Origin of the sequence: Pseudomonas donghuensis (genome assembly GCF_000259195.1) — a bacterium.
Lineage (GTDB): Bacteria > Pseudomonadota > Gammaproteobacteria > Pseudomonadales > Pseudomonadaceae > Aquipseudomonas > Aquipseudomonas donghuensis.
This window is the reverse complement of record NZ_JH650758.1, coordinates 79,432-135,722: the sequence shown is the minus strand read 5'-3', so window position 1 is coordinate 135,722 and position 56,291 is coordinate 79,432. Positions and strand designations below refer to the sequence as shown.

The window sequence follows — 56,291 nt, the reverse complement described above, 5'->3', positions numbered from 1 at the left end:
CAGCCCCCCGACACTGATCGCGCCACAGCGCGGCAGCGCTCATCCGGACCGAGCAAACCTGCCGCCCCTCTTCTTTTGCGAAACAGGCTCGAACCCATGCTTTGCCGAATACTACTTGCCGATGACTCGCCGCTCTTTCGAGCGGGCCTGCGAGCGCTGCTCGAACAAAAAAAACAATACGCCGTAGTCGGTGATGCAGGCGATGGCATGACTGCTGTCGCACTGGCCGAGAAACTCAAGCCCGACATCATCCTGCTGGACATGACCGCCGATACCCTGGACAGCGAACAGATTCTGCGCGAGCTGTTCCTGCGCGTGCCCTCCAGCCATGTGTTGATGCTCTCGTCGCGCTCGGAGCTGGACTTCGTCATGCGTTGCCTGCAATTGGGTGCCCATGGCTTTCTGCTCAAGAGCGCCACGGTGCTGGAGCTGGAGCAGGCCCTGCAGGCGCTGAAAAATGGTGGCCAGTACCTGTCATCAGCAGTGTTGCCGATGGTCATTGGCCAGGCGGTGAAACACAGCCGCAAGCGCCCCAGCGGCAGCACCACGATGCAGCTCACCGCACGCCAGCTGGAGATCCTGCGGCTGATTGCCCGCGGTGAATCGACCCGCTCGATCGCCGACGGCCTGGGCCTGAGCGTGAAGACCATCGAGGCGCATCGCTCGCAGATCATGCACCGCCTGCAGATTCACGACGTGCCGGGTCTGGTGCTGTTCGCCGTGCGCGAAGGAATTATCCGCCTCAATGACTGAGCGGCCTCAGCCTTGCAAACGCTCCAGCGCGGCCTGCAGCGTGGCCGGCAACTGTGCCGGCCGGCCCGAGCTGCGCTCGACGAACACCTGCACCACCTTGCCGACCGCGCAGGGCTGCCCGTCCTCGACCCGAAACAGTGCCAACTGATACTCCACTGAACTGCCCGCCAGACGCGCCACACGCAAGCCGACCTCAAGGGTGTCGGGAAAGGCCGGCAAGGCAAAGAAGTCCGCCGCCGAACTGACCACGAAACCGGCGACCTCGCCGTCCTGCAGGTCCAGCCCGGCCTGTTGCAGCAGGTACGCCTGGATCGCTGTGTCGAAGTAGGCGTAAACCGTGGCACCGGCTATATGGCCGTTAAGGTCGCTGTCTTGCCAGCGGCTGAGGATCGGGTGCAGGTGGGGGTAGGCGTGGCGTTGAGGGAGCTCGGACATGGTGGACCTGAGTATTGGATGGCCCGTAACTGTAGGAGCGGGCTTGCCCCGCGATCAAGCACCAATTGATCGTCGTTCGGGTAAGACAACGCGGCCTATCGCAGGGCAAGCCCGCTCCCACAAGGGTTTCGTTAGGCCGGAAAACAAAAAACCGCCCCTGAGGGCGGCTTTTTGTTTACGCAGGCTTCAGCTTACAGCTGTGGGCCAGCGGCCTTGATGGCGTCGGAAACTTCGAACTTCTTGAAGTTTTCGATGAACAGGCCAGCCAACGCTTTTGCAGCTTCATCGTAAGCAGCCTTGTCAGCCCAGGTGTTGCGTGGGTTGAGCAGGTTGGTTTCAACGCCCGGTACGGCCAGTGGCACGTCGAGGTTGATGATGTCCAGGTGTTCGGTTGCGGTGCCGACCAGGGCGCCGCTCTGGATCGCTGCGATCACCGCGCGGGTGGTCGGAATGTTGAAGCGCTTGCCAACGCCGTAGCCACCGCCGGTCCAGCCGGTGTTGACCAGGTAGACCTTGGAGCCGAAGCCGCGGATGCGCTTGATCAGCAGTTCTGCGTACTCGCCAGCCGGACGCGGGAAGAACGGCGCGCCGAAGCAGGTGGAGAAGGTCGACTTGATGCCGCTGCCCGAACCCATTTCGGTCGAACCCACCAGTGCGGTGTAGCCGGACAGGAAGTGGTAGGCCGCTTGTTCTTCGTTGAGGATCGACACTGGCGGCAGCACGCCGGTCAGGTCGCAGGTCAGGAAGATGACCGCATTAGGCTCGCCGCCGAGGTTCTTTTCCGAACGCTTGGCAACGTGCTCCAGCGGGTAGGCGGCGCGGCTGTTCTGGGTCAGGCTGACATCGGTGTAGTCGGCGTGCTTGGCATCGTCGATGACGACGTTTTCCAGTACTGCGCCGTGCTTGATGGCTTTCCAGATGACCGGCTCGTTCTTCTCGGACAAGTCGATGCACTTGGCGTAGCAGCCGCCTTCGATGTTGAAGACCACGCCTTCGCCCCAACCGTGCTCGTCGTCGCCGATCAGGTAGCGGCTTTCGTCAGCCGACAGGGTGGTCTTGCCGGTGCCCGACAGGCCGAAGAACAGGGTCACGTCGCCTGCTTCGCCGATGTTGGCGGCGCAGTGCATTGGCAGCACGTCGGCAGCCGGCAGCAGGAAGTTCTGCACCGAGAACATGGCTTTTTTCATTTCACCGGCGTAACGCATACCGGCGATCAGCACTTTCTTCTGGGCGAAGTTGAGGATCACGCAGCCATCGGAGTTGGTGCCGTCACGCTCAGGCACGCACTCGAAGTTGGCAACGTTGAGCACTTGCCACTGATCACGGCCAGCCGGGTTGTACTGCTGCGGGTTGATGAACAGGCAACGGCCGAACAGGTTCTGCCAGGCGGTCTGGGTGGTCATCTTGACCGGCAGGTAGTGCTCGGCGGCCGCACCTACGTGAACGTAGGATACGAAGTGATCCTGGGCGTTGTTGAACGCCTCGACACGGTCCCACAGGGCATCGAACTTGTCGGCCGGGAACTTGCGGTTGATCGGGCCCCAGGCGATGGCATCCTGAGTGGACGGCTCTTCGACGATGAAACGGTCAACCGGCGAACGACCGGTACGGTGACCGGTTTTCACGACCAGCGCGCCGGTATCGGCCAGCTCGCCTTCACCGCGGTTCAGCGCTTCTTTTACCAGCTCATCGACGCTCAGGTCGGTGTACACGGTGTTGTTGGCTTGCGTCATGAGATTCCCCATCCGGCCTGCGGCCGAGTGCTCCAAACGTTTTGTAGTAGATCTTTCCAAACTACTACAGCGAAAAAAGTGGCCGGATTATGCCAGAAACGCCCAAAAAAAGTAGGGCCCTCCTGTCAGAACGGCGTGTTTCCGGCGTTAGACAGGAGAATTACCTGTACTGAAACGTTTTAGTGCCGAGTATCTGACGGTGTGTCTACACCGCCACCGGCGAACAATTGCTCGATATCGGCCGCATCGAATTGATAGCACTGATTACAGAACTGGCAATCGACTTCGATCTTGCCGCCATGCTCGTTAATCAGCTCCAGCGCGTCATGTTTGCCAAGGCTGACCAACGCATTACCGGAGCGCTCACGCGAGCAGCTGCAGCGGAAATGCAGCGGCTGGATATCGAACAGGCGCACGGCATCCTCGTGATACAGGCGATGCAGCACGGTTTCGTTGTCCAGCCCCAGCAGCTCCTCGGCTTTCACCGTATTGGCCAGCGCTTTCACATGGTTCCAGCTGTCCTCGCGCTCCTCGATGTCCTTCTGGCGGTCGGCAGGCAGCTGCTGCACCAGCAGACCACGGGCTCGAATGCCGTCGGCGGCCAGCGAGATGCAGGTGTTGATCTGCTGGGACATGACGAAATAGTTGGTGAAACACTCCGACAGGTCCTTGCCGTCCAGCTCCACCGTGCCCTGGTAGCGCTGACCGTTGACCGGAATGATGGTCAGGACCAGATGCCCGCCAGGCATCAGGTCGGCAAGGCTTGCATCATCCTTGATCTGCTCGGCCGCATAGCGTGCCAGGCCGCGAATTTCGTGGTCGCTGGTGCATTCAATGGCCAGCAGGGGCACCGGCCCGCTCGACTGTGCCTGAAGAATCAGCAGACCGTCGAACTTCAGCGTACCGACCAGCAGCGCGGCTGCCGCCATCAGCTCGCCGAGCAGCTGCGCGACAGGCTGCGGGTAAGGATGCTTGGCCAGCACTTCGGCGTAGCTGCGCTCCAGCCCGACCATCTCACCGCGTACATCGCGGTCGTCGAAGATGAAGCGTTGTGTGTAGTCGGTATCTGGCAAATCGGACATGGGCTCTGGCTTTCTGAATGATGACAAAATAATTTCAAGGGCCTATAAAGCCCGGTCTAGAGCACCAGAATGGTGCACTCGTGGTTCGCAGCAAAGAGGTAGTTTATGGACAATTCTTCACTGTTCCAAGCAAGGTGGGCTTGGGGTCCCTTGATTCTCTGCACGGTTTTGCCCGTTGCGCTACTGTGTTTCTGGTTGTGGCCGTTTGGCCAGATCATCTGCCTGACTTTCGACGAATGGCTGTTTCACCTGCTCAATCGACCACTGGCCGACAATAACACCTGGCGTTACATCTGGACCGTCGGCAGCCTGCGTCCGTTCGATATCGTCGTCGGCCTGATCCTGCTCAGCCTGCTGATCCGCGGCGACTGGGTGTTCAAGGCCAGCCAGGTGCGCCAGGCCTTCTTCGGCTTCTTCGCCACCCTGGTGCTGCTGCTGGTGATTCGCGCCGTGTTCTCGAAATGGATGAACGCCATGGGCTGGCAGCACAACAGCCCGTCGATGGTGTTCAGCGATGCCATCCACCTCAGCGATTTCTACCCGCACCTGGAAGCCCGCTGGGAGCTCAAGGACCGCTCCAGCCAGAGCTTCCCCGGGGACCATGCCTCGGTGCTGCTGATCTGGGCGATGTTCATGAGCCTGTTCAGCCGCAAGCTGCTGCAGCAGCTGCTGATCTGGGCCCTGGCGCTGTTGTTCATGCTGCCACGCCTGGTGGCCGGTGCGCACTGGGGCCAGGACGATTACATCGGTGGCGTGCTGATGGCGGTGCTGGCCCTGGGCTGGAGCTGCTACACCCCGTTTGCCGCCAAGGCCAGCGCAGCCTTGATGCGCCTGACCGCACCGTTGTTCGACCTGCTGGCGCGGTTGCCGCTGCTCGGGCGCCTGAACGTGATCGACTCGCGCGCTTAACCGGCGCTGTCATGTAACTGATGCAGCTGGCGCCGCTGTTTCTTGGTGGGCCGGCCATCGGTACTGACACCCAGGGCGCCGGCCTTGCGCATAGCCGCAGCCTGTTCACGGCGGGCAATGCTCTGCGCGGTTTCCTCGTACAGCGCCTGGGCCTCAGGCGCGCCGCGGCGCACCACCGACAACGCCTTGACCACTACCGTGCGCTCGTCGAAGCCAGTGCGCAGCACGAACTCATCGCCCACCCGCGGTTCCTTGCCCGGCTTGCAGCGCTCGCCCCGGCAATGCACCTTGCCGCTTTCAATGGCCGCCTTGGCCAGCGCCCGGGTCTTGTAGAAGCGCGCCGCCCATAGCCATTTGTCCAAGCGGACCTTGTCGTCCTCTTCCGGCTTTTGTGCCATCACATTTCCCCACTTATTTTCGTAAAGAGAACTGTACTACCGTATCTGGCGGATGCAAAAAACACGCGGCGTGCTTACAGTTCACCGACCTGTCGCTCACGCCCATTCTGGAGCCTGACGACTTTCTACGCTGGTTGAGCATTTTGAAGACATTTGACCATTTGACCGTGATCGGCCTGCGCGAGTGGGTGGCCCTGCCGGACCTCGGCCTGGCCGGCTTGCGGGCCAAGATCGACACCGGCGCCAGCACCTCGAGCCTGCATGCCACTGAAGTCGAGCCCTTCGAGCGCAATGGCGAGCAGTGGGTGCGTTTCAATGCCCACCTGGGTTCGGTGGTACAACTGCGGCACCGGCGCTGCGAGGCGCCACTGGTGACGATGAAGACCATCAAGAGCTCCAACGGCCAGGCCCAGACCCGCTACGTCATCCGCACGCCGTTGGCGCTGGGTGACCGGGTGTGGGAGGTGGAGTTCACCCTGGCCTGCCGCAAGGCCATGCGCTATCGCCTGTTGCTCGGTTCCAAAGCCCTGATCCATGGCCAGTTGGTGGTCAACCCAGGGCTCAAGTACGTTCAGGACAAGCCGGCATTCCCGGCCACTATCACTCCCTCCACAGGTGTTGCATGAAGATCGCCGTGCTGTCGCGAAACCCGCGTCTGTATTCCACTCGTCGCCTGGTCGAAGCCGGTACCGAACGAGGCCATGAGGTGGTTGTGATCGACACCCTGCGCGCCTACATGAACATTGCCAGCCACAAGCCGCAGATCCACTACCGTGGCAAGCCGCTGGAGAACTTCGACGCGGTGATCCCACGGATCGGCGCTTCTGTAACCTTCTACGGCTGCGCGGTACTGCGCCAGTTCGAAATGATGGGGGTGTTCCCGCTCAACGAATCGGTGGCCATTGCCCGCTCGCGGGACAAGCTGCGCTCGTTGCAACTGCTGTCGCGTCGGGGGATCGGCCTGCCGGTCACCGGCTTTGCCCACTCGCCGGACGATATCCCCGACCTGATCCAGATGGTCAATGGCGCGCCGCTGGTGATCAAGGTACTCGAAGGCACCCAGGGCATCGGCGTGGTGTTGTGCGAAACCACCAAGGCAGCCGAGTCGGTGATCGAAGCGTTCATGGGCCTGAAGCAGAACATCATGGTCCAGGAATACATCAAGGAAGCCGGCGGCGCGGACATTCGCTGTTTCGTGGTCGGCGACAAGGTCATCGCCTCGATGAAGCGCCAGGCCAAGCCCGGTGAGTTTCGCTCCAACCTGCACCGCGGCGGCAGCGCCAGCCTGATCAAGATCACTCCGGAAGAGCGCATGACCGCCATCCGCGCGGCCAAGGTCATGGGCTTGAGCGTGGCCGGGGTGGATATCCTGCGCTCCAATCACGGCCCGCTGGTGATGGAGGTGAACTCCTCGCCGGGCCTGGAAGGCATCGAAGTCACCACCGGCAAGAACGTCGCCGGGATGATCATCGAGCATCTGGAGAAGAACGGCGGGCCGAACCTGACCCGCACCAAGGGCAAAGGCTAGCGCCTAGACCGCGTCGCGCGGCAGCATCAGGCCTAGCGGCAGCCTCACCCGCGCCTCCAGGCCGCCGCCTGAACGGTTGCGCAACTGCACATTGCCACCGTGCTGGGCGGCGATCCGCTTGACGATCGCCAGGCCCAGCCCGGTGCCCTTGCCGCTACGGGCACGGTCGCCGCGAATGAACGGGTTGAAAATGCCCTCCAGTTCGCCCGGGTCGATCCCGGCACCACGATCAAGCACGCTCAGGACCACATAGGGCGCACCACCCTCGCCCGAGACATAGGCCGCCACTTCGACACCCTTGCCGGCGTGATAGAGGGCGTTGCCAATCAGGTTGTTGAGCAGGCGCTTGAGCGACACCCGCCGCAGCGGGAATGGCGGTATCGGCTCCAGGCACAGGCGCACCTGCTCCTGCGGCTGGTTGAACGGCGCCACCACCTCGCGCACCAGCTCACTGAAGTCGACCTCTTCGACGGGCTCATCGCGACCATCGCGGATGAACGCCAGAAACTGGTCGAGGATCGCGTCCATGTCTTCGATATCGCGGACCATGTCGTCGGTCAGGTCGCTTTCGTTGGCCAGCAGCGACAGCGACAGGCGCAAGCGCGTCAGTGGCGTGCGCAGGTCATGGGACACCCCGGCCAGCATCAGCTCGCGCTCGCGCCCGGCCTGCTCGACATCCTCGGCCATCTGGTTGAAGGCGCGGTAGACCTCGGTCATCTCGCTGGGCGTGTCACTGATCGGCAGGCGCACACTGCGCCCCTGGCCCAGTTGCCGGGCGGCGAACACCAGGCGCTTGAGCGGCTGATTGAGTTGGCGCACGAAGATCCACGCCGAAGCGGTGGATAACAGGCCGATGGCCAGGAACCAGCCGAGCACGCTCCAGATCTTCTGCCCGCGCAGCGGATGCGGATACAGCGGCACCTTCAGCCACCCATCACCCAGGCTCGGCGCCCGCACCCACAAGGCCGGTGGTGCATGCACGCGCAGGCGAACTTCGGTATCGGCGCCCAGCTCGGCCTGCATCTGGCGCTGGTAGATCTCGCTGTACGGCCAGTGCTGTTCACCCTCGGGAACGCCGGAGCCCACCACGCGAATCAGCCCTGCCGCCTCGGCGATCTTGTCACGGTCGGACTCATCGGCGGCCCAGTAGGCACGCAGGGTCAGGGCAACACCGTGACTGTATTGCCGGTCGACCAGTACGTCCTCGTTCATCAGCAGGTACACCAGGGTCAGAGCCTTGGAGAACAGCACGACGATCAGCACCAGCCAGAGCGTGCGGGCGAAGAAGCTTTGCGGGAACCACAGGGGCGTTTTCATCGACAACGGCTACACACTTTGCGAGCGCGAGCGGGGCTCGCAGGCTTTGCGAAGTAGTGCACAGGCAAAAACAGGGCAACCCGAAGGTTCGCCCTGCTTGCGGTGAGCTACTTCTACAAACGGAACATCACTTGCTGGCATTGCCATCCGGCACGAACACATAGCCTACACCCCAGACAGTCTGGATATAGCGTGGCTTGGACGGGTCGGGTTCGATCATCCGGCGCAAGCGCGAGATCTGCACGTCGATGGAACGCTCAAGCGCGTCCCACTCGCGGCCACGGGCCAGGTTCATCAGTTTGTCGCGGGTCAGCGGCTCGCGCGCATGCATGACCAGCGCCTTGAGCACGGCGAACTCCCCGGTGGTGAGCATGTGCACTTCTTCGCCGCGCTTGAGTTCACGGGTGGCCAGCGACAGCTCGTAGTCGCCGAAAGTGACGGTTTCGTCCTCGCTGCCCGGCGCGCCCGGTACTGCCGGCGCCTGGCGGCGCAGCACGGCCTTGACCCGGGCCATCAGTTCGTCGGGGTTGAAAGGCTTGGACAGGTAGTCGTCAGCGCCCAGCTCCAGGCCCTTGATGCGGCTCAGCTCATCGCCCTTGGCGGTGAGCATGATGATCGGGATCTGGTTGTTCGCGGCGCGCAGGCGCCGGCAGGCGGTCAGGCCGTCCTCGCCAGGCAGCATCAGGTCGAGCACCACCAGGTTGAAGACTTCGCGGGCCAGCAAGCGATCCATCTGTTCGGTATTGGGTACTGCACGAGCACGATAACCCTTGCTGGTGAAGAATCGTTCCAGCAGGCTGCTCAGGCCCGGGTCGTCGTCGACGATGAGAATTTTTTCGCCTTCGGCGTTTTGTGCAGTGCTGCTCATGGATAGCTCCTCTAATCTCGGCACGCATTATGGCTTAGCCATCAGTGGCCGTGCCGTGTGCATTGTTAGCAGATTTTTCCCCGGGTGCCAGTGTTGCCCGGCCGACAACTGGCCCGCTGCTATCACCGCAAGCCGGACGCGCTGGGTATAATGCGCCGCTTTCAGCCAGCGCCGCATTGACCACAAGCGCTCTACAGCGCCCGCCCGCGGCCTTTGTATTCACAATTTGTCAGGTGGTTTTATGGACAGCATCAACAGCCGCATCGCCGAGGAACTCGGTGTCCGCCCACAACAGGTCGAAGCGGCCGTGGCTCTACTTGATGAAGGTTCGACCGTACCTTTTATCGCCCGTTACCGGAAAGAAGTCACCGGTAGCCTGGATGACACCCAGCTGCGCCACCTGGAAGAGCGCCTGCGCTACCTGCGCGAGCTGGACGAACGGCGTGTCAGCATCCTTGCCAGCATCGAAGAGCAAGGCAAGCTGACCCCGGAACTGGCCCGTGAAATCAAACTGGCCGACACCAAGACCCGCCTCGAAGACCTGTACCTGCCGTACAAGCAAAAACGCCGCACCAAGGGCCAGATTGCCCTGGAAGCCGGCCTCGGCGAGCTGGCCGACGGTTTGCTGAACGACCCGCAACTGAGCCCTGAAGCCGAAGCCGCACGTTTCGTTGATGCCGAAAAAGGCGTGGCGGACGTGAAAGCGGCCCTCGAAGGCGCCAAGTACATCCTCATGGAGCGCTTCGCCGAAGACGCCAGCCTGCTCGACAAGCTGCGCAGCTTCCTCAAGCAAGAGGCGGTGCTCAGTGCCCGCCTGGTGGCAGGCAAGGAAGAGGAAGGGGCGAAGTTTCGCGATTACTTTGAACACGACGAGCTGCTCAAGAGTGTGCCGTCGCACCGCGCCCTGGCGATTTTCCGTGGCCGCAACGAAGGCGTGCTGGCCGCTTCGCTGAAAGTCGGCGAAGAGCTGCCGGGCACCCTGCACCCGTGCGAAATGATGATCGCCGAACGTTTCGGCCTGCAGAACCAGAACCGTCCTGCCGACAAATGGCTGGCTGAAGTGGTGCGCTGGACCTGGAAGGTCAAGCTCTATAGCCACCTGGAAACCGACCTGTTCGGCGAGCTGCGCGACAACGCCGAAGGCGAGGCGATCAACGTCTTCGCCCACAACCTGCACGACCTGCTGCTGGCCGCCCCGGCCGGCCCGCGTGCCACCCTGGGCCTGGACCCGGGTCTGCGTACCGGTTGCAAGGTCGCCGTGGTCGATGCCACCGGCAAGCTGCTGGACACCGCCACCGTCTACCCGCACGTGCCGAAAAACCAGTGGGACCAGACCATCGCCGTGCTCGCCGCGCTGTGCGCCAAGCACTCGGTGGAGCTGATCGCCATCGGTAACGGCACCGCCAGCCGCGAAACCGACAAGCTCGCCGCCGAGCTGATCAAAAAATACCCGGCATTGAAGATGACCAAGATCATGGTCTCCGAAGCCGGCGCTTCGGTGTACTCGGCCTCGGAGCTGGCGGCCAAGGAGTTCCCGGACCTCGACGTATCGATCCGCGGCGCCGTATCCATCGCCCGGCGCCTGCAGGACCCGCTGGCGGAACTGGTGAAGATCGACCCGAAATCCATCGGTGTCGGCCAGTACCAGCATGACGTTTCCCAGTTGAAACTGGCCCGTGGCCTGGATGCGGTGGTCGAGGACTGCGTGAACGCCGTTGGCGTCGACGTCAACACCGCCTCGGTGGCCCTGCTCGCGCGCATCTCCGGCCTCAACAGCACCCTGGCGCAGAACATCGTTGCCCACCGCGATGCCAACGGCGCCTTCAAGACCCGCGCCGCGCTGAAGAAAGTCAGCCGCCTGGGCGAGAAAACCTTCGAGCAGGCCGCCGGTTTCCTGCGCGTGATGAACGGCGACAACCCGCTGGACGCCTCCGCAGTGCACCCGGAAGCCTACCCGCTGGTGCAGCGCATTGCCGCTGAAACCGACCGCGACATCCGCTCGCTGATCGGCGACAGCGGTTTCCTCAAGCGCCTGGACCCGAAGAAATTCACCGACGAAACCTTTGGCTTGCCGACCGTCACCGACATTCTCCAGGAACTGGACAAGCCCGGTCGCGACCCGCGTCCGGAGTTCAAGACCGCCGAGTTCCAGGAAGGCGTCGAAGACCTCAAGGACCTGCAACTGGGGATGATCCTCGAAGGCGTGGTGACCAACGTCACCAACTTCGGTGCGTTCGTCGATATCGGCGTGCACCAGGACGGCCTGGTGCACATCTCGGCGCTGTCGGAGAAGTTCATCAAAGACCCGCGTGAAGCGGTCAAGGCCGGCGACGTGGTCAAGGTCAAGGTCATGGAAATCGACATTCCGCGCAAACGCGTCGGCCTGTCGATGCGCATGAGCGACACCCCGGGCGAGAAGATCGATGGCGCCCGTGGCAGCCGCCCGGGCTCGGCCCCACGCCAGCCAAGCGCTCCAGCCCGCGCCAAGGAAACCCCGGCCCCGGCCAACAACGCCATGGCCGCGCTGTTCGCCAACGCCAAGCAGTTGAAGAAGAAGTGATGACGGTTCCCGACGAAGTCGTCTTCAGCGCCTTCAGCCAACTGCTCGGCTGCCGCCTGCAACACCTGGAAGCAGGGGTTGCCGAGGTGGCCATGGCCCTGGAGCCGCACCTGCGCAACCGGGGCGGCAAGCTGCATGGCGGGGCGATCTTCAGCCTGGTGGACACCACCATGGGCCTGGCCTGCTCCAGTTCCCATGGTTTCGACCAGCAGAGCGTGACCCTGGAATGCAAGATCAACTACCTGCGCGCGGTCAGCGAAGGTGAAGTGCTGTGCGTTGCCCGGGTGCTGCATGCCGGGCGGCGCACGCTGGTGGTCGACGCCGATGTACTTCAGGGCGACAAACTGGTGGCAAAAGCGCAGGGGACATTCGTCGTCCTCTAGCCGCAAATGGCCAAACTGCGGTACTTTCGGCAGAGCGCAGGCGCTGCCGAAAGCCGGCCACAACCAGGCGACAACGCCAGTTCCTCTGTCCACCCTTGTAGACCGTCATCTCCACCCCCATATTGGGGCGACTGACGCGTGAAGGAATCCATCTTGAGCGAACTTCTCAACCGCCGCCTGAGCCTGCTCGGCCAAGGCGACAACCTCTCCCTGCTCAAGCAGTGCCTGCACGGCATCGAGCGTGAATGCCTGCGTGTGACCGAGGAAGGTCGTCTGGCCCAGACTCCGCACCCCGAAGCCCTCGGCGCGGCGCTGACCCACGAGCAGATCACCACGGACTATTCGGAGTCGCTGCTGGAGTTCATCACCCCAGCCCTGGCCGACCCGGCGCAGACCCTCGAAAGCCTGGAAAACATCCACCGCTTCGCCTACACCAAGCTTGGCAACGAGTTCCTCTGGAGCCCGTCGATGCCCTGCCCGCTGCCAGCCGAGGAAGACATTCCGATCGCCTGGTATGGCACCTCCAACATCGGTCAGCTCAAGTACGTCTACCGCAAGGGCCTGGCCCTGCGCTACGGCCGCACCATGCAGTGCATCGCCGGGATTCACTACAATTTCTCGCTGCCAGAAAAACTCTGGCCGCTGCTGCGCGCAGCCGAACACAGCACGGAAGATGATCGCGACTATCAGTCGGCGGCCTACATCGCCCTGATCCGTAACTTCCGCCGCTACAGCTGGCTGCTGATGTACCTGTTCGGCGCCTCGCCGGCCCTGGACGCCGGCTTTTTGCGCGGTCGCCCACACCAGCTCGAACAGTTCGACGCCGACACCCTGTACCTGCCCTACGCCACCAGCCTGCGCATGAGCGACCTGGGTTACCAGAGCAACGCCCAGGCCGGCCTGACGCCGTGCTACAACAACCTCGCCAGCTACACCGACAGCCTGCGCAAGGCGGTGGCCACGCCGTACGCGCCCTATGTCGAGATCGGTACGCACAAGGATGGCGAATGGGTTCAGTTGAACACCAACATCCTGCAGATCGAAAACGAGTACTACTCCAACATCCGCCCCAAGCGCGTCACCTACAGCGGCGAGCGGCCGATCCAGGCGCTGATGGCTCGCGGCATCCAGTACGTCGAAGTGCGCTGCCTGGACATCAACCCGTTCCTGCCAACCGGTATCGACTTGCCCGAAGCGCGTTTCCTCGACGCCTTCCTGCTGTTCTGCGCCCTGGAAGAAAGCCCGCTGCTGGGCAACCTGGAATGCGGCAACTGCACCAGCAACTTCCTTAGCGTGGTCAAGGAAGGTCGCCGTCCGGGCCTGGAGTTGCAGCGTGATGGTCAGCCGGTCGAGCTCAAGCAGTGGGCCGCTGAACTGCTCGAACGCATTGCGCCCCTGGCCGAACTGCTCGACCGCAGCCACGGCAGCGACGAACACGCCAAGGCCCTGCACGCGCAGAAAGCCAAGGTCAGCGACCCTTCCCTGACGCCATCGGCGCAGGTGCTGGCGAGCATGACCGAGCACAAGGAAAGCTTCAGCCGCTTCGCCTTGCGGCAAAGCCAGGCCCATGCCGAGTTCTTCCGCGCCCAGGCCCTGGCGGCTGAACAGCAACAAGGGTTTGAAACGGCGGCTCGCGAATCCCTTGAGGCCCAGGCCAGGCTTGAACGCGAAGAAGACAAGGCCGACTTCGACCTGTTCGTCAGCGCTTACCAGGCGAGCATCCTGGCGATCAGCAACTGACATGACCCGCACCGCTACCCCGCGCAAACCCCGCGCCCGCAGCCAGGCGAGGATCGATTCGATCCTCGAGGCGGCGCGCACGCTGCTGGCCAGCGAAGGGGTGGCCAGCCTGTCGATCTACAGCGTGGCCGAGCGTGCGCAGATTCCGCCGTCATCGGTGTATCACTTCTTCGCCAGTGTTCCGGCCCTGCTTGAAGCACTCACCGCCGACGTGCACAGCGCCTTTCGCGCCTGCCTTGAAGCGCCGATTGATGCGGCGGCGTTGAACACCTGGCACGACCTCTCGCGCCTGGTCGAACAGCGCATGCTGGTGATCTACAACGAAGATGCTGCGGCGCGGCAGCTGATTCTGGCCCAGCATGGCTTGAGCGAAGTGACCCAGGCTGACCGCCAGCACGACATCGAGTTGGGCGACCTGATGCACACCTTGTTCGCCGAGCATTTCCAGTTGCCGGTGTTGCCGGATGATGTGGATGTGTTTGCTTTGGCCATGGAGCTGGGTGATCGGGTGTATGCCCGTTCGGTGCAGTTGCACGGGCAGATCACGCCGCGCATGGCCGAGGAAGGGATGCGGGTGTTTGATGCATACCTGGGCTTGTATCTGCCGCCTTTCCTGCCTAAACGCTGACGGCCTCATCGCTGGCAAGCCAGCGCCCACAGGGACTGTATACACCGAACCTTGTGGGAGCTGGCTTGCCAGCGATGCAAGGCTAAGCCTTGCCCTGGTAGTCAGAGCTTGGCAATCGACACTTCTGTCGACTTCACAAAGGCAATCACCTCACTGCCAATGGTCAGTTCCAGCTCGCGCACCGAGCGGGTGGTGATCACCGAAGTGACGATCCCCGAGGCCGTTTGCACATCGATTTCCGACAACACCGGGCCTTCGAGGATTTCCTTGACGGTGCCTTTGAACTGGTTACGTACGTTGATCGCTTTGATTGTCATCTGCTTGGTTCCTTACAGGTCAGAGAGCCCAACGCAATTGCGTCGGCAAAGGTGCGACAGGTTCCGGCTCGGGCGGTGTGCCCGGGATCGACAGAACCCGGTTGAGTACTTCGGTTTCCAGTGCGGCCAGGCGGTGTGAACCGCGTACCCGCGGGCGTGGCAGGTCGACATTGAGGTCCAGGCCCACTTCGCCGTCTTCGATGAGGATCACCCGGTCGGCAACCGCCACCGCTTCGCTGACGTCGTGGGTAACCAGCAACACGGTAAAGCCATGCTGGCGCCACAGCCGCTCGATCAACTGCTGCATCTCGATACGGGTCAGCGCATCCAGCGCGCCCAATGGCTCGTCGAGCAGCAACAGGCGCGGCTGGTGAATAAGGGCGCGGGCCAGGGCCACACGCTGCTTCTGGCCGCCCGACAACGCCGCCGGCCATTCATTGGCACGCTCGGCCAGGCCGACCGCCTCCAGCGCTTCAAGGGCTCGCGGCCGCCAGTTGCCCGACAGGCCCAGGCCGACGTTGTCGATGACCTTCTTCCACGGCAGCAAACGCGCTTCCTGGAACATCAGCCGGGTGTCTTCCTGGGCTTCGCTCAGCGGCGCAGAACCTGCCAGTAGCTCGCCGCCACTGGGTTGCTCAAGCCCGGCCAGCAAGCGCAGCAAGGTGCTCTTGCCGCAGCCGCTGCGCCCGACAATGGCGACGAACTGGCCGGCCGGAATGTGCAGGTCGATGTCGCGCAGCACCTGACGCTGGCCGAAGGTTTTCTGCAGGTTCTGCGCCGCCAGCGGAATCCCGCGCAGCAGCCGCAGTGGTGGTTCCTTGAGAATGGTCATGCGCCCTCTCCCCTGCTCGGTTGATAGGCCGGATGCCAGCGCAGCCAGACTCGCTCAAGGCCGCGTGCGGCCAGGTCGGCAAGCTTGCCGAGCACGGCATAGAGAACGATGGCCAGCACCACCACATCGGTCTGCAGGAACTCGCGGGCGTTCATCGCCAGGTAGCCGATGCCGGCGTTGGCCGAAATGGTTTCGGCCACGATCAACGTCAGCCACATGAAGCCCAGGGCAAAGCGCACACCGACCAGGATCGATGGCAAGGCGCCCGGCAGAATCACCTGGCGAAACAGCTCAAAGCCGGACAAACCATAGCTGCGGGCCATTTCCACCAAGGCCGGATCGACGTTGCGGATGCCGTGGTAGGTGTTCAGGTAAATCGGGAACAAGGTGCCCAGGGCCACCAGGAAAATCTTCGCCGACTCATCGATGCCGAACCACAGGATCACCAGCGGGATCAGCGCCAGGTGCGGCACGTTGCGAATCATCTGCACCGAGCTGTCGAGCAGGCGCTCGCCCCATTTCGACAGGCCGGTGATAAAGCCCAGCGCCAGGCCGATGGCGCCACCGATCAGAAAGCCGACGGCTGCCCGCCAGCCGCTGATTGCCAGGTGGGTCCAGATCTCGCCACTGCGCACCAGCTCGACGCCGGCGCTCAATACCGCGCTCGGCGCCGGCAGGATCCGCGTCGACAGCCAGCCGAGGCTGACTGCCAGTTGCCAGACCGCCAACAACAGCAACGGCAGCGCCCAGGGCGCCAGGCGTTGCTGCCAGGGAGTGGATGAACGACTCATGGCCCGGCCCTCAGCGCTGCGCCGAGGATTTGGGCAGGATGTCGTTGGCGACCATCTCGCCGAACGGGCTCACGTAGCCACCGCTTTTCGGCAGCTCCGGGCGCTCCACATCCAGGTGCGGGAACAGCAGCTCGGCGACCCGGTACGACTCTTCCAGGTGGGGATAACCGGAGAAAATGAAGGTGTCGATGCCCAGCGCCGCGTATTCCTTGACCCGTTCGGCCACGGTCGGGCCGTCGCCGACCAGCGCTGTACCGGCACCGCCACGCACCAGACCGACACCGGCCCAGAGGTTGGGGCTGACTTCCAGATTGTCGCGGTTGCCGCCATGCAGCGCGGCCATGCGTTGCTGGCCGACCGAATCGAAGCGCGCCAGCGAGGCCTGGGCCCGGGCAATGGTGTCGTCGTCCAGGTGCGAAATCAGCCGCTCGGCGGCCTGCCAGGCTTCGGCGTTGGTTTCACGCACGATCACGTGCAGACGAATGCCGAAACGCACAGTACGGCCTTGCTTGGCGGCCTTGGCGCGCACCTGTTCGATCTTCTCCGCCACCGCTGCCGGCGGCTCGCCCCAGGTCAGGTACAACTCGACCTGTTCGGCTGCCAGGTCCTGCGCGGCCTCCGAAGAGCCGCCAAAGTACAGCGGCGGACGCGGCTGCTGGATCGGCGGATAGAGCAGCTTGGCGCCTTTGACCTGTATGTGCTGGCCGTCGTAGTCGACGGTTTCGCCTTCCAGCACCCGGCGCCAGATGCGGGTGAATTCCACCGAGGCCTGGTAGCGCTCTTCGTGGCTGAGGAACAAGCCGTCACCGGAGAGCTCTTCCGGATCGCCACCGGTCACCAGGTTGAACAAGGCCCGGCCACCGGAAAGGCGATCCAGGGTTGCTGCCTGACGCGCCGCCACGGTCGGCGAAATGATCCCCGGACGCAGGGCCACCAGGAACTTCAGGCGCTGGGTCACCGGAATCAGCGAAGCGGCGACCAGCCAGGAGTCCTCGCAGGAACGCCCGGTCGGGATCAGCACGCCGCCAAAGCCGAGGCGGTCTGCCGCCTGGGCGATCTGCTGCAGGTAGCCGTGATCGACTGCGCGCGCGCCTTCGGCGGTGCCAAGGTAATGGCCATCGCCATGGGTCGGAAGAAACCAGAATACGTTGAGGCTCATTGGAGTTGTCTCCTAGGGGTGGCGCAGACCGGGGCGGCGCCCCGGCGCGGGCAAATCGTCAAGGGGCGCTGGCGACTTTGGCCGGCGGAGTCCAGATCACGTCCTTGATGCTCAACGGCTTGGGAATCAACTTGAGCGTCTTGAAGGTGTCGGCGATCTTCTGCTGGGCGGCGATCACTTCCGGGGTAAGGAAAGCGGCGCCGTAGCCCTGGCGCTTGACCGAGGTCAGGGTGATGTCGGCAGGCAGGCCGAGCAGCGGCGCGACCTGGTCGGTGACTTCCTGTGGGTTGGCCTTGGACCACTCGCCCACTGCGCGCACTTCATCGACCAAGGCGCTGATCACTTCAGGGTGCTTCTGCGCGTAGGGCTTGGTCGCCAGGTAGAACTGATGGTTGTCGACGATGCCCTGGCCATCACGCAGGGTGCGTGCCTGCAACTGCTGCTCGGCAGCGGCCTGGTACGGGTCCCAGATCACCCAGGCATCGACGCTGCCACGCTCGAAGGCGGCGCGGGCATCGGCGGGCGGCAGGAACACTGGCTGGATGTCGCTGTACTTGAGGCCGGCGTCTTCCAGGGCGCGGACCAGCAGATAGTGCACGTTGGAGCCTTTGTTCAGCGCGACCTTCTTGCCCTTGAGTTCCTTCACCGACTGAATCGGCGACCCTTTGGGCACCAGGATGGCTTCGCTGTGCGGCGCTGGCGGCTCGTAGGCGACATAAAGCAGGTCAGCGCCAGCGGCCTGGGCGAACACCGGCGGTGTTTCACCGGTTACCCCGAAGTCGATCGAGCCGACGTTCAAGCCTTCGAGCAGCTGCGGGCCACCTGGGAATTCAGTCCATTGCACCTGCACGCCCTGGGCGGCAAGGCGCTTTTCCAGCGTGCCCTTGGCCTTGAGCAGCACCAGGGTGCCGTACTTCTGGTAACCGATACGCAGGCTTTCAGCCTGGGCTTGAGTAATGGCGCCGAAGGACACAGCCGCAGCAAACAGAGCGACCAGACCACGACGCAAAATGACAGTGCGCATAGCGCTCTCCTTTGCTGTTGGGGTTCAGGCTGCACCTGCTTGCCCGTTGGCGGGCGAGTAAGGTGGGAATTACAGGTAGCGGGTGGTACGCCTCAGATGCTCCAGCGAGCACTGAGCAGACGTTCATTCAACACGCCCGGCGCAACCGGCTTGGGGCGACGCGCCAGGGCGCGGTGAAACAGTTCCAGCGATTCGAGCAGACGCTGCTCCAGGGCCGGCGCCAGTTGCGCGGCGGCGCTGCCTTCGCCGTAGGCGATCTGGCTGTCGTCGGCGAAGATCCCTTGCAGGGTTTCCTCGGCCTTGAGTGCCGACAGCACCGGCTTGAGCGCGTAATCCACCGCGAGCATATGGGCGATGCTGCCGCCGGTTGCGATCGGCAGCACCACCTTGTGGCTCAGGGCACGCTCGGGCAGCAGGTCGAGCAGGGTTTTCAGCGCACCGGCGAACGAGGCCTTGTACACCGGGGTAGCAACCACCAGGCCATCGGCCTGTTCTACCAATTGCAGAAAGTGCTGCACCTTGGGGCTGTCGAAGCGCGCATGGAGCAGGTCTTCGGCCGGAAAATCCCGCACCTGGAAAGTCACCACTTCCACGCCCTGGCCTTGCAGCCACTGGCGGCTGCGCTCAAGCAGGACGCCGGAGCGCGAACGCAGGCTGGGACTACCACCGAGAGAAACAACCAGCATTGGAACGCATCCTTGATCGTGTTCTAGAGGGCCGCGAGTTGAAGTTCTCGCTGGAGTGGAGTGACCTTAACAGCTCGACATATATATCCATAAATCATATTTTTTCATTTGTTTATTCCTTGTTGACCTATAAGTGCATCGCGGGGCAAGCCCGCGCCTACAGGTCTTGGGGCAATAAAAAAAGGGCCGTAAACGGCCCAAAATCCCTGCTATGGCTAAAGATCAACGATTGGGTTGCGGGGTCAGGCGCAGGTACGGCTTGACCGCCCGGTAACCCTTTGGAAAGCGGCGTTTGATTTCCTCTTCATCCTTGAGCGACGGCACGATCACCACCTCGTCACCGTCCTGCCAGTTGGCGGGGGTGGCGACCTTGTGGTTGTCGGTCAGCTGCAGCGAGTCGATCACCCGCAAGATCTCGTGGAAGTTGCGCCCGGTGCTGGCCGGATAGGTGATGGTCAGACGGATCTTCTTGTTCGGGTCGATGACGAACAAGGAACGCACCGTCAGGGTGTCGCTGGCATTGGGATGAATCAGGTCGTAGAGGTCGGAGACTTTGCGATCGGCATCGGCCAGGATCGGGAAGTTGACGATAGTGTTCTGGGTTTCGTTGATGTCTTCGATCCAGCGGTGGTGCGAATCCACCGGGTCCACCGACAGGGCGATGGCCTTGACCCCACGCAAGGCGAACTGCTCTTTGAGCTTGGCAGTGAAGCCCAGTTCGGTGGTGCACACCGGGGTAAAGTCGGCCGGGTGAGAGAACAGCACGCCCCAGCTGTCGCCCAGCCATTCGTGGAAGCGGATCTTGCCGGCGCTGGAATCCTGTTCGAAGTCGGGGGCGATATCGCCGAGTCTGAGGCTCATGGTGCGGCTCCTTGGCTGAGTTCGTTATGGCTTCACTGTGCCTGCTTCGTTGTAAAATCAAAAAGAATAAATATCGATTTATTTATAACCAATAAATCTAATCTGGTGCAGGCAAAAAAAAGCCTCGCACTGGGCGAGGCTCTCGTTTCAACCCGACTTACATGAAGTTGTAAGTGTAGTTGAAGATCAGGCGGGTCTGATCCTGGTCGCGAGCGGACTCGGAACCCTCACCACGGTAGACACCATGACGCAGACTGGCGCCCAGGCCTTTAAAGGTGCCTTCCTGAATGACGTAGTCGACACGCGCGTCGCGCTCCCACTCGTCATAAGTACCGTTGCCGGACTTATAGCGAACGTCATCACCGCGCAGGTAGTTGACCGACGCCTTCAGGCCTGGCACGCCCAGTCGTGCGAAATCATACGCGTACTGACCGAAAGTGGTGTTCTCTCCAGCACGGACAAAGGAGTTGATCATGCTGTCAGTGAACAGGTAGAAGCTCGAACCGCCGTTGCCTTCGTTGCGATTGCGGCCATCTACGACATCACCTTGGCCCAGGTAGACGAAACCACCGTCATCGCCGACCTGTTGATGGCCGAGCAGGAACGAGTGACCGCCCAGGGTGTAGGTGAAGATGGCGCTCCAAGTCTTGTTATCGACCTCGCCAGCGTTCTTGGCATAACCGCCGTTGTTGCTGAAGAAGTGAGTGGCGTCTCCGTTCGCGCCGTCGCTGCGGCTGTCGAAGTAGCGCAGGTCGGTTTTGAAGGATTGGTCGTCAGCAATCGGGAACACATGAGTCAGACCCAGGAAGTGCTGCTTGTAGTAGTCTTCCAGGTTCGCGTAGTAGTACTGCAGGGTCAGTTCTTTGGTGACCTTCCAGTCGCCACCGGCGAACTGGAACTTGTTGCTATCCTGGGTACCACCGGCAACGGCCAGACCAGTACGGTTGCTCGACGCACGCCCCATGGCGTGGGTCAACTGACCGGCGTTCAGGGTCAGGTTGTCGATTTCCTTCGACTGGATGGTGCCACCTTCAAACGTTTGCGGCAGCAGACGGCCATCGTTCGCGACGAGGATTGGCAGGTTAGGTGCCAGGGCGCTACCGAAATGAGCTTCGGTTTTCGAGAAACGCGCTTTGGCGTTAGCACCGATCCGCGCCCACTGATCAACAGCCGAGCCATCGGTGTCGCTAGGGAAGAAGGTGCTGTTATTCGGGTGATGACCACGGCCACCATCCAGATGAATACCCCACAGCGCTTGTGCATCGACACCAAAGCCTACGGTACCTTCGGTGAAGCCCGAGATGTAGTCGAGCTTGAAACCTTGACCAGACTCGCGGCTGCTGGAACCACCGGTCTCACGGTCATCATTATCGAAATACATGGTGCGGGAACTGAGCGACAGCTTGCTGTCTTCAACGAAACCGGCAGCACCCGCTTGCTGGGCCAGAACCCCAACGGCCACGGCAAGTGCCAAGGTGGACTTGTACATGTTTTGCTCCTCTACGTTCTAATTCTTGTGTGTCGCTTACGGCAGGATCTTTGTGTCCCGCTCGACGTCGATTGGCGATTAGCACCAAAGGGTGACCGTCTAGTCAATCGTAACCATTCATTTCACTACTTTGGTCTAATGCGCCAACGGTGGGGGTGAAGGATAATGACAATCGTATAAATCCAAAAAGACTTATTTCGTAATTTTTCAGATTATTGCGGAATATGATCCAAATTTTTCTCCGCTGCCGTTATCGGCACCTAAGCTAATTCCTAAAGGGTATTGGGAAGCGGCTTTTTAGACCGCATAGCTTTGTCGAACCGTCCCCTTTCGGCAGGGCAGCCCCATGGCCCGACCATCATTGCCTTTCCCCTGTGCCCCGGCCTTGACCAGCATCACGTTTGGCGCCCAGGCCGATGAAGCCAGCACCTTCCCAGAGCCTTAAATCAATTGGCTCCTAAGCTAATGCAAAAAAGTTATTTATTTTAACTTTCTTAGATCATCTAGTCTTATTTCACCCCAACACAACCGCCCGCCTGACAAGGAGTTCACCATGACCCTGCATGCTCCCCTGCGCCTGTTCGCCGCCCTGACCCTGGCCGGCACCAGCTGGTTTGCCCAGGCGGCCGACCTGACGGTGGCCTACCAGACCACCGTGGACCCGGCGAAAGTCGCCCAGGTCGACGGTACCTACGAGAAAACCAGCAAGGCTGACATCGACTGGCGCAAGTTCGACAGCGGCGCCGACGTGATCACCGCCGTGGCCTCTGGCGATGTGCAGATCGGCTCCCTCGGTTCCAGCCCGCTGGCCGCTGCCGCGACCCGCAAGCTGCCGGTGGAAACCTTCCTGATTGCGACCCAGATCGGCGCCGCCGAAGCCCTGGTCGCCCGCGATGGTGCCGGCATCAATTCGCCGCAGGACCTGATCGGCAAGAAGATCGCCGTGCCGTTCGTATCCACCGGTCACTACAGCCTGCTGGCCGCGCTCAAGCAATGGAACATCGACCCGGCCAAGGTGCAGATCCTCAACCTCGCACCACCGGCAATCATCGCCGCCTGGAAGCGCGGCGACATCGACGCCACCTACGTCTGGGACCCGGCCCTGGGCGTGGCCAAGGAAAACGGCAAGGTGCTGATCACCTCCGGTGAGCTGGCCGCGAAAGGCGCACCGACCTTTGACGCCTGGATCGTGCGCAAGGACTTCGCCGCCAAGCACCCGGAGATCGTCAAGGCCTTCGCCAAGGTCACCCTGGATGCCTACGCCGACTACCGCAAAGACCCGCAAGCGTGGCTGGCGAACAAGAGCAACGTCGACAAGCTGGTGAAGCTCTCTGGCGCCAAGGCGGCTGACATCCCCGGCCTGCTGCAAGGCAACGTGTTCCCGCTGGCCGCCGACCAGGTTGCAGCGCTGGGCGCACCGACCACCCAGGCGATCACCGACACCGCCACCTTCCTCAAGGAGCAAGGCAAGGTCGAAGCGGTGCTGCCGGACTACGCGCCCTACGTCAGCGCCAAATTCATCGCCAACTGAGACTCGGAGCAGACCATGGCCCTGTTACAACTGGAGCGCATCAGCGCACAGTACCCCGGCGCGGCCGAGCCGGTGCTGGCCGATATCAACCTGAGCCTGGGCCCGCAGCAATTGCTGGTGGCCCTCGGCCCTTCGGGCAGCGGCAAGACCTCGTTGCTCAACCTGATTGCCGGTTTCGTGGCGCCCAGCAGCGGCCGCATCACCCTCGACGGCGTACCGGTGCAAGGCCCCGGCGCCGAGCGCGGCGTGGTGTTCCAGGACGATGCGCTGCTGCCCTGGCAAGACGTGCTGGCCAACGTCGCCTTCGGCCTGGAGCTGGCCGGGGTGCCGCGTGCCGTGAGGGAAAGCAAGGCCCGCGAGATGCTCGCCCTGGTCGACCTGGCGGAGTTTGCCAACCGGCGGATCTGGCAGTTGTCCGGAGGCCAGAAGCAGCGCGTGGGCCTGGCCCGGGCCCTGGCTGCCGACCCGCGGGTACTGCTGATGGACGAGCCGTTCGGCGCGCTGGATGCCTTTACCCGCGAACAGATGCAGGAGTTGCTGTTGCAGGTCTGGCAGCGTACCGCCAAGCCGGTGTTCCTGATTACCCACGACATTGAAGAGGCGGTGTTCCTCGCCACCGAACTGGTGTTGCTGGCCCCGAACCCTGGGCAGATCGTCGAACGCCTGCAATTGGATTTCGGCCAGCGCTACAGCGCTGGTGAATCAGCCCGCGCGATCAAGTCCGATCCGCGCTTTATCGAAACCCGCGAGCACGTGCTGGCCCGGGTGTTCTCCCAACGCAGTGCCGTTACGCGGCAGGAGTTCGCATGAGCAGCCTGGATGTCCCGGTCGCGGCCAAACGTGCCACCAGCCAAATCGCGCCGAGCACACTCCGGCGCAGCCTGAACACCCGCTGGATCAGCGGCCTGACCCTGGCCACACTGCTGTTGCTGTGGTGGGCGGTCACCGCCGCCGAATGGATCGAGCCGCTGTTCCTGCCCTCACCCGCAGCGGTGTTGAGCAAGGCCTGGTTGCTGCTGACCCAGGGCTACATGGAATCAACCTTGTGGCAGCACCTGGGTGCCAGCCTGCAACGTATCGGCCTGGCTCTCGGTGCGGCGATCGTCACGGCGATTCCGATTGGTATCGCCATCGGCCACAACCGCATTGCCCGCGGCATTCTCGACCCGCTGATCGAGTTCTACCGGCCGATTCCGCCCTTGGCTTACCTGCCGCTGATCGTGATCTGGTGCGGCATTGGCGAGCTGTCGAAGGTGCTGCTGATCTACCTGGCGATCTTCGCCCCGATCGCCATTGCCACCGCTACCGGCGTGCGTACCGTCGACCCGACCAAACTGCGCGCCGCGCAGTCGCTGGGGGCCACGCGCTGGCAGTTGATTCGCCATGTGATCCTGCCCAGCGCCCTGCCCGACATTCTTACCGGTGTGCGCATCGGCCTGGGTGTTGGCTGGTCGACCCTGGTGGCGGCCGAGCTGATCGCCGCCACCAGCGGCCTGGGGTTCATGGTCCAGTCGGCCGCGCAGTTCCTGGTAACCGACGTGGTGGTGCTGGGCATCCTGGTGATCGCCTTGATTGCCTTCGCCCTGGAGATGAGCTTGCGTGCCCTGCAGCGCAAGCTGGTGCCCTGGCACGGCCAGAGCCATTGACAACGGATAGAGAACAACCATGAGCCTGACCATTACCCCGCTGAGCCCTGCCCTCGGCGCACACATCAGCGGCATCGACCTCAGCCGCGAAATCAGCCAAGAACAACGCGACGCCATCGAACAGGCGCTGCTCAAGCACCAGGTGCTGTTCTTCCGCGACCAGCCGATCAACCCACAGCAACAGGCCGAATTTGCCGCCCGTTTTGGCGACCTGCATATCCACCCGATCTACCCGAATGTGCCGGAAACGCCACAGGTGCTGGTGCTCGACACCGCCGTCACCGACGTGCGCGACAACGCCATCTGGCACACCGATGTGACCTTCCTGCCGACCCCGGCACTGGGTGCGGTGCTCAGCGCCAAGCAACTGCCGGCCTACGGCGGCGACACTTTGTGGGCCAGTGGCATAGCTGCCTATGAGGCGCTGTCGGCACCGCTGCAGCAGCTGCTCGCCGGCCTCACCGCGACCCACGACTTCACCAAGTCGTTCCCGCTGGAGCGCTTCGGCACCACCCCGGAAGATCTGGCGCGCTGGGAAGCGGCGCGGCGCAACAACCCACCGCTGTCGCACCCGGTGATCCGTACCCACCCGGTGAACGGACGCAAGGCGCTGTTCGTCAACGACGGCTTCACCACCCGCATCAATGAACTGAGCGAGGCTGAAAGCGAGGCGATTCTCAAGCTGCTGTTCGCTCACGCGACCCGCCCGGAGTTCACCATTCGCTGGCGCTGGCAGGAAAACGACGTGGCGTTCTGGGATAACCGCGTGACCCAGCATTACGCAGTGGACGACTACCGGCCGACGCGGCGGGTGATGCACCGGGCGACGATTCTGGGGGATGCGCCGTTTTAAAGATCCATCGCGGCGCTACCATCGCTGGCAAGCCAGCGCCCACAAAACCCTGTGGGCGCTGGCTTGCCAGCGATGAGGCCAGAGAAATCAACGCACCAGATGCAAGAACTGCATATGCCGCTCGTACTGATCGAGGATGTCGTTGATGATCTGCTCCTTGCTGTAGCCAACCAGGTCGTAATCCTGGCTGCCTTCGCTCAGGTGCACTTCGGCACGGTAGTAGCGGCGATTCTTCAGCTCCTGGGTACCCAGGCCGCCCAAGGCAAAGGACGGTGTGAAGTAACCGCGCATCTGCACCTGGTAAATGAACGGCTGCTCTTCACCATGGCCGATCTTCAAACTGACGTTGTCGTGGCTCGGATCCTCCTGGGTGATGACATGCAGGCCCTTCTCGCCAAACACTTCAGTCACCTCGGCAATCGCCGGACGCACCACGTCATCCATGAAGCGGTACACCTCATCGCGTGACGGGAAATGCACGGCCTGGCTCAAGCGCTGACGCCAGCCGCCGCGGCCACGCCGTGAGTTGGCGAACGGCGCCAGCGAATGCAGCTGGGCAATCTGGCGTTGCGACTCCAGGTAGAACGCCTTGTGCAGCCCCCACATCATCAACAGCAGGATCACCGAGAACGGCAGCGAGGTGAGCACCACCGCCGACTTCAGCGAATCGATACTGCCGGCAAACAGCAGGGCGCTGGTAACCAGCGCGGTCATCGCGCCCCAGAACACCCGCAGCCAGTTCGGCCCATCTTCGTCGGCGTTGCCGCCCTTGGCCGAGAGGGTCGAGAGCACTACGGTGCCGGAGTCGGCGGAGGTAACGAAGAACACGAAGCTGATAAACACCGTGACGGCAATCACCGCCTTGCTCCACGGGTAGGTTTCCAGCAGCAGGTAAAGGGTCATCGACGGGTTGTCGAGGGCCGATTGCCCCAGCGCGGTCATGCCGTGGTCGAGCACCTGGGAGATGGCGCTGTTGCCGAAGATCGACATCCACGCCAGGGTGAAGCCCAGCGGGATCAGCAGCACGCCGAAGACGAACTCGCGAATGGTCCGGCCGCGGGAAATCCGCGCGATGAACAGGCCGACAAACGGCGCCCAGGCAATCCACCAGGCCCAGTAGAACACGGTCCAGCCACCCAGCCACTCATTGGCCTGGTTGTAGGCATAGACATCGAAGCTCTTGCGCGGCAAGGCGCCGAGGTAGTCGCCGAGGTTCTGGATCAAGGTGTTGAACAGGTGCTGGGTGGGCCCGGCGAACAACACGAACAGCAGCAGCGCGCAGGCCAGGAACATGTTGATATCGGACATCACCCGCACGCCCTTCTCGACCCCGGCAACTGCCACGGCGACCGCCGCGCCCATCATCAGGGTGATGAGGATCACCTGCACCCACTGGGTATGGGGCACGCCGAACAGGTAGTCGAGGCCCGAATTGAGGTGCAACACGCCAAAGCCCATGTCGGCGCCCAGGCCGAACACCGTGGCGATGATGCCGAAGCCGTCCACGGCATAGCCGATCGGGCCGTTGATGCGCTTGCCGATCAACGGATACAACGCCGAGCGCAGGGCCAGCGGCAAGTTATGCCGGTAGGCGAAATAGGCCAGGGCCATGCCGACAAACGCGAACACCCCCCAGCCATGCAGGCCCCAGTGCAGGAACAGCAACTGCATCGCCTGGCGCCCGGCCTCGACCGTGCCGGCCTCGCCTTGCGGCGGCTGGAGCATGTGCGTCAGGGGTTCGGAGACGCAGAAGAAGAACAGGGTAATGCTGATACCCGCTGCGAACAGCATGCCGGCCCAGGACAGGTAGCTGAACTCGGGCTCGTCGTGGTCGGCACCGAGCTTGATCTTGCCGTAGCCAGACAAGGCGGTGACCACCACGAAGACCAGATACAGCGTCATCGCCAGCATGTAGTACCAGCCAACGGTGTTGGCCGCCCAGTTCTGCGCTGCCAGCAACCACTCGCCGGCCGCTTGCGGATTGCTGATGACCACCAGGCCGAATATCAGGATAAAGCTTGCCGCGAAGTAGAAAACCGGCGGGTTCATGCGGATCTTGCCGCTGGAGACGGGGCTGGGTGCACTCATCGATTGTGCACCCCGCCGAGGGGGGAGAAGCTTGGATTGAACGGGTTCAGCAAAGGGTTTCCTCCTGTTGAACACCGGCAGCGGACCACCGTTTTAACTTGAACAAGCGTTCAAGTTAAACATGGATGGGGGTCGCGATGCGACCCGTTGCCGCAAGCCAAGCTTCGGGTCGCCTACTTCTGGGTCCCGTCATCATGCTGCAGATTGGCCTGGGTCAGGTTGCTGCCCGGGGCCACGCTGCGGGTCAGCCAGACGTTGCCGCCGATGGTCGAACCCTTGCCGATGGTGATGCGTCCCAGAATAGTCGCACCGGCATAAATCACCACGTCGTCCTCGACAATCGGGTGGCGCGGATGGCCTTTCTGCAACTGCCCGTCCTCATCCGCCGGGAAGCGCTTGGCGCCCAGGGTGACGGCCTGATAGATGCGTACCCGCTCGCCGATGATCGCCGTTTCGCCGATCACCACACCGGTACCGTGGTCGATGAAGAAGCTCGGACCGATCTGCGCGCCGGGGTGAATGTCAATGCCGGTGGCCGAATGGGCCAGCTCCGAACTGATCCGTGCCAGCAACGGCAGGCCGGCGCGGTACAGGTGATGGGCCAGGCGGTGGTGAATCACCGCAAGGATGCCCGGGTAGCACAGCAGCACTTCATCAACGCTGCGCGCCGCCGGGTCACCATGGAAGGCCGCCAGCACATCGGTATCGAGGATGCTGCGCAGGCCCGGCAAGGCGGCGGCAAAATCCTGGATCAGGCGCAGCGCCTTGGCATCGATTTCAGCCGTGGCCTGTTTGCCCTGGCGCGCCACGTAGCGCAGTTCCAGGCGCGCCTGGGCGAGCAAGGCGGTCAGCGCGGCATCGAGGGTATGGCCAACATAGAAGTCTTCGCTTTCTTCACGCAGGTCGACCGGGCCCAGGCGCATGGGGAACAACGCGCCACACAGCTGTTCGAGAATATGCCGCATGGCTTCGCGTGACGGCAGCTCGCGGCCGCCCTGTTCGCCGCTGCTGCGACCGTTACTGCTACGCCACTGGTCGCGGGCGGCACGCAGCTGGCCGACGATGGTTTGCAGCTGCCAATGCCCTGTTTGCGCGTTGTCGCTCACGGTTACCTCTCCTGCTGCAGCGGCGGTCGGTGGATGGTAGTGCCGCCGCAATTGCTGATTACTCTACGGCAAATTCCCACGGCGGAAAAAATAACGCTTTATTCCAGAAAGCAATAAAGGCGGCATAAGCCGGGGAGTTGCCCGCGTGCCCCGGGCTGCCTATAGTCGAATTTTCCCTAGCCGACGTGACCCCATGATCGACCGACAGCTCGCCCGCTTCAATCGTCTGGACCTGCTTGGCGCCCCCACCGCGCTGGAAAAACTGCATCGGCTCTCGGCCTGGGCCGGCCGTGATATCTACGTCAAACGTGACGACTGCACGCCGTTGGCGCTAGGCGGCAACAAAGTACGCAAGCTCGAATACCTGGCCGCCGATGCCTTGGCCAAGGGCGCCGACACCCTGGTGACCGCCGGTGCGATCCAGTCCAACCATGTGCGCCAGACTGCGGCGCTGGCCGCGCAACTGGGCCTTGCCTGCGTGGCCCTGCTGGAAAACCCCATCGGCACTGACTCACCCAACTACCAGCACAACGGCAACCGCCTGTTGCTGGAGCTGTTCGATGCCAAGGTCGAGTTGGTCGACAACCTCGACAATGCCGATGAGCAGCTGCAAGCCCTGGCCGTGCGCCTGCACGCCAGCGGCCGCAAACCCTACATCGTGCCGATTGGCGGCTCCAACGCACTCGGTGCCTTGGGTTATGTGCGTGCCGGCCTTGAACTGGCGAAGCAGATCGAACATTGCGGTGAACAGTTCGCCGGGGTGGTGCTGGCCTCCGGCAGCGCCGGTACCCACAGCGGCCTGGCCATCGCCCTGGCGGAAAAACTGCCGAACCTGCCGGTGATCGGCGTGACCGTGTCGCGCAGCGACGAGGACCAGCGGCCGAAAGTCCAGGGCCTGGCCGAACGTACCGCCGAGCTGCTGGGCGTGCGCTTGCCAGCGACCTTCAAGATCGAACTGTGGGATGAGTACTTCGCCCCGCGCTATGGCGAGCCTAACGCCGGCACCCTCGCCGCCATCCGCCTGCTGGCCAGCCAGGAAGGCTTGCTGCTCGACCCGGTGTATACCGGCAAGGCCATGGCCGGGCTGATCGATGGCATCGCCCGCCAGCGATTCGATGACGGCCCGCTGATTTTTCTGCATACCGGTGGGGCACCGGCATTATTCGCCTACCCTGAGGTCTGGAACGGATAACTTTTTATTTGAAAATAATATAAGAACATGAATTTATATTATTTTTAAGACTAAAAGCGTCACCCTATAGTCAGCGCCACACTCACAACAACACTGGGGCTAACCATGAAGATTTCCGCTTTCGGTAAACAGGCAGTCGCCGCCGGCCTGGGCCTGCTGCTCGGGGCCAGTATGCTCAGCCAAGCTGTGGCTGGTGAACAACTGCAGCAGATCAAGGACAAGGGCGTGATCAACGTCGGCCTTGAAGGCACCTATCCACCGTTCAGCTTCGTCGATGCCGACGGCAAGCTGACCGGCTTCGAAGTGGAACTCTCCGAGGCCCTGGCCAAGGAGCTGGGGGTCAAGGTCAAGCTGCAACCGACCAAGTGGGACGGCATCCTCGCCGCCCTGGAGTCCAAGCGCCTGGACGCGGTGGTCAACCAGGTGACCATCTCTGAAGAGCGCAAGAAGAAATACGACTTCTCCAAGCCCTATACCGTTTCCGGGATTCAGGCGCTGGTGCTGACCAAGAAGAAGGATGAGCTCAATATCAGGTCCGCTGCCGACCTGGGCGGCAAGAAGGTCGGGGTAGGCCTGGGCACCAACTACGAAGAGTGGGTCAAAGCCAATGTACCGACCGCTGACGTGCGCACATACGAAGACGATCCGACCAAGTTCCAGGACCTGCGTGTCGGCCGTATCGACGCCATCCTGATCGACCGCCTGGCCGCTCTGGAATACGCCAAGAAAGCCAAGGACACTGCCGCCGCCGGTGACGCGTTCTCGCGTCAGGAAGCCGGTATTGCCCTGCGCAAGGGCGAGCCTGAACTGCTGGAAGCCGTGAACAAGGCGATCGACAAGCTGCGCGCCGACGGCACGCTGAAAAAGCTTTCGGAAAAGTACTTCAACGCTGACGTCACTCAATAATGGAAGAAGCTTTCCAACTCGCCATAGAGTCCGCGCCCTTCCTGCTCAGGGGCGCGTACTACACGGTAATCCTCAGCCTGGGCGGGATGTTCTTTGGCCTGCTGCTGGGTTTCTGCCTGGCGCTGATGCGCCTGTCGGCGCTCAGGCCGCTGAGCTGGACAGCGCGGGTCTATGTCTCGTTCTTTCGCGGCACGCCGTTGCTGGTGCAACTGTTCGTGATCTACTACGGCCTGCCGCAGCTGGGCATCGAACTGGACCCGCTGCCGGCGGCGCTGATCGGCTTCTCGCTGAACATGGCCGCCTACGCCTGTGAAATCCTGCGTGCCGCGATCAGTTCCATCGACCGCGGCCAGTGGGAGGCCGCCGCCAGCATCGGCATGACCCGTGGCCAGGCCATGCGCCGGGCGATCCTGCCGCAGGCGGCACGCACGGCCTTGCCGCCACTGGGCAACAGCTTCATCTCGCTGGTCAAGGACACCGCCCTGGCTGCCACCATCCAGGTGCCGGAGCTGTTCCGCCAGGCGCAGCTGATTACCGCGCGCACCTTCGAAATCTTCACCATGTACCTTGCCGCCGCACTGATCTACTGGGTGCTGGCCAGCGTTCTCGCACACCTGCAGAACCGCCTGGAAGCGCGGGTCAACCGACACGACCAGGAGTCCTGAGGCATGATCGAGGTACAACGCCTGAGCAAGCAGTTCAACGGCCAGACCGTGCTCGATGACATCAGCCTGACGGTCGAGGCCGGCGAAGTGATCGCCATCATCGGCCCCAGCGGTTCCGGCAAGACCACCTTCCTGCGTTGCCTGAACCTGCTGGAAACCCCCAGCAGCGGGCGCATCAAGGTCGGCAACGTGGAGATCGACGCCAACCGCCCGCTCGGCCAGCAGAGCGGGCTGATCCGCCGCTTGCGCCAGGAGGTCGGGTTCGTCTTTCAGAACTTCAACCTGTTCCCCCATCGCACGGCGCTGGAAAACGTCATCGAAGGCCCGCTGGTGGTCAAGAAGACACCGCGCGAACAGGCCGTGGCCCTGGGCATGACGCTGCTGGCCAAGGTTGGCCTGGCCGGCAAGGAGGCCTCCTACCCACGCAAGCTGTCCGGTGGTCAGCAACAGCGGGTAGCGATAGCCCGGGCTCTGGCGATGGAGCCGGAGGTGATCCTCTTCGACGAACCGACTTCGGCACTCGACCCGGAACTGGTCGGCGAAGTGCTGGCGACCATCCGCAGCCTGGCCGAAGAAAAACGCACCATGATCATCGTCACCCACGAGATGAGTTTTGCCCGCGATGTAGCCAACCGGGTGATCTTCTTCGACAAGGGCGTGATCGTCGAACAGGGCGAAGCCAAGGCACTGTTTGCCCATCCCAAGGAGCAACGCACCCGTCAGTTCCTGAGTAAATTTCTCGGTACCCAGAACACCGGCTACTGAGTTTTTCCCTGCCCTCCCCGCCTCGCTGACAGCGCCTGCCCTGCCCCGGCAGGCGTTCATCCAGCGACCGCCAAGTACTTCTATATTTATTCCTAAAAGTTAGTTTATTTAATTTTTATACGCTATTAGGGTATATGAACCGGACCACCGGACCAGCGCAATTTTGTCGCCGCACCCCGCGCCGACGTTTTCAATTCGTGAGGTAGGTATGGTCAGGAACACAATCACCCCAGTGCGTAACGCCAGGGCATTGAGTGCAGCCAAGGAGCGGTACTGATGTCCAATCTGGCAGAAACCACAGTCCACAGCGACCTGGACAGCGCCCCGCTGCTGTTGCCGGCCAAGGTGCTGAGCAACGACGAGCAAGCCCTGCAGGCAGCCCATGCGCTGGCCGAGGTAGCCCGCACCCAGGCGGCCAAACGCGACCAGCAACGCAAGCTGCCCTGGGCAGAAATCGAACAGTTCACCCGCAGCGGCCTGGGCAGCATCAGCATCCCGCGGGCCTTTGGTGGCGCGCAGGTGTCGTTTGTCACCATCGCCGAAGTATTTCGCATCATCAGCGCCGCCGACCCGGCGCTGGGGCAGATCCCGCAGAACCAGTTCGGCATCCTGCAACTGCTCAAAGGCACCGCCTCTGAGCGGCAAAAAGAATTGCTGTTCAAATCGGTGCTCGACGGCTGGCGCATCGGCAATGCCGGGCCGGAGCGCGGTACCAAGCACACCCTGGACCTCAAGGCGCGGATCACCCGCGAGGGCGATCACTATGTGCTCAGCGGCCAGAAGTTCTATTCCACCGGCGCCCTGTTTGCCCACTGGGTGGCGGTCAAGGCACTGAACGACGACGGTCGCCAGGTCATGGCCTTCGTCCGCCGTGGCACCCCGGGCTTGCGCATCGTCGATGACTGGTCCGGTTTCGGCCAGCGCACCACCGCCAGCGGCACCGTGCTGCTGGACAAGGTGCAGGTCGATGCAGAGCTGGTGATCGACACCTGGAAGCAAGGCGAAGTCGCGAACATTCAGGGCGCCGCTTCGCAACTGATCCAGGCGGCCATCGATGCCGGTATCGCTGAAGCGGCAATTGCCGACACCATCGTTTTTGTCCGCGAAAAAGCCCGGCCGTGGATCGACGCCAAGGTCGAGCGCGCCAGTGACGATCTCTACGTGATCGCCGATGTCGGTCGCCTGCAGCTTGAGCTGCATGCTGCCCAGGCGCTGCTGAGCAAAGCCGCGCGAGTGCTCGACGAAGTCAACGCCGCGCCGGTCGACGCCGCCGCTGCCGCCCGCGCCTCGATCGCCGTGGCCGAAGCCAAGGTGCTGACCACCGAGATCGCCCTGCAGGCCAGCGAGAAGCTCTTCGAACTCTCCGGCAGCCGCGCCACCCTGGCCGAGTTCAACCTCGACCGGCATTGGCGCAATGCCCGCGTGCACACCCTGCACGACCCGGTGCGCTGGAAATACCACGCCGTCGGTGCCTATCACCTCAACGGTACCTTGCCTGCCCGGCACTCCTGGATTTGACCAGACCACTGGAGCCCTGTTTATGAGCCTTTTGCCGCAACCGCACGCTAACGTCGCGGTCATCCACGCTGACGCCCAGGCCTTGCAAATCGCCGAGGAAATCGCCGTCCAACTGCGTCGCGACAGCGCCTTGCGCGACCGTGAGCGGCGCCTGCCGCAGCCTGAACTCGAGCTGTTCTCCCACTCCGGCCTGTGGGGCATCAGCGTGCCCAAGGCCTTTGGTGGCGCCGGCGTGTCCAACGTCACCCTGGCCAAGGTCATCGCCCGCATTGCCCAGGCCGACGCTTCGCTGGGGCAGATCCCGCAAAACCATTTCTATGCGCTGGAAGTGCTGCGGGTCAACGGCAGCCCGGCGCAACAGCAACGCCTGTACGCCGAAGTACTGGCCGGCAAGCGCTTCGGCAATGCCCTGGCGGAACTGGGCACCAAGACCGCCCACGACCGCACCACCGCCCTCACCCGCGAGGGCGACGCCTACCGCATCAATGGCCGCAAGTTCTACGCCACGGGCGCGATCTATGCCCAGCGCATTCCTACCTCGGTGGTCGATGAAGACGGCGTCCAGCGCCTGGCCTTCGTACCGGCTGACAGCAGCGGGCTGAAAGTCATCGACGACTGGAGCGGCTTCGGCCAGCGCACCACCGGCAGCGGTTCGGTGGTGTTCGACAACGTGCCGGTTGCCGCTGACGACGTGCTGCCGTTCCAGAGCGCCTTCGAGCGCCCGACCACGGTCGGCCCGTTGGCGCAGATCCTCCACGCGGCCATCGACACCGGCATCGCCCGCGCCGCCTATGAAGATGCCCTGCACTTCGTGCGCACCCGCAGCCGGCCCTGGGTCGACGCCGGGGTCGATCAGGCCAGCGCAGACCCGCTGACCCTGAAGTCCTTCGGCCACCTGGCGATTCGCTTGCACGCCAGCGAAGCCCTGCTCGAACGCGCCGGTGAATACCTCGACCGCGCCCAGGCCGAGCCGAATGCCGAAACCGTCGCCGCCGCCTCGATCGCCGTGGCCGAAGCACGGGCGATCAGCACCGAGATATCCCTGGCCGCCGGCACCACCCTGTTCGAGCTGTCTGGCAGCCAGGCGACCCTGGCCGAGCATGGCCTGGACCGGCACTGGCGCAACGCCCGGGTGCACACCCTGCATGACCCGGTGCGCTGGAAGTACCACGCCATCGGCAATTACTACCTCAACGATGAATATCCACCGTTGCGGGGCACCATCTGATGGCCAAGAAGAAGATCCTGCTCAACGCCTTCAACATGAACTGTGTCGGGCATATCAACCACGGCCTGTGGACCCATCCACGGGACAACTCGAGCCAGTACAAGACCCTCGAATACTGGACCGAGCTGGCCCGGCTACTGGAGCGCGGGTTGTTCGACGGCTTGTTCATCGCCGATATCGTCGGCGTCTATGACGTCTACCAGCAGTCTGTCGATGTAGCGCTGAAAGAGTCGATTCAGTTGCCGGTCAACGACCCGCTGCTGCTGGTTTCGGCCATGGCCGCCGTCACCCGCAACCTCGGCTTCGGCCTGACCGCCAACCTGACCTACGAGCCGCCCTACCTGTTCGCCCGGCGCCTTTCCACCCTCGATCACCTGAGCCGTGGCCGGGTGGGCTGGAACATCGTCACCGGCTACCTGGACAGCGCAGCCAAGGCCATGGGCCTGGACCAGCAGCCCGAGCACGACCGTCGCTATGACCAGGCCGACGAGTACCTGCAGGTGCTGTACAAGCTCTGGGAAGGCAGCTGGGAAGACGGCGCGGTGCTCAACGACCGCCAGCAGCGGGTCTATGCCCAGCCGGACAAAGTGCACAAAATCAACCACCAGGGCGAGTTCTACCGGGTCGAGGGTTATCACCTGTGCGAGCCATCGCCACAGCGCACCCCGGTATTGTTCCAGGCCGGCAGCTCCGAGCGCGGCTTGAGCTTTGCCGGCAGCCACGCCGAGTGCGTGTTTATCAGCGGCCAGAACAAGGCCGCCACCCGCGCCCAGGTCGACAAGGTGCGCGCTGCCGCCGTGGCGGCAGGGCGTGACCCGCAGGCGATCAAGGTGTTCATGGGCCTGACGGTGATCGTCGCCCGCACTGAAGAGCAGGCCAAAGCCAAGCACGCCGAGTACCTGCGCTATGCCAGCGCCGAGGCCGGTGTTGCGCACTTTGCCAGTTCCACCGGCATCGATTTCTCCGAGTACGAACTGGACGAGCCGATCCAGTACGTGAAAAGCAACGCCATCCAGTCCGCCACCAAGCACCTGCAGAACAACGACTGGACCCGGCGCAAGCTGCTCGAGCAACACGCCCTTGGCGGACGCTACATCACCCTGATCGGCTCGCCGACCCAGGTCGCCGACGCGCTGGAAAGCTGGGTCGCCGAAACCGGCCTGGACGGTTTCAACCTGGCCCGCACGGTTACCCCGGAAAGCTATGTCGATTTCATCGACCTGGTGATCCCCGAGCTGCAACGCCGCGGCTCGTACAAGACCGCCTACGAACAGGGCAGCCTGCGCGAGAAACTCTTCGCCAGCGACCAGCCTCACCTGCCGGCAGACCATCCTGGCGCCAGCTACCGCCACACCCCTACGACCCCGACGGGAGCGCTACAGCATGCTTAAGACCTTTATTGCCCGCCCGGTCGCAGCCCTGGCCCTGACCTTGGGTCTGTTCGGCGCCGCTCAGGCCGCCGATGCCTTGAAAATCGGCACCACCGCGGCCTTCTCCATCCCCCTCGAAGCGGCCGTCAGCGAAGCGAAGAAACAGGGCCTGGACGTCGAGCTGATCGAGTTCAGCGACTGGATCGCGCCAAACGTCAGCCTCGCGGCCGGTGACATCGACGTGAACTACTTCCAGCACATCCCGTTCCTGGAAAACGCCAAGGCCGCCGCCGGTTTCGACCTGGTGCCCTTCGCCCCCGGGATCATCAACAATGTCGGCCTGTACTCGAGAAAGTACAAAAGCTTCGCTGAGCTGCCCGTGGGCGCCAGCGTTGCCATCGCCAACGACCCGATCAACAGCGGCCGCGGTTTGCAGCTGCTGGCCAAGGCCGGTTTGATCACCCTCAAGTCTGGCGTCGGTTACAAGGCCACCGAGGAAGACATCGTCGCCAACCCGAAAAAACTGAAGATTCTCCAGGTCGAAGCGGTACAACTGGTGCGCGCCTACGATGACGCCGACCTGGTCCAGGGCTACCCGGCCTACATCCGCCTGGCGAAGACTTTCGACGCCACCTCGGCGCTGCTGTTCGACGGCCTTGACCATAAGGAATACGTGATCCAGTTCGTCATCCGCCCGCAGAGCAAGGACGACCCGCGCCTGGCCAAGTTCATCGACATCTACCAGCACTCGCCGGTGGTGCGTGCCGCCCTCGATCAGGCCCACGGCAAGCTCTACCAAGCTGGCTGGGAGAGCTGAGATGAGCGCAGTCAGCGCCCGCGTGGCGCAGGAGCAACAGCCGTTCGCGCCCCTGCAGCAGGCTCAGCAACGGGCTTTGCACCCGGAACTGGGTAACGCCCATGTGCGTTTCATCGGCCTGGGCAAGACCTACCCCGGCCAGCAAACCCCGGCGCTGGACGGTATCGACCTGAATATCCAGCACGGTGAGATCTTCGGCATCATCGGCCGTAGCGGTGCCGGCAAGTCGTCGCTGATCCGTACCATCAACCGCCTGGAGCACCCGAGCCATGGCCGGGTGCTGATCGACCAGGTGGACATCGGCGAGTACGACGAAGACCGCCTGGTGCGCCTGCGTCGACGCATCGGCATGATCTTCCAGCACTTCAACCTGATGTCGGCCAAGACCGTCTGGCAAAACGTCGAGTTGCCGCTCAAGGTTGCTGGTGTGCCCAAGGCCCAGCGCCAGCGCAAGGTCGCCGAGTTGCTGGAGCTGGTCGGGCTGCAGGACAAACACCAGGTTTACCCGGCGCAGTTGTCGGGCGGGCAGAAGCAGCGCGTCGGCATTGCCCGGGCACTGGTGCATGACCCGCAGATTCTGCTGTGCGACGAAGCCACCTCGGCGCTCGACCCGGAAACCACCGAATCGATCCTCGGCCTGTTGCGCGACATCAACCGGCGCCTGGGCCTGACCATCGTGCTGATCACCCACGAGATGGCAGTGATCCGCGATATCTGCCACCGGGTGGTAGTGCTCGAGCGCGGGCGCATCGTTGAGCAGGGCGCGGTCTGGCAAGTGTTTGGCGACCCGCAGCATGAAGTCAGCAAAACCTTGCTGGCACCGTTGCAACCTGCCCTGCCGGCGGCCCTGCAAGCACGCTTGCAGGCACAACCGCCTGGCCCGGAGGCTGCACTGGTGTTGAGTGTGCGGGTCAGCGGCAAGGACCGGCAGGCGCCGGAGCTTTCTGCGTTGTTCAACTTGTTGGGCGGCCGGGTCAGCCTGTTGCAAGGTGGCATCGAACCGATCCAGGGCCGTGCTCTGGGGCAACTTGTGGTGTCGGTGGCCGACTCGCCGCACAGCCACGCGCACGTGATTGAGCGCGCCCGGCAATGGGCTGCACAGGTGGAGGTACTGGGTTATGTGGTTTGATCGCTTGCTCCAGGGTGTGCTCGACACCCTGCTGATGGTTGGCGTCTCGTCGCTGATTGCCCTGCTCGCCGGTGTACCGCTGGCGGTGATCCTGGTCACCAGCGGCAAGGGCGGGATCTTCGAAGCGCCCACCCTGAACCGGGTGCTCGGCGCCTTCGTCAACCTGTTCCGTTCGATTCCGTTCCTGATTCTGATGGTGGCGCTGATCCCCTTCACCCGTTTGATCGTCGGCACCACCTATGGTGTCTGGGCGGCGGTAGTGCCGCTGACCATTGCCGCCACGCCGTTCTTTGCCCGCATCGCCGAAGTCAGCCTGCGCGAGGTCGACCATGGCCTGATCGAAGCGGCCCAGGCCATGGGTTGCCGGCGCTGGCGCATCGTCTGGCATGTGCTGCTGCCAGAAGCCCTGCCGGGTATTGTCGGCGGCTTTACCATCACTTTGGTGACCATGATCAACTCCTCGGCCATGGCTGGCGCCATTGGTGCCGGGGGCCTGGGCGACATTGCCTACCGCTATGGCTACCAGCGCTTCGACAGCCAGATCATGCTGACGGTGATCGTCATGCTGGTAGTGTTAGTGGCGCTGATTCAGCTGGGCGGGGATCGGTTGGCGAAGGGCTTGAACAAACGCTGAATTCATCGCTGGCAAGCCAGCTCCCACAGGGTCTGCATGCACCGGACCCTGTGGGAGCTGGCTTGCCAGCGATGGCCATTACACGGGTCAAAGCCATTCGGCATCCCAATGAGGATAGTCACCAATGTGGTGTACCAAGCCCGCTCGTAATGGATTGGCAACGATGTAACGGGCAACCGCGCGAATATCCTCCTCACGACGTAACGCCCGGTCATGAAACCCTTGCTGCCATAGCCGCCCATGGCGATTGCAGGCCTTGTTCACCGCACACGTAGTTCGAGATTTGAGTCGGCGCATCAGGGTTTTCAGCGTCACCTGATGCAACTCGATCAGCCAGTGAAAATGATCAGGCATCACCACCCACGCCAATGATCTGGCCGACTGTTCTTCCTCGGCCTGACGAAACTGGGCAATGATCAATCTGGCCAGCCAGATATCTTCGAAGATGGGCGTGCGGTTTTCGATCACACTGGTCAACAGATACAACCTGCCGGGCTCAGACACGCGCCCCCGTCGTAGTCGATGAGTGGATGGACGTTCCATGTCGCGCTCCTTGAAGATGAACCTTCAAGGTAGCTGCACAAGAAAGGCAAAGTGGGGTGTCTATCAGACCGGATGTTTCTGATGCATCGCATCGCTGGCAAGCCAGCTCCCACAGGTTCTGCATGCACCGGACCCTGTGGGAGCTGGCTTGCCAGCGATGGCGTAGTCAATGGTGCTGCGGCTCGCGGATCTTGTACCAGGCCACATACAGTGCCGGCAGAAACAGCAGGGTCAGCAAGGTGGCGACGATGATCCCGCCAATCATTGCGTAGGCCATCGGCCCCCAGAACACTTCGCGGGCGATCGGGATCATGCCCAGGCTCGCCGCTGCCGCCGTCAGCAGGATCGGCCGGCGCCTGTGGTTGGTCGCCTCCAGCACCGCGTCCCAGGGTGAATAGCCCTGGGCTTCGTATTCATCGATCTGAGTCACCAGGATCACCGAGTTGCGGATGATGATGCCGATCAGCGCGAGGATCCCCAGAATCGCCACAAAGCCCATCGGCGTGCCGGTCGGCACCAGCGCCAGGACCACGCCGATCAGCCCCAGCGGCGCCACGCTGGCGACCAGGAACAGCTTCTGCACACTGTGCAACTGGATCATCAGGAAGGTGCCCATCATGAACAGCATCAGCGGCACCACCTTGGCGATCGGCCCCTGGGCCTTGCCGCTTTCTTCCACGGTGCCGCCGGTGGCCACGCCGTAACCCACTGGCAGCTTGCTGGCGAAGTCGTCGATCTGCGGCTTGAGCTCGGCCACCAGGTCGGTGGGCTGGATGTCGCCGCGTACCGAAGCCTTGATGGTGATGGTCGGCTTGCGGTCACGGCGCCATACCAGCGGCTGCTCCAGCTCGTAGCGCACGGTGGCGAAGGCCAGCAGCGGGATCGAGGTGCCGTTGGGGGTGACGATCTGCAGGTTCTGCAGGGTCTGCGGCGTGCCACGCTCGCTGTCTTCGGCGCGGGCGATGACGTCGATCAGGTAGATGTTGTCGTTGACCTCAGTCACCGGCGCGCCGCTGACGATGCTGTTCATCACATTGGCCACGTCTTCGGACGACAACCCGAGCTGGCGCGCCTTGTCCTGGGCGATCTCGACCCGCAGCACCTTGCCCGGCTCATTCCAGTCGTAAATCATCTCGCCAATGTGTTCGTTGCTGTCGAGCAGCGAGGCCAGGGCAATGGCATGTTTGCGCACCTGGTCGATGTCCTTGCCGCTGACCCGGTACTGGATCGGCCGCCCTACCGGCGGGCCCATTTCCAGGGACTGAACGTTGCTGCCGATGCCGACGAAGTCTTCGCGCAGGCGCTTCTGCAGACGCGCCATCAATACCTCGCGCGACGCCAGGCCCTTGCTGACGATCACCAGTTGGGCGTAGTACGGGTTCTGCAGTTGCTGGTCCAGGGGCAGGTAGAAGCGGATCGCACCCTGGCCGATGTAGGTGCTCCAGCGCACGATGTCCGGGTCGCCCTTGAGCGTCGCTTCGAGGCGGTCCACCGCCTTGCGGGTTTCCTCGATCGAGGCGTTCTGCGGCAGGTTGAGGTCGACGAGGATTTCCGGGCGGTCCGAGGACGGGAAGAACTGGTTCTGCACGAAACGCATGCAGAACACCGCCAGCACGAACAGCAACACGGTGCCGATGATGGTCAGCCAGCGATGACGCATGCACCAGAGCAGGCTGTTGCCGAAAGCCTTGCCGATGCGCCCCGGCTCTTCGTCGTGCGGTTTGACCTTGGTGCTGAGAATATGCACGCCGAGCACCGGGGCAAACAGTACCGCCACCACCCACGACACCAGCAGCGCCGCGGCGATCACCGCAAACAGCGTGTAGGTGTACTCCCCCGCCGAGCTGGCGTTGAGCCCGATGGGCACGAAACCGGCCACCGTCACCAGGGTCCCGGTGAGCATCGGGAAGGCCGTCGAGGTGTAGGCGAAAGTCGCCGCCTGCTCCTTGCTCTCGCCCTTTTCCAGGCGCGTGACCATCACCTCGACGGTGATCATCGCATCGTCCACCAGCAAGCCCAGGGCAATGATCAGGGCGCCCAGGGAGATCCGCTGCATGGTGATGCCGCTGTACTCCATGAAGATGAACACCATGGCCAGCACCAGCGGAATCGAGCAGGCCACCACCAGCCCGGCACGCACCCCAAGGCTGACGAAGCTCACCACCAGGACGATGACCACCGCCTCGAACAGCGCGCTGGTAAAGCCGCCAACCGCTTCCTCGACCACCACCGCCTGGTCCGACACGGTGTGCACGCCCACGCCCACCGGCAACTCGGCGATCACACTGTCCATCTTCTTGTGCAGGTCGGCACCGAACGCCTGGATATTGCCACCGGCCTTCATGCCGATGGCCAGGCCGATGGCGGTCTGGCCGTTGTAGCGAAACATCGAGGTCGGCGGGTCGACATAACCGCGCTGGATATCGGCGATGTCGGCCAGGCGGAAGAAACGATCGTTGATGCGCAGGTTGACCGTCTCCAGGTCTTTCTCGGAGGCGAACTGGCCGGTGGTGCGCACCGAGATGCGCTCTGGCCCGGCTTCAATCACCCCGGCCGGGGTCACCGCGTTCTGGCTCTGCAGCGCCTGCAGGACCTGGCGCTGGTCGATGCCGAAGGAGGCCAGCTTGCGCGTGGAGAAATTCAGGTACAGCACTTCGTCCTGAGTACCGATCATCTCGACCTTGCCCAGGTTGGGCACTTCGCGGACTTCGGCGCGCACCTGCTCGACGTAGTCACGCAACTGGCGCATGGTCAGGCCGTCGGCGGTAAAGGCATAGATCGAGCCGAACACGTCACCGAACTCGTCGTTGAAACCCGGCCCCTGGATACCCTGGGGAAACTCGCCGCGGATGTCCTGGATCTTCTTGCGCACCTGGTACCAGATCTGCGGGATGTCCGCCGCCTTGGTGGTGTCACGCAGGTTGACGTACACCGTCGACTCGCCCGGGCGGGTATAGCTTTTCACGTAGTCGAGGGAGTCCAGCTCTTCGAGCTTCTTTTCGATACGGTCGGTGACCTGGTACAGGGTTTCATCCTGGGTCGCACCGGGCCAGCGGGTCTGGATGACCATGGTCTTGATGGTGAACGAAGGGTCTTCCTCACGCCCCAGGTTCATGTAGGAAAACACGCCCATCAGCAAGCCGACGAACATCAGGTACCAGACAAAGGATTGGTGCTTCAGCGCCCACTCCGACAGGTTGAAGCTTCCTTTCATTGCGGGTCTTCCTCGTCGACTATGACCTTCTGGCCCGGTTTGAGACTGTTCACGCCTGCCGTCACCACCCGCTCGCCGGCCTGCACGCCAGAGGCCAGTACTACGCTGTTGGCGGTCCGCTCAAGCAGCTTTACCTCGCGAGTAGAAACAGTTTTCTGTTGTGGATCGACGATCCATACCAGGGTTTTGGCCTCGCTTTCCAGTAATGCCGATGCCGGTAGTTCGACGCGCGGCGACACCGCCGAAGTCAGGGTGACGCTGATTGCCGTGCCCAGGTGGAATGCCAGTGGCGTATCGGCCAGGGTCAGGCGCGCGCGCCGGGTACGGGTGGCGGCATCGGCCTGGGGCTCCAGCTCTCGCAAGGTGGCAGTGGTGCTGATGCTTGAGTCCAGTTGCGAGGCGGCCAGGAACTTCAGCTCGCCGGAGACCTGCTCGGCCAGGCTGGTGGGCAGGTCGATGACCGCTTCCTTGATGTCCGGGCGGGCCAGGGTCACCACTGCTTGCCCGGCGCTCACGGTTTGCCCGGCTTCGGCCTGCCAGTTGGTGACCACCGCGGCGTGATCGGCTTTCAGCTCGCTGTAGCCGAGCTGGTCGCGGGCCTGCTCGACTGCCGCACGCGCCTGTTCCAGGGACGCACCGGTGGTTTTCAGGTCGGTCTGGGCGATATCCAGCTGGGCCTGGGCGCCCACGCCGCGGTCGAACAGCTGCTGCTGGCGGCGGGCGTTGGCCTGGGCATTGATCCACTGTGCCTGCACTTTGGCCAGGTCGCCTTCGGCGGCGCGCAATTGGTTGCGCTGGTCGGTGGGGTCAAGGCTGGCGAGCACGTCGCCCGGTTTTACCGAACTGCCGACATCCACCCAGCGTCGGGCAATGCGCCCGCCCACGCGAAAACCCAGGGTGCTTTCGTAGCGGGCCTGAATGCTCCCGGCGAAGCGGCCAAGGTTTGCCTGGCTCTGCGGCTCGACCACCAGCGACAACACCGGTCGCACAGGTTCAGGCGCCTCGGCGGGTTTCCCGCAGCCGGCCAGCAGCAGGGCACTGCACAACGTCAGCGTCAGCCTGTTCATTGCGCCACCCCGCTGTCGGTCGTCGGCGCCACTTGTACCTGCATTCCCGGGTTAAGCAATTGACCACCGGCCACCACCACGGTCTCGCCGCCTTTAAGGCCCTCGCCGACCACCACCTTGCCGGTGAGGTAACGGATGACCTTGACCTTCTGCAGGCTGACTTTGTGACCCTCGCCGATCACCCACACGGCCGGGTCATGCAGGTCCTTGGTCAGCGCCGACCAGGGCAGTTCGATACTCGGCCTGCCCTGGGCATCGGCAGTGGCGCTGACTGGCGAGCCCAGTTCCATGCCCGCAGGTACGTTTTTCAAGGCCACCTTGACCTGCACCGTACCGCTTTGCGCCGACACCGTCGGGGTGATTTCGCGCACATAACCCAGGGTCTGGATCTTCGGGTTGTCGACCAGGCGCACGGTAATCGCATGCTCGCTCGGCGGCGCCACCAGCAACGACTCATAGACATTGAACACCGCGTCACGATCGCCATCGCGGGCCAGGCTGAAAATCGGCACCGTGGCCTGGACCACCTGGCCGACTTCGGCCTGGCGCTCGGTGATCACCCCGTCCGCCTCAGCCACCAGCGCGGTATAGCTCAGCTGTTCACGGGCGTTGGCCAGTTGCGCCTGAGCGGCCTTGAGGGCGCTCTGGCTGCTGCGCAAGGCAGCTTCGGCAGAGTCGTACTCGCTTTGGCTGGTATAGCCTTTGGGCAACAGCTTCTGCTGGCGGACAAAGGCGGCGGCAGTCTGGGTCACGCGTGCCTGTTCGGCAAAGACTTCGGCCTTGGCCGAGTCGACGCTGGTCTGCAGGTCCTTGGGGTCAAGGCGGGCCAGGACCTGGTTGGCCTTGATGTGATCACCGACATCGACGCTGCGGGAAACGATCTTGCCGCCCACGCGAAACGAAAGGTCAGTCTGCACCCGCGCCTGGACATCACCGGTCAGGGTTACGGAAGCCGCAAAATCACTGGGTTCAACACGTTGTACACCGACTCTGGGCAGCTCGGCTTCAGCGGGTTTTTGCTCACCGCACCCCGTCAGCACCAACCACCCCCCCAGGCAGACGATCGATAAAGGACGCGACATCGTCATGCAGGCTCCTTGCACGTGCCAGATCTATTTAGGAATGCGAGTGTTAGCGTAGATCAGGGATCCCTTGATCGCTTGTCGGCGTACACAATTCGTTCAACACGCGGAATCGGCGATACTGCCCTCTTTGCCTGAATGGACGCTGCCATGCTGACCACCCTGGCTGTCGCCAACTACCGCTCAATCAATCACTTGCTGCCTGCGCTGGCGCGCTTGATCATCCGCGTGTCGGAGCAGTGTCAGGTGTGGGTGGTGTCACATGCACGGCGCCTGGTGGTGGCGCTGGAACAGGATGCGACCTGCAATTCGATCGTGCTGGAGAAGGTGCTGGGGCAGACCCGCGTTGCCGGTCAGGGGATGCTGGATGAGCCGGCCTGGCATTGGCCGGAGTAAAAACCCGAAGGCCCCATCGCTGGCAAGCCAGCTCCCACAGGGGCTGCTGTACACAGAACCTGTGGGAGCCGGCTTGCCGGCGATGAGGCCCGTCAGATCACGCTGAAACCGGCGCCGGCGCGCGACGCACGTCCGGTTGTTTCCACGAGTCGGCAGCGCTTTCTTCGATCGCCTGCTGGATCGCCCGACGGCGACGCTCTTCGGCCTGGCGGCTGAAGTACCAGACCATGAAAGTCACCAACGACACGCTGAGCAGGATCAGGCTGGCCACCGCGTTGATTTCCGGCTTCACGCCCAGACGCACGGCAGAGAAGACTTCCATCGGCAAAGTGGTCGAACCCGGGCCCGAGACGAAGCTGGCCAGTACTAGGTCATCCAGCGACAGGGCAAAGGACATCATCCCGCCGGCTGCCAGCGACGGTGCAATCATCGGGATGGTGATCAGGAAGAATACCTTCCACGGCCGCGCACCGAGGTCCATCGCCGCTTCTTCGATCGACAGGTCCAGCTCACGCAGGCGCGCCGACACCACCACCGCCACATAGGCTGCGCAGAAGGTGGTGTGGGCGATCCAGATGGTGACGATGCCACGCTCCTGCGGCCAGCCGATCATCTGCGCCATGGCCACGAACAGCAGCAACAGCGACAGACCGGTAATCACCTCGGGCATTACCAACGGTGCGGTAACCAGGCCACCGAACAGGGTACGGCCCTTGAAGCGGGTCACCCGGGTCAGCACGAAGGCCGCCAGGGTGCCCAGCGCCACGGCGGCGATCGCGGTGTAGCAGGCGATCTCCAGCGAGCGCATCACCGAACCCATCAGCTGGGTGTTGTCGAGCAGGCCGACGTACCACTTCACCGACCAGCCGCCCCATACCGTCACCAGCTTGGAGGCGTTGAACGAGTAGATCACCAGGATCAGCATCGGCAGGTAGATGAACAGCAGGCCCAGGACCAACATCAATTTGGAGAAACTGAAACGCTTCATGCCCTGCCCTCCATCTCTTTGGCCTGACTACGGTTGAAGAGCAGGATCGGTACGATCAGGATCGCCAGCATCACTACCGCCAGGGCAGAGGCCACCGGCCAGTCACGGTTGTTGAAGAACTCTTGCCAGAGCACTTTACCGATCATCAAGGTTTCCGGGCCGCCGAGCAGCTCAGGAATGACGAACTCACCCACCACCGGAATGAACACCAGCATACAGCCGGCGATGATGCCGTTCTTCGACAGCGGCACGGTGATCTTCCAGAAGCTGTTGAAGGTGCTCGAACCCAGGTCCGACGCGGCCTCAAGCAGGCTCTGGTCATGCTTCACCAGGTTGGCGTAGAGCGGCAGGATCATGAACGGCAGATACGAATAGACCACGCCGATATACACCGCGAGGTTGGTGTTGAGGATCTGCAACGGCTGATCGATCCACCCCAGCCACAGCAAGAAGGCGTTGAGCAGGCCGTTGTTGCTGAGGATGCCCATCCAGGCATAGACGCGGATCAGGATCGCCGTCCAGGTCGGCATCATGATCAGCAGCAACAGGACCGTCTGGGCTTCCTTGCGCGCGTTGGCGATGGCATAGGCCATCGGATAGCCGATCAGCAGGCACAACAGCGTGCTGAAGAAGGCCATCTTCAACGACCCCAGGTACGCCGAGATGTAGAGTTCGTCTTCGGTCAACAGGCCATAGTTGGCCAGGTTGAGCACCACTTGCACCTTGTCTTCGACGTAGCTGTAGATCTCGGTATACGGCGGGATCGCCACGTCGGCTTCAGCGAAACTGATCTTCAGGACGATGAAGAACGGCAGCATGAAGAACAGGAACAGCCAGATGAACGGCACGCCGATCACCAGATGGCGTCCCTCGGGCTTTATTCGGTTGACGGCTCGCTTGAGCTTGCGCGCATTCATGACCGCAGTACCACGCCGCTGTCATCCTCCCACCAGACGTAGACCTGGTCGTCCCAGGTCGGTCGGGTGCCCTGGCGCTCGGCGTTGGCGACGAACGACTGGACGATCTTGCCGCCAGGCAGCTCGACGTAGAACACCGAATGGCCGCCCAGGTAGGCAATGTCGTGCACCTTGCCGCGCGACCAGTTGTGCTCGCAGGTCGGCTGCGCGGTGGTCACCAGCAGTTTTTCCGGACGCAGGGCGTAGGTGATGCGCTTGTCTTCCACCGAGGTGGTAACCCCGTGGCCAACGTAGATGTGTCGCTCAAGCTCGGGGCTGGCGATCACCGCGTGGCCTTCGGCGTCGTCGACCACTTCGCCTTCGAACAGGTTGACGTTACCGATGAACTCGCAGACCAGGCGGCTGGTCGGGGTTTCATAGATGTCGATCGGGCTACCGATCTGGGCGATCCAGCCCAGGTGCATGATGGCGATGCGCTGGGCCATGGTCATGGCCTCTTCCTGGTCGTGGGTCACCATCACGCAGGTCACACCGACCCGTTCGATGATCTCCACCAGCTCCAGTTGCATCTGCGAACGCAGCTTCTTGTCCAGTGCCCCCATCGGCTCATCGAGCAGCAGCAACTTGGGCCGCTTGGCCAGCGAACGGGCCAGGGCCACACGCTGACGCTGGCCACCGGAGAGCTGGTGCGGCTTGCGCTTGGCGTACTGGGTCATGTGCACCAGCTTGAGCATCTCGGCCACGCGGGCGTCGATCTCGGACTTGGGCATACGGTCCTGCTGCAGGCCGAAGGCGATGTTCTGGGCCACGGTCATGTGCGGAAACAGCGCGTACGACTGGAACATCATGTTGATCGGCCGCTCGTAGGGCGGCATATCGGTAATGTCTACGCCATCGAGGAAAATACGCCCCTCGGTTGGTCGTTCGAAGCCGGCGAGCATGCGCAGCAAGGTCGACTTACCCGAACCCGAGCCACCGAGCAGGGCGAAGATTTCGCCCTTCTTGATTTCCAGGGACACATCGTCCACGGCGACCGTTTCGTCGAACTTTTTCGTGACCCGGTCGATTTTGACCAGCACCTGTTTAGGTTGCTGGTCGCCCTCGAGGGCTTTCTTATAGGCACCGGAGGCAACTGCCATTTGTGAAACTCCCAACAAGATTTTTTGCGCCCGCCCCTGCCGTGACGGACCCTGGATTTTTACTTGCCCGACTTGACCTTGGTCCAGCTACGGGTCATCAACCGTTGCACCTTAGGAGGTAGCTCGGAATTGACGTACAACTTGTCCAGCACTTCTTGCGGTGGGTAAACCGCTGCGTCGGTTCGCACGTTCTGGTCCATCAGATCGCCAGCCTTGGGGTTCGGGTTGGCATAACCGACGTAATCACTGACCTGGGCAATAACCTCAGGCTGCAGCAAATAGTTGATGAAGGCGTGGGCCTCTTTGACATTCTTGGAATCCTTGGGGATCGCCAGCATGTCGAACCAGAGGTTGCCGCCTTCCTTGGGAATCGCATAGGCCAGCTTGACGCCCTTGCCGGCTTCTTCGGCGCGGGACTTGGCCTGGAACACATCGCCGGAGAAACCGGCAGCCACGCAGATGTCGCCGTTGGCCAGGTCCGAGATGTATTTGGATGAATGGAAGTAGGTCACGTACGGGCGCACGGCCAAGAGTTTCTTCTCGGCGTCGGCATAATCCTTGGGGTTGGTGCTGTTGGGGTCACGCCCCATGTAGTTGAGTACTGCCGGGAGCATCTCGTCGGCCGAGTCGAGGAAGGCGACCCCGCACGTGGAGAGTTTTTTGATGTTTTGTGGCTCGAACAGCATGGCCCAGGAATCGATCTTGTCGGTACCCAGCGCCGCCTTGACCTTCTCGACGTTGTAGCCGATGCCATTGGTGCCCCACAGGTAGGGGACGGCGTACTGGTTGCCTGGATCGTTTTTTTCCAGGCGCTTCATCAGCGCCGGGTCAAGGTTCGCGTAATTGGGCAGCAGCGCCTTGTCGAGCTTCTGGAACGCGCCCGCCTTGATCTGCTTGCCGAGAAAATGGTTGGACGGCACGACCACGTCATAGCCGGTACGACCGGCCAGCAGCTTGCCTTCCAGGGTTTCGTTGGAATCGAAGACATCCTGCACCGGCTTGATGCCAGTGGCTTTTTCGAAGTCCGCGAGGGTGGTCTGACCAATGTAGTCCGACCAGTTATAAATGTGCACCGTGGGCGCCGCTTGGACGCTGATCGCCAGCGTCAGACCCGCTCCAGCCAGCATGGCCTTGCGAAATACAGAAATAGACAAGTGGGAGGTCCTCACAAATGTGCCCGTGGCAAACGACAGGAATACCTGCCGGATAACCAAACCGGCGCGCAACTTACCTTCGATGCACTCATGCCGCAAAAAAAATTTGTGCTTTCATGCTCCCTGGGCGGGATTTACACCGCGCCCAGGGAGGCAACCAGGTTTACTTGCCCGATTTGATCTTGGTCCAGCTGCGAGTGATTTCGCGCTGGGCCTTGGCACCCGGGTCAGCAATGGCGTACAGCTGCTTCTTCACATCAGCCGGCGGGTAGATGCTTGGATCGCTGGTGATGTCCTTGTCCACCAGGGGAGTCGCCGCCTTGTTGCCGTTCGGGAAGCGCACGGCGTTGGTGATCTCGGCCATGACTTTCGGTTGCATCAGGAAGTCCATGAACTTGTAGGCAGCGTCGACGTTGACCGCATCTTTGGGGATGGCGACCATGTCGTAGAAGGTACCGGCGCCTTCTTTCGGAATGATGTAGTCCAGCTTGACCTTGTCACCGGCCTCGTGGGCACGGGCCTTGGATTGCTCCAGGTCACCCGAGTAACCCACGGCCACGCAGATGTTGCCGTTGGCAAGGTCCGAGATGTACTTGGAGGAGTGGAAGTAGCCGACCGACGGACGGATCTTCAGGAACAGGTCTTCGGCGGCTTTGAGGTCTTCCTTGCTGGTGCTGTTGGTCGGCTTGCCCAGGTAGTGCAGCGCCGCCGGGATCATTTCGGTCGGAGCGTCGAGGAAGCTCACACCGCAGCTCTTGAGCTTGGCGATATTCTCCGGCTTGAACACCACGTCCCAGGAATCGATCTTGTCGATACCCAGCGCGGCCTTGACCTTCTCCGGGTTGTAGCCGATGCCGATGGAGCCCCACATGTACGGGAACGCATGTTTGTTGCCCGGGTCGCTGGCATCACCAACGGCCTTGAGCAGGTCTTCGTCGAGGTTCTTCCAGTTCGGCAGCTTGGACTTGTCCAGCTCCTGATAGACACCGGCCTTGATCTGCTTGGCCAGGAAGTTGTTCGACGGCACTACCACGTCGTAGCCGGACTTGCCTGCCAGCAACTTGGCCTCGAGGGTCTCGTTGCTGTCGAAGACATCGTAAACGACCTTGATACCGGTCTGTTTTTCGAACTTGGCGACAGTGTCCGGTGCGATGTAGTCGGACCAGTTATAGACGTGCAGTACTTTGTCATCCGCGTGAACAGCACTGGCCATGGCGCCCATCAGGGACATAGCCAGCAACGTCTTGCCCAATTTCTTCATGCGTAATGCTCCAGAATTTTTATTTAGCCATCTGTTCAGCGGCCGGCTTATTCGGCGCAAGCTCCGAGCGACTGAAACAGTCGTTAGTCTGGCAAGTTACAAGGCGCTCTTTCAAGGAAAGAGGCGCCTTGAAACTCATTGATGCCATTACGCTAGCCTAGCACTTGGCTAGTTCAGCGCTTCGAGCGTCAGGTCCAGGCATTTGCGCGCCTTTTCCACCAACTCGTCGATCTCTGCATGACTGATCACCAGCGGTGGCGCGATGATCATGGTGTCGCCCACAGCGCGCATGATCAGCCCGTTGTCGAAGCAGAACTGTCGGCAGATCATGCCCACACCCCGGCCTTCGTAACGCGCACGGGTGGCCTTGTCCTTGACCAGCTCGATGGCACCGAGCATGCCCAGGCCACGCACTTCGCCCACCAGCGGGTGATCGCTGAGCTCACGCAGACGCTTTTGCAAATACGGTGCCGTTTCTTCCTGAACCCGCTCGATGATCTTCTCGTCGCGCAGGATCCGCAGGTTTTCCAGGCCCACCGCCGCCGCCACCGGGTGGCCGGAGTAGGTGAAGCCGTGATTGAAGTCGCCGCCTTCGCTGAGCACCTTGGCCACTTCGTCACGCACGATCACACCGCCCATGGGGATGTAACCGGAGGTAAGACCCTTGGCGATGGTCATCAGGTCGGGCTTGAGGTCGTAGTAATCGGAACCGAACCACTCGCCGGTGCGACCAAAGCCACAGATCACTTCGTCGGCAATGAACAGGATCTCGTACTTGGCGAGGATTTCCTTGATCTTCGGCCAGTAGGTGTCTGGCGGAATGATCACCCCGCCGGCACCCTGAATCGGCTCGGCGATAAAGGCGGCGACGTTGTCTTCGCCGACTTCGAGGATTTTCTTTTCCAGCTGCTCGGCGGCCCATACGCCGAATTCGTCCGGGGTCATGTCACCGCCTTCGCCGAACCAGTACGGCTGCGGGATATGCACGATGCCCGGCAGCGTCCCGGCCTGCGCATGCATGCCGCTCATGCCACCCAGGGCGGCACCGGCCACGGTGGAACCGTGATAACCGTTGATGCGGCCAATGATCACCTGTTTCTGCGGCTTGCCCTTGAGCGCCCAGTAGTGGCGGACCATGCGCAAGTTGGTGTCGTTGCCTTCAGAACCGGAACCGGTGAAGAACACATGGGTCATGCCCTTGGGCGCGACGTCGCAGACGGCTTTGGCCAGCTCCAGTGCCGGTGGGTGGGCAGTCTGGAAGAACAGGTTGTAGTACGGCAGCTCGCGCATTTGCTTGGCGGCCACTTCAACCAGCTCTTCACGGCCGTAACCGACCGCCACACACCACAGGCCCGCCATGCCATCGAGGATCTTGTTGCCCTCGCTGTCCCACAGGTGCACGCCCTCGGCTTTGGTGATGATCCGCGGCCCCTTCTCTTTCAGCTGTTTATAGTCACTGAAAGGCGCCAGGTGATGCTCACTGCTAAGGGTTTGCCACTCACGGGTTTGCGGGTTGTTGACGCTCATGTGCTTCTCCGTTTGTTGACGGCCGCGGTCCTGCGGCTCCGGGTTGATCAGACCGCAAACAGCAGGAACTCACGTTCCCAGGAGCTGATTACGCGTTTGAAGTTTTCATGCTCGGCGCGCTTGGTGGCGACGTAGCCGGCAATGAATTTCTTGCCCAGGTAAGGTTCCAGCGCCTGGCAGTTCTCCATGCGCTCCAGGGCGTCCTCGATGGTCAGCGGCAGGCGCAGGTTGCGCCGCTCATAGCCACGCCCCTGCACCGGCGCACTTGGCTTGATGCCTTCAACCATGCCGATGAAGCCGCACAGCAGGCTGGCGGCGATCGCCAGGTACGGGTTGGCGTCGGCGCCTGGCAGGCGGTTTTCGACCCGGCGATTCTGCGGCCCGGCATCCGGTACGCGCAGGCCCACGGTACGGTTCTCTTCGCCCCACTCGACGTTCACGGGTGCCGAGGTGTCGGGCAGGAAGCGGCGGAACGAGTTGACGTTCGGTGCGAACAGCGGCAACACCACCGGAATGAACTTCTGCAGGCCGCCGACGTGGTTGAGGAACAGCTCGCTCATGCTCCCGTCTTCGTCCGAGAAGATGTTCTTGCCGGTACGCACGTCGATGATGCTCTGGTGCAGGTGCATGGCGCTGCCCGGTTCGCCGGTCATCGGCTTGGCCATGAAGGTGGCAGCGACGTTGTGCTTGAGCGCAGCCTCGCGCATGGTGCGCTTGAACACCAGGATCTGGTCGGCCAGCGACAGGGCGTTGCCGTGACGGAAGTTGATCTCCATCTGCGCCGTGCCGTCTTCGTGGATCAGCGTGTCGAGATCAAGGTTCTGCAGCTCGCACCAGTCGTAGACGTCCTCGAACAGCGGGTCGAATTCGTTGGCGGCTTCAATAGAGAACGACTGCCGGCCGGTTTCCGGGCGCCCGGAGCGGCCGATTGGCGGCTGCAGGGGGAAGTCCGGGTCTTCGCAGCGTTTGGTCAGGTAGAACTCCATCTCTGGCGCCACGATCGGCTGCCAGCCCTTGTCGGCATAGAGCTTCAATACCTTCTTGAGCACGTTGCGTGGCGACAGCTCGACCGGGTTGCCCTGCTTGTCGTAGGTGTCGTGGATCACCTGGGCGGTCGGCTCGATGGCCCAAGGTACGAGAAACACCGCGTTCTCGTCGGGGCGGCAGATCATGTCGATGTCAGCCGGGTCGAGCAGTTCGTAATAGATGTCGTCATCGACATAGTCGCCGGTCACGGTCTGCAGCAGCACGCTCTCGGGCAGGCGCATGCCTTTTTCGGCAATGAACTTGTTGGTCGGCGAGATCTTGCCACGGGTGATACCGGTGAGGTCGCTGATCAGACACTCGACTTCGGTGATCTTGTGTTCTTTCAACCAATCGGTGAGCTGGTCGAGGTTGCTACTCATAAATACCTCAGGAGGTAAATGTCTGGACAGACGTCAGGACGATACCCGGAGTGGGCCGTCCCAGACATTCTGGATGCCCTACGGGGCTAAAGCAAAAGTCAGACGCAGGGTGGCCGCGACGGGCAGTTCCCGCAAGGCTGATGAGCCCGCTATAGTGATGGCAGAGGTAATTCGAAGCAGCGTCGGCAGCAGGCAGGACGCCCGGGCCGTCAATTATTTCAGCCGGGGCGCAAGGTGCTAGCGCATGGCGCAAGCCACCCGCGAGGAACGCGTGCAAACCGTTCTGTGAACGGCGGGCGATGATGCCGGTTGTCGGCAGGCGTGACATGTAACCCCCGGTATTATTGGTGTTATGGGTTGCCACCGAGCTTAGCCTTGTTCATTTTTTTACACAACACCCCCGTAAAAAATAGAACACGGCCCGCTCAAGATCGCCGTTACCGTACGAAAGCAGCCCTTGTCGGCGCCCCCAATTGCAGCAAAAATGCCGCTTGAGGGCCATTTTAGGGCATCATGGGGTTGGCTTGACTTCAGCAAGGCTTTCCGATTGACTGAACCTGCAAGCCCCCATTGATTGATATTTTTAACAACAAAGGTGTTGCATCATGTCGGTACCCCCGCGTGCCGTTCAGCTTAACGAAGCGAACGCGTTCCTTAAGGAACATCCTGAGGTTCTCTACGTTGACCTTCTGATTGCAGATATGAATGGTGTGGTGCGCGGCAAGCGCATCGAGCGCACCAGCCTCCACAAGGTTTACGAGAAAGGCATCAATCTGCCGGCCTCCCTTTTCGCCCTGGATATCAACGGTTCGACCGTCGAAAGCACCGGCCTTGGCCTGGACATCGGCGATGCCGACCGCATCTGCTATCCAATCCCCGATACCCTGTCCAACGAGCCCTGGCAGAAGCGCCCGACCGCGCAACTGCTGATGACCATGCACGAGCTCGAAGGCCAACCGTTCTTCGCTGACCCGCGGGAAGTCCTGCGCCAGGTCGTGAGCAAGTTCGACGAGCTGGGCCTGACCATCTGCGCCGCGTTCGAGCTTGAGTTCTACCTGATCGACCAGGAGAACGTGAACGGCCGTCCGCAACCGCCGCGCTCGCCGATTTCCGGCAAACGCCCGATCTCGACCCAGGTGTACCTGATCGACGACCTCGACGAGTACGTCGATTGCCTGCAGGACATCCTCGAAGGCGCCAAGGAACAAGGCATTCCTGCCGACGCCATCGTCAAGGAAAGCGCCCCGGCGCAGTTCGAAGTCAACCTGCACCACGTTGCCGACCCAATGAAGGCCTGCGACTACGCGGTACTGCTCAAGCGCCTGATCAAAAACATCGCCTACGACCATGAGATGGATACCACCTTCATGGCCAAGCCCTATCCGGGCCAGGCGGGTAATGGTCTGCATGTCCATATCTCGGTGCTGGACAAAGATGGCAAGAACATCTTCACCAGCGAGGATCCCGAGCAGAACGCCGCACTGCGTCACGCGATCGGCGGTGTGCTCGAGACCCTACCGGCGTCGATGGCGTTCCTCTGCCCGAACGTCAACTCGTACCGCCGTTTCGGTGCCCAGTTCTACGTGCCGAATTCGCCAAGCTGGGGCCTGGACAACCGTACCGTGGCCCTGCGCGTGCCAACCGGCACGCCGGACGCCGTGCGCATCGAACACCGCGTAGCCGGTGCCGACGCCAACCCGTACCTGCTGATGGCCGCCGTGCTGGCCGGTGTTCACCATGGCCTGACCAACAAGGTCGACCCGGGCGAGCCGACCGAAGGCAACTCCTACGAGCAGAACGAGCAAAGCCTGCCGAACAACCTGCGTGATGCACTGCGCGAGCTGGACGACAGCGAGATCCTGGCCAAGTACATCGACCCGAAATACATCGATATCTTCGTGGCCTGTAAAGAGAGCGAGCTGGAGGAGTTCGAACACTCCATCTCCGACCTTGAGTACAACTGGTATCTGCATACCGTGTAACAGCGGTTGGATGCTGGAATGAAAAACGCCGTCGGCCCCTGAGTCGACGGCGTTTTTTATGGCCTCATCGCTGGCAAGCCAGCTCCCACAAGTGCTGTGTACACCGGACCTGTGGGAGCTGGCTTGCCAGCGATGGGCCGCAAGGCAGCCCCAAAGGCTACAGCGCTTTTTCGAAGATCTTCGAGTTACGCTGATAGTTGTACAGCGAGGCCCGCGCCGCCGGCAGCCGCTCGACCCCGCTGGGCACAAAGCCGCGCTCGCGGAACCAGTGTGCCGTCCGGGTCGTCAGCACGAACAGGGTGTTGAGCCCCATCTCCCGCGCCCGCGTCTCGATCCGTTCCAGCAACTCATCACCACGCCCACCATGGCGATACTCAGGGTTCACCGCCAGGCACGCCAGTTCGCCAGCCTCAGAATCGGCAATCGGGTACAGCGCCGCACAGGCGATGATCATGCCTTCGCGCTCGACCACGCTGAACTGCTCGATCTCGCGCTCCAGCACCTCGCGCGAGCGACGCACGAGGATGCCTTGCTCTTCGAGCGGGCTGATCAGCTCGAGCAAGCCACCGACATCCTCGATCGCCGCCTCACGCACCTTTTCAAACTGCTCCTGAGCCACCAGGGTGCCGCCGCCATCACGGGTGAACAACTCGGTGAGCAAGGCACCGTCTTCG

General features: G+C 62.3%; 52 protein-coding genes and 1 pseudogene. 25 read left to right on the top strand and 28 right to left on the bottom strand.

All coding sequences use genetic code 11. The features are described from left to right. Together UW3_RS29270 and UW3_RS0105240 are read left to right on the top strand one after the other, a co-directional pair. The coding region (locus tag UW3_RS29270; protein WP_237716726.1) for a hypothetical protein at window positions 1-187 on the top strand (187 nt) is incomplete at its 5' end. After that, complete coding sequence (locus UW3_RS0105240) at window positions 97-753, top strand: response regulator (protein WP_026001197.1); 657 nt, start codon at window positions 97-99, stop codon at window positions 751-753. The genes UW3_RS29270 and UW3_RS0105240, both read left to right, overlap by 91 nt. 6 nt (window positions 754-759) lie before the next feature. Here UW3_RS0105240 and UW3_RS0105235 read toward each other — a convergent pair whose 3' ends face one another. The 3 genes from UW3_RS0105235 to hslO all read right to left on the bottom strand — a co-directional run bounded on the left by UW3_RS0105235 (window position 760) and on the right by hslO (window position 4,003). Beyond that, window positions 760-1,188: an acyl-CoA thioesterase gene (locus UW3_RS0105235; RefSeq protein WP_010221240.1), complete on the bottom strand. Its 429-nt coding sequence runs from the start codon at window positions 1,186-1,188 to the stop codon at window positions 760-762. Between the two features lie 191 nt (window positions 1,189-1,379). Beyond that, a complete protein-coding gene (locus tag UW3_RS0105230) occupies window positions 1,380-2,921 on the bottom strand; it encodes a phosphoenolpyruvate carboxykinase (RefSeq protein ID WP_010221239.1) in 1,542 nt (513 codons plus the stop codon). Between the two features lie 179 nt (window positions 2,922-3,100). Next, window positions 3,101-4,003, bottom strand: coding sequence for an Hsp33 family molecular chaperone HslO (gene hslO / locus UW3_RS0105225; RefSeq protein WP_010221238.1), 903 nt, complete (start codon window positions 4,001-4,003; stop codon window positions 3,101-3,103). A 105-nt stretch (window positions 4,004-4,108) separates the two neighbouring features. Between hslO and UW3_RS0105220 the strand changes: the two genes are divergently transcribed. Beyond that, window positions 4,109-4,912 carry a phosphatase PAP2 family protein gene (locus UW3_RS0105220; RefSeq protein ID WP_010221237.1) on the top strand — a complete coding sequence of 268 codons (804 nt, stop codon included), beginning with the start codon at window positions 4,109-4,111 and terminating at the stop codon, window positions 4,910-4,912. Here the strand turns inward: UW3_RS0105220 and UW3_RS0105215 are convergent. After that, a complete protein-coding gene (locus UW3_RS0105215) occupies window positions 4,909-5,310 on the bottom strand; it encodes an RNA-binding S4 domain-containing protein (protein ID WP_010221236.1) in 402 nt (133 codons plus the stop codon). The two genes, UW3_RS0105220 and UW3_RS0105215, sit on opposite strands and share 4 nt — an antisense overlap. Before the next feature lie 143 nt (window positions 5,311-5,453). On the opposite strand from UW3_RS0105215, the gene rimB reads away from it, so the two are divergent. Beyond that, window positions 5,454-5,936: a retropepsin-like aspartic endopeptidase RimB gene (gene rimB / locus UW3_RS0105210; RefSeq protein WP_010221235.1), complete on the top strand. Its 483-nt coding sequence runs from the start codon at window positions 5,454-5,456 to the stop codon at window positions 5,934-5,936. After that, on the top strand, window positions 5,933-6,838 hold the full coding sequence (gene rimK, locus UW3_RS0105205; protein ID WP_010221234.1) for a 30S ribosomal protein S6--L-glutamate ligase: 906 nt from the start codon (window positions 5,933-5,935) through the stop codon (window positions 6,836-6,838). The genes rimB and rimK overlap by 4 nt, the downstream gene beginning before the upstream one ends. Window positions 6,839-6,841: 3 nt before the next feature. Here rimK and UW3_RS0105200 read toward each other — a convergent pair whose 3' ends face one another. Both UW3_RS0105200 and ompR read right to left on the bottom strand, forming a co-directional pair. Next, entirely contained in the window at window positions 6,842-8,155 is a 1,314-nt protein-coding gene (locus UW3_RS0105200) for an ATP-binding protein (protein WP_010221233.1), read from the bottom strand. 127 nt (window positions 8,156-8,282) lie between these two features. After that, on the bottom strand, window positions 8,283-9,023 hold the full coding sequence (gene ompR / locus UW3_RS0105195) for an osmolarity response regulator transcription factor OmpR (protein ID WP_010221232.1): 741 nt from the start codon (window positions 9,021-9,023) through the stop codon (window positions 8,283-8,285). Between the two features lie 241 nt (window positions 9,024-9,264). On the opposite strand from ompR, the gene UW3_RS0105190 reads away from it, so the two are divergent. The 4 genes from UW3_RS0105190 to UW3_RS0105175 all read left to right on the top strand — a co-directional run bounded on the left by UW3_RS0105190 (window position 9,265) and on the right by UW3_RS0105175 (window position 14,334). Continuing rightward, a complete protein-coding gene (locus UW3_RS0105190) occupies window positions 9,265-11,583 on the top strand; it encodes a Tex family protein (protein WP_010221231.1) in 2,319 nt (772 codons plus the stop codon). After that, entirely contained in the window at window positions 11,583-11,966 is a 384-nt protein-coding gene (locus UW3_RS27830) for a PaaI family thioesterase (protein ID WP_010221230.1), read from the top strand. The genes UW3_RS0105190 and UW3_RS27830 overlap by 1 nt, the downstream gene beginning before the upstream one ends. 153 nt (window positions 11,967-12,119) lie before the next feature. Then, entirely contained in the window at window positions 12,120-13,706 is a 1,587-nt protein-coding gene (gene gshA / locus UW3_RS0105180; protein ID WP_010221229.1) for a glutamate--cysteine ligase, read from the top strand. Between the two features lies 1 nt (window position 13,707). Continuing rightward, window positions 13,708-14,334: a TetR/AcrR family transcriptional regulator gene (locus tag UW3_RS0105175; RefSeq protein WP_010221228.1), complete on the top strand. Its 627-nt coding sequence runs from the start codon at window positions 13,708-13,710 to the stop codon at window positions 14,332-14,334. Window positions 14,335-14,435: 101 nt separating this feature from the next. Here the strand turns inward: UW3_RS0105175 and UW3_RS0105170 are convergent, their stop codons facing one another. The 8 genes from UW3_RS0105170 to UW3_RS0105135 form a co-directional block, all read right to left on the bottom strand. Then, entirely contained in the window at window positions 14,436-14,651 is a 216-nt protein-coding gene (locus UW3_RS0105170) for a TOBE domain-containing protein (protein ID WP_010221227.1), read from the bottom strand. A gap of 19 nt (window positions 14,652-14,670) precedes the next feature. Further along, window positions 14,671-15,483 carry an aliphatic sulfonates ABC transporter ATP-binding protein gene (gene ssuB / locus UW3_RS0105165; RefSeq protein WP_010221226.1) on the bottom strand — a complete coding sequence of 271 codons (813 nt, stop codon included), beginning with the start codon at window positions 15,481-15,483 and terminating at the stop codon, window positions 14,671-14,673. Continuing rightward, window positions 15,480-16,274 (bottom strand): aliphatic sulfonate ABC transporter permease SsuC, encoded by a 795-nt coding sequence (gene ssuC, locus UW3_RS0105160; RefSeq protein ID WP_010221225.1) that lies wholly within the window; start codon window positions 16,272-16,274, stop codon window positions 15,480-15,482. Before ssuC ends, ssuB begins: the two co-directional genes overlap by 4 nt. A 10-nt stretch (window positions 16,275-16,284) precedes the next feature. Next, window positions 16,285-17,433 (bottom strand): FMNH2-dependent alkanesulfonate monooxygenase, encoded by a 1,149-nt coding sequence (gene ssuD / locus UW3_RS0105155; RefSeq protein ID WP_010221224.1) that lies wholly within the window; start codon window positions 17,431-17,433, stop codon window positions 16,285-16,287. Between the two features lie 58 nt (window positions 17,434-17,491). Continuing rightward, window positions 17,492-18,457, bottom strand: a complete 966-nt coding sequence (locus tag UW3_RS0105150; RefSeq protein ID WP_010221223.1) for a sulfonate ABC transporter substrate-binding protein — start codon at window positions 18,455-18,457, stop codon at window positions 17,492-17,494. Window positions 18,458-18,549: 92 nt separating this feature from the next. After that, window positions 18,550-19,143: an NADPH-dependent FMN reductase gene (gene ssuE / locus UW3_RS0105145; RefSeq protein ID WP_010221222.1), complete on the bottom strand. Its 594-nt coding sequence runs from the start codon at window positions 19,141-19,143 to the stop codon at window positions 18,550-18,552. A gap of 222 nt (window positions 19,144-19,365) precedes the next feature. Then, complete coding sequence (locus tag UW3_RS0105140; protein ID WP_010221221.1) at window positions 19,366-20,004, bottom strand: peroxiredoxin; 639 nt, start codon at window positions 20,002-20,004, stop codon at window positions 19,366-19,368. 157 nt (window positions 20,005-20,161) lie between these two features. Then, window positions 20,162-21,493 (bottom strand): OprD family porin, encoded by a 1,332-nt coding sequence (locus UW3_RS0105135; RefSeq protein ID WP_010221220.1) that lies wholly within the window; start codon window positions 21,491-21,493, stop codon window positions 20,162-20,164. Between the two features lie 553 nt (window positions 21,494-22,046). Here UW3_RS0105135 and tauA point away from each other — a divergent pair. From tauA to tauD, 4 genes are read left to right on the top strand one after another with little or no spacing between them, the layout of a single operon-like run. After that, complete coding sequence (gene tauA, locus UW3_RS0105130) at window positions 22,047-23,024, top strand: taurine ABC transporter substrate-binding protein (protein WP_010221219.1); 978 nt, start codon at window positions 22,047-22,049, stop codon at window positions 23,022-23,024. Window positions 23,025-23,039: 15 nt separating this feature from the next. Next, window positions 23,040-23,834 (top strand): taurine ABC transporter ATP-binding subunit, encoded by a 795-nt coding sequence (gene tauB, locus UW3_RS0105125; RefSeq protein ID WP_010221218.1) that lies wholly within the window; start codon window positions 23,040-23,042, stop codon window positions 23,832-23,834. Beyond that, entirely contained in the window at window positions 23,831-24,670 is an 840-nt protein-coding gene (gene tauC, locus UW3_RS0105120; RefSeq protein WP_010221217.1) for a taurine ABC transporter permease TauC, read from the top strand. Before tauB ends, tauC begins: the two co-directional genes overlap by 4 nt. Window positions 24,671-24,689: 19 nt before the next feature. Beyond that, window positions 24,690-25,523, top strand: a complete 834-nt coding sequence (tauD, locus tag UW3_RS0105115) for a taurine dioxygenase (protein ID WP_010221216.1) — start codon at window positions 24,690-24,692, stop codon at window positions 25,521-25,523. A gap of 87 nt (window positions 25,524-25,610) precedes the next feature. Here the strand turns inward: tauD and betT are convergent, their stop codons facing one another. Continuing rightward, the gene (gene betT, locus UW3_RS0105110; protein ID WP_174242344.1) at window positions 25,611-27,572 is read right to left on the bottom strand and encodes a choline transporter BetT; all 1,962 of its coding nucleotides are present in this window, start codon (window positions 27,570-27,572) and stop codon (window positions 25,611-25,613) included. 212 nt (window positions 27,573-27,784) lie between these two features. After that, window positions 27,785-28,717 (bottom strand): serine O-acetyltransferase EpsC, encoded by a 933-nt coding sequence (gene epsC, locus UW3_RS0105105; RefSeq protein ID WP_010221214.1) that lies wholly within the window; start codon window positions 28,715-28,717, stop codon window positions 27,785-27,787. 193 nt (window positions 28,718-28,910) lie between these two features. Between epsC and UW3_RS0105100 the strand changes: the two genes are divergently transcribed. The 10 genes from UW3_RS0105100 to UW3_RS0105055 all read left to right on the top strand — a co-directional run bounded on the left by UW3_RS0105100 (window position 28,911) and on the right by UW3_RS0105055 (window position 38,941). Then, on the top strand, window positions 28,911-29,909 hold the full coding sequence (locus tag UW3_RS0105100; protein WP_010221213.1) for a D-cysteine desulfhydrase: 999 nt from the start codon (window positions 28,911-28,913) through the stop codon (window positions 29,907-29,909). Between the two features lie 105 nt (window positions 29,910-30,014). After that, window positions 30,015-30,815 (top strand): cystine ABC transporter substrate-binding protein, encoded by an 801-nt coding sequence (gene tcyJ / locus UW3_RS0105095; protein WP_010221212.1) that lies wholly within the window; start codon window positions 30,015-30,017, stop codon window positions 30,813-30,815. Then, window positions 30,815-31,480, top strand: a complete 666-nt coding sequence (tcyL, locus tag UW3_RS0105090; RefSeq protein WP_010221211.1) for a cystine ABC transporter permease — start codon at window positions 30,815-30,817, stop codon at window positions 31,478-31,480. The genes tcyJ and tcyL overlap by 1 nt, the downstream gene beginning before the upstream one ends. A 3-nt stretch (window positions 31,481-31,483) precedes the next feature. Next, window positions 31,484-32,245 carry an L-cystine ABC transporter ATP-binding protein TcyN gene (tcyN, locus tag UW3_RS0105085; protein WP_010221210.1) on the top strand — a complete coding sequence of 254 codons (762 nt, stop codon included), beginning with the start codon at window positions 31,484-31,486 and terminating at the stop codon, window positions 32,243-32,245. A gap of 276 nt (window positions 32,246-32,521) precedes the next feature. Next, window positions 32,522-33,763: an SfnB family sulfur acquisition oxidoreductase gene (locus UW3_RS0105080; protein ID WP_010221209.1), complete on the top strand. Its 1,242-nt coding sequence runs from the start codon at window positions 32,522-32,524 to the stop codon at window positions 33,761-33,763. A 22-nt stretch (window positions 33,764-33,785) separates the two neighbouring features. Then, window positions 33,786-34,991 carry an SfnB family sulfur acquisition oxidoreductase gene (locus tag UW3_RS0105075; protein ID WP_010221208.1) on the top strand — a complete coding sequence of 402 codons (1,206 nt, stop codon included), beginning with the start codon at window positions 33,786-33,788 and terminating at the stop codon, window positions 34,989-34,991. Continuing rightward, the gene (locus UW3_RS0105070; RefSeq protein WP_010221207.1) at window positions 34,991-36,382 is read left to right on the top strand and encodes an LLM class flavin-dependent oxidoreductase; all 1,392 of its coding nucleotides are present in this window, start codon (window positions 34,991-34,993) and stop codon (window positions 36,380-36,382) included. The genes UW3_RS0105075 and UW3_RS0105070 overlap by 1 nt, the downstream gene beginning before the upstream one ends. Continuing rightward, entirely contained in the window at window positions 36,375-37,178 is an 804-nt protein-coding gene (locus tag UW3_RS0105065) for a MetQ/NlpA family ABC transporter substrate-binding protein (protein WP_010221206.1), read from the top strand. The genes UW3_RS0105070 and UW3_RS0105065 overlap by 8 nt, the downstream gene beginning before the upstream one ends. A gap of 1 nt (window position 37,179) precedes the next feature. Continuing rightward, complete coding sequence (locus UW3_RS0105060; RefSeq protein WP_010221205.1) at window positions 37,180-38,307, top strand: methionine ABC transporter ATP-binding protein; 1,128 nt, start codon at window positions 37,180-37,182, stop codon at window positions 38,305-38,307. Then, on the top strand, window positions 38,297-38,941 hold the full coding sequence (locus tag UW3_RS0105055) for a methionine ABC transporter permease (protein WP_010221204.1): 645 nt from the start codon (window positions 38,297-38,299) through the stop codon (window positions 38,939-38,941). Before UW3_RS0105060 ends, UW3_RS0105055 begins: the two co-directional genes overlap by 11 nt. 87 nt (window positions 38,942-39,028) lie before the next feature. Here the strand turns inward: UW3_RS0105055 and UW3_RS0105050 are convergent, their stop codons facing one another. The 4 genes from UW3_RS0105050 to UW3_RS26535 form a co-directional block, all read right to left on the bottom strand. Further along, window positions 39,029-39,484 carry an REP-associated tyrosine transposase gene (locus UW3_RS0105050; protein ID WP_010221203.1) on the bottom strand — a complete coding sequence of 152 codons (456 nt, stop codon included), beginning with the start codon at window positions 39,482-39,484 and terminating at the stop codon, window positions 39,029-39,031. Between the two features lie 166 nt (window positions 39,485-39,650). After that, window positions 39,651-42,698, bottom strand: coding sequence for an efflux RND transporter permease subunit (locus UW3_RS0105045; protein WP_010221202.1), 3,048 nt, complete (start codon window positions 42,696-42,698; stop codon window positions 39,651-39,653). Further along, window positions 42,695-43,765 (bottom strand): efflux RND transporter periplasmic adaptor subunit, encoded by a 1,071-nt coding sequence (locus UW3_RS0105040; protein ID WP_010221201.1) that lies wholly within the window; start codon window positions 43,763-43,765, stop codon window positions 42,695-42,697. The genes UW3_RS0105045 and UW3_RS0105040 overlap by 4 nt, the downstream gene beginning before the upstream one ends. Next, complete coding sequence (locus UW3_RS26535) at window positions 43,762-44,853, bottom strand: efflux RND transporter periplasmic adaptor subunit (RefSeq protein WP_036995309.1); 1,092 nt, start codon at window positions 44,851-44,853, stop codon at window positions 43,762-43,764. Before UW3_RS26535 ends, UW3_RS0105040 begins: the two co-directional genes overlap by 4 nt. 189 nt (window positions 44,854-45,042) lie before the next feature. Between UW3_RS26535 and UW3_RS0105030 the strand changes: the two are divergent. Then, window positions 45,043-45,243 (top strand): annotated as a pseudogene (locus tag UW3_RS0105030) (ATP-binding protein); the annotation flags it as partial. A 97-nt stretch (window positions 45,244-45,340) separates the two neighbouring features. Here the strand turns inward: UW3_RS0105030 and UW3_RS0105025 are convergent. The 7 genes from UW3_RS0105025 to UW3_RS0104995 all read right to left on the bottom strand — a co-directional run bounded on the left by UW3_RS0105025 (window position 45,341) and on the right by UW3_RS0104995 (window position 53,635). Then, window positions 45,341-46,231, bottom strand: a complete 891-nt coding sequence (locus UW3_RS0105025; RefSeq protein ID WP_010221198.1) for an ABC transporter permease subunit — start codon at window positions 46,229-46,231, stop codon at window positions 45,341-45,343. Then, window positions 46,228-47,148 (bottom strand): ABC transporter permease subunit, encoded by a 921-nt coding sequence (locus UW3_RS0105020; protein ID WP_010221197.1) that lies wholly within the window; start codon window positions 47,146-47,148, stop codon window positions 46,228-46,230. The genes UW3_RS0105025 and UW3_RS0105020 overlap by 4 nt, the downstream gene beginning before the upstream one ends. After that, window positions 47,145-48,287, bottom strand: coding sequence for an ABC transporter ATP-binding protein (locus tag UW3_RS0105015; RefSeq protein ID WP_010221196.1), 1,143 nt, complete (start codon window positions 48,285-48,287; stop codon window positions 47,145-47,147). Before UW3_RS0105015 ends, UW3_RS0105020 begins: the two co-directional genes overlap by 4 nt. Before the next feature lie 59 nt (window positions 48,288-48,346). Then, window positions 48,347-49,441: a polyamine ABC transporter substrate-binding protein gene (locus tag UW3_RS0105010; protein WP_010221195.1), complete on the bottom strand. Its 1,095-nt coding sequence runs from the start codon at window positions 49,439-49,441 to the stop codon at window positions 48,347-48,349. A gap of 163 nt (window positions 49,442-49,604) precedes the next feature. Next, window positions 49,605-50,702, bottom strand: a complete 1,098-nt coding sequence (locus UW3_RS0105005) for a polyamine ABC transporter substrate-binding protein (protein ID WP_010221194.1) — start codon at window positions 50,700-50,702, stop codon at window positions 49,605-49,607. 168 nt (window positions 50,703-50,870) lie between these two features. Further along, window positions 50,871-52,229: an aspartate aminotransferase family protein gene (locus tag UW3_RS0105000; RefSeq protein ID WP_010221193.1), complete on the bottom strand. Its 1,359-nt coding sequence runs from the start codon at window positions 52,227-52,229 to the stop codon at window positions 50,871-50,873. Window positions 52,230-52,276: 47 nt separating this feature from the next. After that, window positions 52,277-53,635: a glutamine synthetase family protein gene (locus UW3_RS0104995; RefSeq protein ID WP_010221192.1), complete on the bottom strand. Its 1,359-nt coding sequence runs from the start codon at window positions 53,633-53,635 to the stop codon at window positions 52,277-52,279. A gap of 605 nt (window positions 53,636-54,240) precedes the next feature. Here UW3_RS0104995 and UW3_RS0104990 point away from each other — a divergent pair. Continuing rightward, a complete protein-coding gene (locus tag UW3_RS0104990; RefSeq protein WP_010221191.1) occupies window positions 54,241-55,617 on the top strand; it encodes a glutamine synthetase family protein in 1,377 nt (458 codons plus the stop codon). Between the two features lie 157 nt (window positions 55,618-55,774). Here the strand turns inward: UW3_RS0104990 and argA are convergent. Next, on the bottom strand, window positions 55,775-56,291 hold a 517-nt coding region (argA, locus tag UW3_RS29265), incomplete at its 5' end, for an amino-acid N-acetyltransferase (protein ID WP_010221190.1).

What these genes read in the sequence shown, in the direction of transcription:
- UW3_RS0105240 (WP_026001197.1), top strand. Translation starts at nt 97, where the DNA reads ATGCTTTGCCGAATACTACTTGCCGATGACTCGCCGCTCTTTCGAGCG.
- UW3_RS0105235 (WP_010221240.1), bottom strand. Translation starts at nt 1,188, where the DNA reads ATGTCCGAGCTCCCTCAACGCCACGCCTACCCCCACCTGCACCCGATC.
- UW3_RS0105230 (WP_010221239.1), bottom strand. Translation starts at nt 2,921, where the DNA reads ATGACGCAAGCCAACAACACCGTGTACACCGACCTGAGCGTCGATGAG.
- hslO (WP_010221238.1), bottom strand. Translation starts at nt 4,003, where the DNA reads ATGTCCGATTTGCCAGATACCGACTACACACAACGCTTCATCTTCGAC.
- UW3_RS0105220 (WP_010221237.1), top strand. Translation starts at nt 4,109, where the DNA reads ATGGACAATTCTTCACTGTTCCAAGCAAGGTGGGCTTGGGGTCCCTTG.
- UW3_RS0105215 (WP_010221236.1), bottom strand. Translation starts at nt 5,310, where the DNA reads ATGGCACAAAAGCCGGAAGAGGACGACAAGGTCCGCTTGGACAAATGG.
- rimK (WP_010221234.1), top strand. Translation starts at nt 5,933, where the DNA reads ATGAAGATCGCCGTGCTGTCGCGAAACCCGCGTCTGTATTCCACTCGT.
- UW3_RS0105200 (WP_010221233.1), bottom strand. Translation starts at nt 8,155, where the DNA reads ATGAAAACGCCCCTGTGGTTCCCGCAAAGCTTCTTCGCCCGCACGCTC.
- ompR (WP_010221232.1), bottom strand. Translation starts at nt 9,023, where the DNA reads ATGAGCAGCACTGCACAAAACGCCGAAGGCGAAAAAATTCTCATCGTC.
- UW3_RS0105190 (WP_010221231.1), top strand. Translation starts at nt 9,265, where the DNA reads ATGGACAGCATCAACAGCCGCATCGCCGAGGAACTCGGTGTCCGCCCA.
- UW3_RS27830 (WP_010221230.1), top strand. Translation starts at nt 11,583, where the DNA reads ATGACGGTTCCCGACGAAGTCGTCTTCAGCGCCTTCAGCCAACTGCTC.
- UW3_RS0105175 (WP_010221228.1), top strand. Translation starts at nt 13,708, where the DNA reads ATGACCCGCACCGCTACCCCGCGCAAACCCCGCGCCCGCAGCCAGGCG.
- UW3_RS0105170 (WP_010221227.1), bottom strand. Translation starts at nt 14,651, where the DNA reads ATGACAATCAAAGCGATCAACGTACGTAACCAGTTCAAAGGCACCGTC.
- ssuB (WP_010221226.1), bottom strand. Translation starts at nt 15,483, where the DNA reads ATGACCATTCTCAAGGAACCACCACTGCGGCTGCTGCGCGGGATTCCG.
- ssuC (WP_010221225.1), bottom strand. Translation starts at nt 16,274, where the DNA reads ATGAGTCGTTCATCCACTCCCTGGCAGCAACGCCTGGCGCCCTGGGCG.
- ssuD (WP_010221224.1), bottom strand. Translation starts at nt 17,433, where the DNA reads ATGAGCCTCAACGTATTCTGGTTTCTTCCGACCCATGGCGATGGCCAT.
- UW3_RS0105150 (WP_010221223.1), bottom strand. Translation starts at nt 18,457, where the DNA reads ATGCGCACTGTCATTTTGCGTCGTGGTCTGGTCGCTCTGTTTGCTGCG.
- ssuE (WP_010221222.1), bottom strand. Translation starts at nt 19,143, where the DNA reads ATGCTGGTTGTTTCTCTCGGTGGTAGTCCCAGCCTGCGTTCGCGCTCC.
- UW3_RS0105140 (WP_010221221.1), bottom strand. Translation starts at nt 20,004, where the DNA reads ATGAGCCTCAGACTCGGCGATATCGCCCCCGACTTCGAACAGGATTCC.
- UW3_RS0105135 (WP_010221220.1), bottom strand. Translation starts at nt 21,493, where the DNA reads ATGTACAAGTCCACCTTGGCACTTGCCGTGGCCGTTGGGGTTCTGGCC.
- tauA (WP_010221219.1), top strand. Translation starts at nt 22,047, where the DNA reads ATGACCCTGCATGCTCCCCTGCGCCTGTTCGCCGCCCTGACCCTGGCC.
- tauB (WP_010221218.1), top strand. Translation starts at nt 23,040, where the DNA reads ATGGCCCTGTTACAACTGGAGCGCATCAGCGCACAGTACCCCGGCGCG.
- tauC (WP_010221217.1), top strand. Translation starts at nt 23,831, where the DNA reads ATGAGCAGCCTGGATGTCCCGGTCGCGGCCAAACGTGCCACCAGCCAA.
- tauD (WP_010221216.1), top strand. Translation starts at nt 24,690, where the DNA reads ATGAGCCTGACCATTACCCCGCTGAGCCCTGCCCTCGGCGCACACATC.
- betT (WP_174242344.1), bottom strand. Translation starts at nt 27,572, where the DNA reads ATGAACCCGCCGGTTTTCTACTTCGCGGCAAGCTTTATCCTGATATTC.
- UW3_RS0105100 (WP_010221213.1), top strand. Translation starts at nt 28,911, where the DNA reads ATGATCGACCGACAGCTCGCCCGCTTCAATCGTCTGGACCTGCTTGGC.
- tcyJ (WP_010221212.1), top strand. Translation starts at nt 30,015, where the DNA reads ATGAAGATTTCCGCTTTCGGTAAACAGGCAGTCGCCGCCGGCCTGGGC.
- tcyL (WP_010221211.1), top strand. Translation starts at nt 30,815, where the DNA reads ATGGAAGAAGCTTTCCAACTCGCCATAGAGTCCGCGCCCTTCCTGCTC.
- tcyN (WP_010221210.1), top strand. Translation starts at nt 31,484, where the DNA reads ATGATCGAGGTACAACGCCTGAGCAAGCAGTTCAACGGCCAGACCGTG.
- UW3_RS0105080 (WP_010221209.1), top strand. Translation starts at nt 32,522, where the DNA reads ATGTCCAATCTGGCAGAAACCACAGTCCACAGCGACCTGGACAGCGCC.
- UW3_RS0105075 (WP_010221208.1), top strand. Translation starts at nt 33,786, where the DNA reads ATGAGCCTTTTGCCGCAACCGCACGCTAACGTCGCGGTCATCCACGCT.
- UW3_RS0105070 (WP_010221207.1), top strand. Translation starts at nt 34,991, where the DNA reads ATGGCCAAGAAGAAGATCCTGCTCAACGCCTTCAACATGAACTGTGTC.
- UW3_RS0105065 (WP_010221206.1), top strand. Translation starts at nt 36,375, where the DNA reads ATGCTTAAGACCTTTATTGCCCGCCCGGTCGCAGCCCTGGCCCTGACC.
- UW3_RS0105060 (WP_010221205.1), top strand. Translation starts at nt 37,180, where the DNA reads ATGAGCGCAGTCAGCGCCCGCGTGGCGCAGGAGCAACAGCCGTTCGCG.
- UW3_RS0105055 (WP_010221204.1), top strand. Translation starts at nt 38,297, where the DNA reads ATGTGGTTTGATCGCTTGCTCCAGGGTGTGCTCGACACCCTGCTGATG.
- UW3_RS0105050 (WP_010221203.1), bottom strand. Translation starts at nt 39,484, where the DNA reads ATGGAACGTCCATCCACTCATCGACTACGACGGGGGCGCGTGTCTGAG.
- UW3_RS0105045 (WP_010221202.1), bottom strand. Translation starts at nt 42,698, where the DNA reads ATGAAAGGAAGCTTCAACCTGTCGGAGTGGGCGCTGAAGCACCAATCC.
- UW3_RS0105040 (WP_010221201.1), bottom strand. Translation starts at nt 43,765, where the DNA reads ATGAACAGGCTGACGCTGACGTTGTGCAGTGCCCTGCTGCTGGCCGGC.
- UW3_RS26535 (WP_036995309.1), bottom strand. Translation starts at nt 44,853, where the DNA reads ATGACGATGTCGCGTCCTTTATCGATCGTCTGCCTGGGGGGGTGGTTG.
- UW3_RS0105025 (WP_010221198.1), bottom strand. Translation starts at nt 46,231, where the DNA reads ATGAAGCGTTTCAGTTTCTCCAAATTGATGTTGGTCCTGGGCCTGCTG.
- UW3_RS0105020 (WP_010221197.1), bottom strand. Translation starts at nt 47,148, where the DNA reads ATGAATGCGCGCAAGCTCAAGCGAGCCGTCAACCGAATAAAGCCCGAG.
- UW3_RS0105015 (WP_010221196.1), bottom strand. Translation starts at nt 48,287, where the DNA reads ATGGCAGTTGCCTCCGGTGCCTATAAGAAAGCCCTCGAGGGCGACCAG.
- UW3_RS0105005 (WP_010221194.1), bottom strand. Translation starts at nt 50,702, where the DNA reads ATGAAGAAATTGGGCAAGACGTTGCTGGCTATGTCCCTGATGGGCGCC.
- UW3_RS0105000 (WP_010221193.1), bottom strand. Translation starts at nt 52,229, where the DNA reads ATGAGCGTCAACAACCCGCAAACCCGTGAGTGGCAAACCCTTAGCAGT.
- UW3_RS0104995 (WP_010221192.1), bottom strand. Translation starts at nt 53,635, where the DNA reads ATGAGTAGCAACCTCGACCAGCTCACCGATTGGTTGAAAGAACACAAG.
- UW3_RS0104990 (WP_010221191.1), top strand. Translation starts at nt 54,241, where the DNA reads ATGTCGGTACCCCCGCGTGCCGTTCAGCTTAACGAAGCGAACGCGTTC.